The 44,612-nt window shown below is 45.0% G+C and carries 48 protein-coding genes, 1 tRNA gene and 1 other RNA gene; 28 read left to right on the forward strand and 22 right to left on the reverse strand.

Features of this window, described 5'->3' with window-relative positions:
* Together ABIL00_03885 and ABIL00_03890 are read left to right on the forward strand one after the other, a co-directional pair.
* On the forward strand, nucleotides 1–965 hold a 965-nt coding region (locus tag ABIL00_03885; GenBank protein ID MEO0109901.1), incomplete at its 5' end, for a uroporphyrinogen decarboxylase family protein.
* Nucleotides 956–1,690: an acyl-CoA dehydratase activase gene (locus ABIL00_03890; protein MEO0109902.1), complete on the forward strand. Its 735-nt coding sequence runs from the start codon at nucleotides 956–958 to the stop codon at nucleotides 1,688–1,690. The genes ABIL00_03885 and ABIL00_03890, both read left to right, overlap by 10 nt.
* A gap of 78 nt (nucleotides 1,691–1,768) precedes the next feature.
* Here ABIL00_03890 and ABIL00_03895 read toward each other — a convergent pair whose 3' ends face one another.
* On the reverse strand, nucleotides 1,769–3,499 hold the full coding sequence (locus ABIL00_03895; protein ID MEO0109903.1) for a T9SS type A sorting domain-containing protein: 1,731 nt from the start codon (nucleotides 3,497–3,499) through the stop codon (nucleotides 1,769–1,771).
* Nucleotides 3,500–3,799: 300 nt separating this feature from the next.
* Between ABIL00_03895 and ABIL00_03900 the strand changes: the two genes are divergently transcribed.
* From ABIL00_03900 to ABIL00_03960, 13 genes are all read left to right on the forward strand, one after another.
* Nucleotides 3,800–3,946 carry a hypothetical protein gene (locus ABIL00_03900; GenBank protein MEO0109904.1) on the forward strand — a complete coding sequence of 49 codons (147 nt, stop codon included), beginning with the start codon at nucleotides 3,800–3,802 and terminating at the stop codon, nucleotides 3,944–3,946.
* A gap of 389 nt (nucleotides 3,947–4,335) precedes the next feature.
* Nucleotides 4,336–4,476, forward strand: coding sequence for a hypothetical protein (locus tag ABIL00_03905; GenBank protein MEO0109905.1), 141 nt, complete (start codon nucleotides 4,336–4,338; stop codon nucleotides 4,474–4,476).
* A gap of 78 nt (nucleotides 4,477–4,554) precedes the next feature.
* A complete protein-coding gene (locus ABIL00_03910) occupies nucleotides 4,555–5,367 on the forward strand; it encodes a purine-nucleoside phosphorylase (GenBank protein MEO0109906.1) in 813 nt (270 codons plus the stop codon).
* Nucleotides 5,364–6,467 (forward strand): outer membrane protein assembly factor BamD, encoded by a 1,104-nt coding sequence (gene bamD, locus ABIL00_03915; protein ID MEO0109907.1) that lies wholly within the window; start codon nucleotides 5,364–5,366, stop codon nucleotides 6,465–6,467. The genes ABIL00_03910 and bamD overlap by 4 nt, the downstream gene beginning before the upstream one ends.
* Before the next feature lie 47 nt (nucleotides 6,468–6,514).
* A complete protein-coding gene (nadD, locus tag ABIL00_03920; protein MEO0109908.1) occupies nucleotides 6,515–7,114 on the forward strand; it encodes a nicotinate-nucleotide adenylyltransferase in 600 nt (199 codons plus the stop codon).
* A 2-nt stretch (nucleotides 7,115–7,116) separates the two neighbouring features.
* Nucleotides 7,117–7,440, forward strand: coding sequence for a preprotein translocase subunit YajC (gene yajC / locus ABIL00_03925; protein ID MEO0109909.1), 324 nt, complete (start codon nucleotides 7,117–7,119; stop codon nucleotides 7,438–7,440).
* Nucleotides 7,441–7,947 carry a peptide deformylase gene (def, locus tag ABIL00_03930; protein MEO0109910.1) on the forward strand — a complete coding sequence of 169 codons (507 nt, stop codon included), beginning with the start codon at nucleotides 7,441–7,443 and terminating at the stop codon, nucleotides 7,945–7,947.
* Complete coding sequence (gene fmt, locus ABIL00_03935; GenBank protein ID MEO0109911.1) at nucleotides 7,947–8,873, forward strand: methionyl-tRNA formyltransferase; 927 nt, start codon at nucleotides 7,947–7,949, stop codon at nucleotides 8,871–8,873. Before def ends, fmt begins: the two co-directional genes overlap by 1 nt.
* Entirely contained in the window at nucleotides 8,870–9,574 is a 705-nt protein-coding gene (locus ABIL00_03940) for a PASTA domain-containing protein (GenBank protein MEO0109912.1), read from the forward strand. The genes fmt and ABIL00_03940 overlap by 4 nt, the downstream gene beginning before the upstream one ends.
* Nucleotides 9,571–10,215: a ribulose-phosphate 3-epimerase gene (gene rpe, locus ABIL00_03945; protein MEO0109913.1), complete on the forward strand. Its 645-nt coding sequence runs from the start codon at nucleotides 9,571–9,573 to the stop codon at nucleotides 10,213–10,215. The genes ABIL00_03940 and rpe overlap by 4 nt, the downstream gene beginning before the upstream one ends.
* A complete protein-coding gene (ffh, locus tag ABIL00_03950; GenBank protein ID MEO0109914.1) occupies nucleotides 10,203–11,492 on the forward strand; it encodes a signal recognition particle protein in 1,290 nt (429 codons plus the stop codon). The genes rpe and ffh overlap by 13 nt, the downstream gene beginning before the upstream one ends.
* Nucleotides 11,493–11,494: 2 nt before the next feature.
* A complete protein-coding gene (rfbD, locus tag ABIL00_03955; protein ID MEO0109915.1) occupies nucleotides 11,495–12,325 on the forward strand; it encodes a dTDP-4-dehydrorhamnose reductase in 831 nt (276 codons plus the stop codon).
* Nucleotides 12,307–12,714, forward strand: a complete 408-nt coding sequence (locus ABIL00_03960; protein ID MEO0109916.1) for an NUDIX hydrolase — start codon at nucleotides 12,307–12,309, stop codon at nucleotides 12,712–12,714. Before rfbD ends, ABIL00_03960 begins: the two co-directional genes overlap by 19 nt.
* Here the strand turns inward: ABIL00_03960 and ABIL00_03965 are convergent.
* The 9 genes from ABIL00_03965 to pheT all read right to left on the reverse strand — a co-directional run bounded on the left by ABIL00_03965 (nucleotide 12,711) and on the right by pheT (nucleotide 21,273).
* Entirely contained in the window at nucleotides 12,711–13,313 is a 603-nt protein-coding gene (locus ABIL00_03965) for a hypothetical protein (GenBank protein ID MEO0109917.1), read from the reverse strand. The two genes, ABIL00_03960 and ABIL00_03965, sit on opposite strands and share 4 nt — an antisense overlap.
* On the reverse strand, nucleotides 13,310–14,140 hold the full coding sequence (locus ABIL00_03970; protein MEO0109918.1) for a M55 family metallopeptidase: 831 nt from the start codon (nucleotides 14,138–14,140) through the stop codon (nucleotides 13,310–13,312). Before ABIL00_03970 ends, ABIL00_03965 begins: the two co-directional genes overlap by 4 nt.
* Nucleotides 14,137–14,955, reverse strand: a complete 819-nt coding sequence (folE2, locus tag ABIL00_03975) for a GTP cyclohydrolase FolE2 (protein MEO0109919.1) — start codon at nucleotides 14,953–14,955, stop codon at nucleotides 14,137–14,139. The genes ABIL00_03970 and folE2 overlap by 4 nt, the downstream gene beginning before the upstream one ends.
* A gap of 1 nt (nucleotide 14,956) precedes the next feature.
* Nucleotides 14,957–16,261 carry a glutamine synthetase family protein gene (locus tag ABIL00_03980; GenBank protein MEO0109920.1) on the reverse strand — a complete coding sequence of 435 codons (1,305 nt, stop codon included), beginning with the start codon at nucleotides 16,259–16,261 and terminating at the stop codon, nucleotides 14,957–14,959.
* Complete coding sequence (locus ABIL00_03985) at nucleotides 16,254–17,033, reverse strand: TIGR00282 family metallophosphoesterase (protein ID MEO0109921.1); 780 nt, start codon at nucleotides 17,031–17,033, stop codon at nucleotides 16,254–16,256. Before ABIL00_03985 ends, ABIL00_03980 begins: the two co-directional genes overlap by 8 nt.
* 3 nt (nucleotides 17,034–17,036) lie before the next feature.
* Nucleotides 17,037–18,593 (reverse strand): ribonuclease Y, encoded by a 1,557-nt coding sequence (gene rny / locus ABIL00_03990; GenBank protein ID MEO0109922.1) that lies wholly within the window; start codon nucleotides 18,591–18,593, stop codon nucleotides 17,037–17,039.
* A 15-nt stretch (nucleotides 18,594–18,608) separates the two neighbouring features.
* Nucleotides 18,609–18,788: non-coding RNA, 6S RNA (ssrS, locus tag ABIL00_03995), on the reverse strand.
* 50 nt (nucleotides 18,789–18,838) lie between these two features.
* Complete coding sequence (locus tag ABIL00_04000) at nucleotides 18,839–19,033, reverse strand: hypothetical protein (GenBank protein MEO0109923.1); 195 nt, start codon at nucleotides 19,031–19,033, stop codon at nucleotides 18,839–18,841.
* Nucleotides 19,030–21,273, reverse strand: a complete 2,244-nt coding sequence (pheT, locus tag ABIL00_04005) for a phenylalanine--tRNA ligase subunit beta (GenBank protein ID MEO0109924.1) — start codon at nucleotides 21,271–21,273, stop codon at nucleotides 19,030–19,032. Before pheT ends, ABIL00_04000 begins: the two co-directional genes overlap by 4 nt.
* A gap of 220 nt (nucleotides 21,274–21,493) precedes the next feature.
* On the opposite strand from pheT, the gene ABIL00_04010 reads away from it, so the two are divergent.
* A complete protein-coding gene (locus ABIL00_04010) occupies nucleotides 21,494–21,622 on the forward strand; it encodes a hypothetical protein (GenBank protein MEO0109925.1) in 129 nt (42 codons plus the stop codon).
* 321 nt (nucleotides 21,623–21,943) lie between these two features.
* Here the strand turns inward: ABIL00_04010 and ABIL00_04015 are convergent, their stop codons facing one another.
* Nucleotides 21,944–22,453: a nitroreductase family protein gene (locus ABIL00_04015; protein ID MEO0109926.1), complete on the reverse strand. Its 510-nt coding sequence runs from the start codon at nucleotides 22,451–22,453 to the stop codon at nucleotides 21,944–21,946.
* A 10-nt stretch (nucleotides 22,454–22,463) separates the two neighbouring features.
* Nucleotides 22,464–23,582: a CapA family protein gene (locus tag ABIL00_04020; protein ID MEO0109927.1), complete on the reverse strand. Its 1,119-nt coding sequence runs from the start codon at nucleotides 23,580–23,582 to the stop codon at nucleotides 22,464–22,466.
* A 110-nt stretch (nucleotides 23,583–23,692) separates the two neighbouring features.
* Between ABIL00_04020 and ABIL00_04025 the strand changes: the two genes are divergently transcribed.
* Both ABIL00_04025 and ABIL00_04030 read left to right on the forward strand, forming a co-directional pair.
* A tRNA-Arg gene (locus tag ABIL00_04025) sits at nucleotides 23,693–23,765 on the forward strand.
* A gap of 10 nt (nucleotides 23,766–23,775) precedes the next feature.
* Entirely contained in the window at nucleotides 23,776–24,285 is a 510-nt protein-coding gene (locus ABIL00_04030) for a nitroreductase family protein (protein MEO0109928.1), read from the forward strand.
* On the opposite strand, the gene rimI is transcribed toward ABIL00_04030, so the two are convergent.
* The 9 genes from rimI to ABIL00_04075 all read right to left on the reverse strand — a co-directional run bounded on the left by rimI (nucleotide 24,282) and on the right by ABIL00_04075 (nucleotide 34,035).
* The gene (gene rimI / locus ABIL00_04035) at nucleotides 24,282–24,722 is read right to left on the reverse strand and encodes a ribosomal protein S18-alanine N-acetyltransferase (GenBank protein MEO0109929.1); all 441 of its coding nucleotides are present in this window, start codon (nucleotides 24,720–24,722) and stop codon (nucleotides 24,282–24,284) included. The two genes, ABIL00_04030 and rimI, sit on opposite strands and share 4 nt — an antisense overlap.
* A 9-nt stretch (nucleotides 24,723–24,731) precedes the next feature.
* Nucleotides 24,732–26,105: an L-seryl-tRNA(Sec) selenium transferase gene (selA, locus tag ABIL00_04040; GenBank protein ID MEO0109930.1), complete on the reverse strand. Its 1,374-nt coding sequence runs from the start codon at nucleotides 26,103–26,105 to the stop codon at nucleotides 24,732–24,734.
* Entirely contained in the window at nucleotides 26,095–27,156 is a 1,062-nt protein-coding gene (locus tag ABIL00_04045; protein ID MEO0109931.1) for a protein arginine kinase, read from the reverse strand. The genes selA and ABIL00_04045 overlap by 11 nt, the downstream gene beginning before the upstream one ends.
* The gene (locus ABIL00_04050; protein ID MEO0109932.1) at nucleotides 27,149–27,637 is read right to left on the reverse strand and encodes a UvrB/UvrC motif-containing protein; all 489 of its coding nucleotides are present in this window, start codon (nucleotides 27,635–27,637) and stop codon (nucleotides 27,149–27,151) included. The genes ABIL00_04045 and ABIL00_04050 overlap by 8 nt, the downstream gene beginning before the upstream one ends.
* Nucleotides 27,624–28,310, reverse strand: coding sequence for an ABC transporter ATP-binding protein (locus ABIL00_04055; GenBank protein ID MEO0109933.1), 687 nt, complete (start codon nucleotides 28,308–28,310; stop codon nucleotides 27,624–27,626). Before ABIL00_04055 ends, ABIL00_04050 begins: the two co-directional genes overlap by 14 nt.
* Nucleotides 28,303–29,496, reverse strand: coding sequence for an ABC transporter permease (locus ABIL00_04060; protein ID MEO0109934.1), 1,194 nt, complete (start codon nucleotides 29,494–29,496; stop codon nucleotides 28,303–28,305). The genes ABIL00_04055 and ABIL00_04060 overlap by 8 nt, the downstream gene beginning before the upstream one ends.
* Nucleotides 29,490–31,124 carry a lysine--tRNA ligase gene (gene lysS, locus ABIL00_04065; protein MEO0109935.1) on the reverse strand — a complete coding sequence of 545 codons (1,635 nt, stop codon included), beginning with the start codon at nucleotides 31,122–31,124 and terminating at the stop codon, nucleotides 29,490–29,492. The genes ABIL00_04060 and lysS overlap by 7 nt, the downstream gene beginning before the upstream one ends.
* Nucleotides 31,125–31,277: 153 nt before the next feature.
* Entirely contained in the window at nucleotides 31,278–31,784 is a 507-nt protein-coding gene (locus ABIL00_04070; GenBank protein ID MEO0109936.1) for a T9SS type A sorting domain-containing protein, read from the reverse strand.
* Nucleotides 31,777–34,035, reverse strand: a complete 2,259-nt coding sequence (locus tag ABIL00_04075) for a hypothetical protein (protein MEO0109937.1) — start codon at nucleotides 34,033–34,035, stop codon at nucleotides 31,777–31,779. The genes ABIL00_04070 and ABIL00_04075 overlap by 8 nt, the downstream gene beginning before the upstream one ends.
* Nucleotides 34,036–34,750: 715 nt before the next feature.
* On the opposite strand from ABIL00_04075, the gene ABIL00_04080 reads away from it, so the two are divergent.
* Genes ABIL00_04080 through ABIL00_04090 form a run of 3 tightly spaced genes read left to right on the forward strand, consistent with a single transcriptional unit; the run spans nucleotide 34,751 to nucleotide 36,451 of the window.
* Complete coding sequence (locus tag ABIL00_04080; protein ID MEO0109938.1) at nucleotides 34,751–35,221, forward strand: flavodoxin; 471 nt, start codon at nucleotides 34,751–34,753, stop codon at nucleotides 35,219–35,221.
* A 13-nt stretch (nucleotides 35,222–35,234) separates the two neighbouring features.
* Nucleotides 35,235–35,840 (forward strand): hypothetical protein, encoded by a 606-nt coding sequence (locus ABIL00_04085; GenBank protein ID MEO0109939.1) that lies wholly within the window; start codon nucleotides 35,235–35,237, stop codon nucleotides 35,838–35,840.
* Nucleotides 35,840–36,451, forward strand: coding sequence for a sulfite exporter TauE/SafE family protein (locus ABIL00_04090; GenBank protein ID MEO0109940.1), 612 nt, complete (start codon nucleotides 35,840–35,842; stop codon nucleotides 36,449–36,451). Before ABIL00_04085 ends, ABIL00_04090 begins: the two co-directional genes overlap by 1 nt.
* Here the strand turns inward: ABIL00_04090 and ABIL00_04095 are convergent.
* Nucleotides 36,411–38,636, reverse strand: coding sequence for a hypothetical protein (locus tag ABIL00_04095; protein MEO0109941.1), 2,226 nt, complete (start codon nucleotides 38,634–38,636; stop codon nucleotides 36,411–36,413). The two genes, ABIL00_04090 and ABIL00_04095, sit on opposite strands and share 41 nt — an antisense overlap.
* Before the next feature lie 82 nt (nucleotides 38,637–38,718).
* Here ABIL00_04095 and ABIL00_04100 point away from each other — a divergent pair, with 82 nt between their 5' ends.
* The 7 genes from ABIL00_04100 to ABIL00_04130 all read left to right on the forward strand — a co-directional run bounded on the left by ABIL00_04100 (nucleotide 38,719) and on the right by ABIL00_04130 (nucleotide 44,385).
* The gene (locus tag ABIL00_04100) at nucleotides 38,719–39,834 is read left to right on the forward strand and encodes a hypothetical protein (protein MEO0109942.1); all 1,116 of its coding nucleotides are present in this window, start codon (nucleotides 38,719–38,721) and stop codon (nucleotides 39,832–39,834) included.
* A 210-nt stretch (nucleotides 39,835–40,044) separates the two neighbouring features.
* A complete protein-coding gene (locus ABIL00_04105; protein ID MEO0109943.1) occupies nucleotides 40,045–40,221 on the forward strand; it encodes a hypothetical protein in 177 nt (58 codons plus the stop codon).
* Entirely contained in the window at nucleotides 40,208–40,753 is a 546-nt protein-coding gene (locus tag ABIL00_04110) for an HD domain-containing protein (protein ID MEO0109944.1), read from the forward strand. The genes ABIL00_04105 and ABIL00_04110 overlap by 14 nt, the downstream gene beginning before the upstream one ends.
* A gap of 40 nt (nucleotides 40,754–40,793) precedes the next feature.
* Nucleotides 40,794–43,055, forward strand: a complete 2,262-nt coding sequence (locus ABIL00_04115; protein MEO0109945.1) for a heavy metal translocating P-type ATPase — start codon at nucleotides 40,794–40,796, stop codon at nucleotides 43,053–43,055.
* A gap of 41 nt (nucleotides 43,056–43,096) precedes the next feature.
* Nucleotides 43,097–43,975, forward strand: coding sequence for a glycine--tRNA ligase subunit alpha (locus tag ABIL00_04120; protein MEO0109946.1), 879 nt, complete (start codon nucleotides 43,097–43,099; stop codon nucleotides 43,973–43,975).
* Nucleotides 43,948–44,145 carry a zinc ribbon domain-containing protein gene (locus ABIL00_04125; GenBank protein ID MEO0109947.1) on the forward strand — a complete coding sequence of 66 codons (198 nt, stop codon included), beginning with the start codon at nucleotides 43,948–43,950 and terminating at the stop codon, nucleotides 44,143–44,145. The genes ABIL00_04120 and ABIL00_04125 overlap by 28 nt, the downstream gene beginning before the upstream one ends.
* A gap of 33 nt (nucleotides 44,146–44,178) precedes the next feature.
* Nucleotides 44,179–44,385: a hypothetical protein gene (locus tag ABIL00_04130; protein MEO0109948.1), complete on the forward strand. Its 207-nt coding sequence runs from the start codon at nucleotides 44,179–44,181 to the stop codon at nucleotides 44,383–44,385.
* The last annotated feature ends 227 nt before the right edge of the window (nucleotides 44,386–44,612 follow it).

Consider the following 44,612-nt stretch of genomic DNA (forward strand, 5'->3'; position numbering starts at 1 on the left):
ACCGTTGTCCAGTAATTCCTTTACTCACCTCCTTTTCGGCAAAGGTGGCAGGGATGAAATTAAGGGAATATTCTACCAATGGCAAAGCGATGGCGAAGGCACAGATTATCGCCTGGGAAGAATTTGGTTGTGATGCCACTAACATTTTCTCCGAAGTGGGGATAATTGCGGAAGCGCTCGGTTCGGAATTCTTCTATCCGGAAGATGATCTGCCCGTCCTTAAAACCCCCGCCCTTAATAGAAAAAATATTAAAGAACTTAAAATACCAGACCCTCATGCCACCGGGAGGTTGCCTGTCTACTTAGAGGCGATTGAACTTACTTATCAAACACTCGGTGATCGGGTGCCAATTCTGGCTTATCTGCCCGCTCCTTTTACTACGGCTATGTTCCTTATTAATCCGGAAGAATTTCTCATCAATACCATTCAGAATCCTTCTCTGGTGAAAGATCTCCTGGAAGTCTCTTTGCAAGCGGCGATAGAATTTTCCTCTGCCATAATTGATGCTGGTGGCTTGCCAATCATTGTTGACCCTCTGGCTTCCACCAGTGTAATCAGTCCCAAGGCTTTTAAGGAATTTGCCCTTCCTTATGAAAGGGGACTGATAAATTTTCTCCATCGCTATGACCTTGATTGTATTCTTCACATCTGCGGTGATACCGAACCAATTCTCGATCTCCTCCCGGAGACGAACGCGGACCTCATCAGTTTGGATAAAGTGCCGATGAGTCTCATTTGCGAGAAACTGGGAAGGAAGATGCGAATTATTGGAAATTTCCCACCAACCAATCTTATCTTCTCTTCGCCCGAGGCAATTAAGGAAGGGGTGAAAGAGATGGTGAAAATTGGCCGGAAAGCGGAAAAGGGTTATATCGCCGCCACCGGTTGTGAGGTTCCGATTAAAACCCCAAAAGAGAACCTTATGGCATTCGTAGAAGGGGCTAAGGAGGCAGGATGGTATTAGGAATTGATATTGGTGCTTGCTACACCAAAGGGGTATTATTGGCGGAGGATGGGATTAAAGATAAAGTTGTAATCAAGACCGCCTTTCAACCCCAATTGGCAATTGAAGAGGTGAAAAAGAGGTTAATCGGCTACAAAAAAATAGTGGCGACGGGTTATGGGAGAAATTTAGTGACCGATGCCGATTTGATAATCACCGAGATTACCGCTTTTGCCCGGGGCGCTTCTTACTTTAATCCGAAGGTGAGGACAGTTATTGATATTGGGGGACAAGATAGTAAGATTATAAAAGTGAAAGGTGGTAAGGTAGAGAAGTTCGTAATGAATGATCGCTGTGCCGCGGGCACCGGGAATTTCATTGAAAAGATTGCCCAATCCTTAGGGTTAACCCTTGAACAGTTCGGCAATTTAGCAGCCGAATCTTACCAACCGGAGATGATCGATTCCCTTTGTGTCGTGATGGCGGAAACTGAAATCCTGAGTCTAATTAGTGAAGGAAGGAGGATAGATGATATTGCCGCTGGGGTTTGTGAGGCGGTCATCCGCAGGATTTTGGGGATTGGGGGGACGATTGGGATTGAAAAACCAATCTTCTTTTGTGGGGGAGGGGCAATCAATCCGGGATTGGTTAAGGCGATAAAAAGGGTCATGGGAGAAGTAATCATTCCCGAATTCCCCCAATTCATTGGCGCTTTTGGAGCTGCCCTCTCCGCACAATCAGGATAGAGTTCCAACATTTCTATTTTCCTCATCATCAATAAAAAAGGAGGGGAAGAGAAACTTCTCTTCCCCTCCCTCTATATTTTAATGGAGGACGACTTTGCGGTTGTAGGTTTCGGTTGGGGTTCTTAACTGGAAGATATAAATACCAGCGGGTAGGGCATCCCGACCGATTTCTAAGATACCGCTATTGGCTCTCGCATCAGAACTCTCATAGAACTTCTTCACTTCCCGGCCAATGGCATCGTAAAGGGCAATCTTCACCGGTGTTTCGTTTCTTACCTGCCAGCGCACCTTCACGACAGTTCCCGGATTGGGATAGGTTTCTACCTCAAAGATGGGCTTGGCTGGTATATCTTCAATGGCGGTTACGCCGCCAACCGCCACCGCGGTAAAGAATTCTCCCTGACCCCAAAGGTACCAATAACCAGGGGCACCGAAATAGGACTTTTGACGAGTGGTGACATTATCGGCTAAGGTTGAAGGATGGCCACTGGCACTTCTCGGGGCAACTGAAACCCAGAAATCACCAGAGGTGATGGTTGGGGGATTGGTGACATCATGTTCAATCACCAAGGGATAACTGACCGCCTTTATCGTATCCGATTCGTAAAGTAAAGTCTGACCGTCATTGGCGTAAATTTTGAATTGGAAAGCGCTATCCGGCCAGGGGGCTTGGGAATGATAGTAGAACTGATGTCTTAACCTCTGGATGCGGAAGGGATAACTCTGGCCAAAATCAGAAGGCGTGAACTTCACCGCCCTTTCCGAACCAGCCCAGGTGACCCAGTATGGGTTATTCCAGTTAGCATAAGTGAGCCAACGGGCAACACCAATCGTCTTCTTAATTGTGTCATCTTTCCGGAACTGGTCAAGGGCGTATTCGTGCCAGACGGTCAGTTTGTAATTGCCGGCGGTATCCGGAATCCGCCAGCCCGGGGAGAAGGTGATCTGCTGACTGGCGCGTCGGGCGAGGGCGGTTGAGGTTGTCTCATTCACATCCTGATAGAAATAACCCAAAGGACCGGTGATTTGTAACTTAACCGGGACACCGCGCGGAACGGTGTCTAAACCCATATTCCGGACACTTGCCCTTAGAGTGAGGGTGATGCGGGGGATAGTGTCAAGGGGTAAGTTGCCAAAGATGATGGAAGCCAAATTCTTATTCTGGGGTGTCCAGTCAATTACCGGGCGGAGGAGCCATTCTCCGGCTCTCTTATCCGGAGAGAAATCACCACCTACCACCTGCCACTCCACATTGTCCGGGGCGTTGTCATAACGGTCAATCCCTAAACCGGGACAAAGAGGATAAGAATCCGCCTGGACATAGAAGAGATAGAAAGGACCGGTGATTGGGATGTTGATTGTCGCATAATTCCAGGCACCTCTGGTACCGGAAAGGGTCTCGGAGGCAAAGAGTTGGGTTCGGGGGGCACCATTTGGACCATCATCATCATAGACCTTAATGAGATAGCGGTTACCACCGGGAACGGGCCAACTGGCATCCCAGAGATAAAGGAGGGCACCATTCAGGGTGACATTATCCGCCGGTGGGATAAATTTCACTCCCCAACCATTTCCCTGCCGGTACCAGACCCAGGCATTCGCTGCACTCCGGTCATCATAAAAGAGGGTGTCAACATCTGGGGAATCGTTCGGTTCGGCGGGAGGAAATTCCGTAAGGTGAGGAGTCGGAAAAGGATTTTCAATCGCGATTCCCTCTTGAGGGTACTGAAGCCACTTTATTTCTTCCCCCTTTGCCGTTCCGGCAAAGGCAAGAAAGATAAATAAAGAAAGAGTAATATATTTATACATACTTTCCTCCTAACTAAAATTTTAGCAATTTTGAGGAAAAAGTCAATAAGCCGGTTTTCATCAAAAATATCTTATCCGCCTCAGAATGATCCACCTCCACCGAAAGTATCTACCGGGAAGGCGATTTGTACCGAAGATGGTTTAAGTTGATCGGTGGCCCGAGTATCACTCATACTCACAAACGGAGAGGGAAAAATATATACCCCAATAATAAGTTATTGTAAATTAAAGACTTATAAAAAAGGGGGGAAATTTAGTGTCAGAAATTGGGGGGTATTTCCGTATTTATTATAGAGGGCTATGAAGAAGTTAATTATTAAGGGTTTTGCCTTTTTGGGTGTTATAGAGAAGAAGGGTTTCCTAAGTTATTGGGTTCTAATCCCGACCCTTATATTTAATTATTGGAAGAGAGATTTAAGGAGGTATTATCGGGTAATTAAGACTTAACTAAAAGGGCATTAAATCATAAGAACTTTATTAGATAAGAAAGGAGGGGTTTATTTTTATAAAAAGGGGTGTAGCATACAGGGGATGGTATCGGGGATTTAACGGAAGGCATAGTATAAGGCATAATTTTAGCCTTAATCGGAGATTTAATAAATGGTTTAATTGAGAATTTAATAAATAGTCTAAGAAAGGTTATAACCGGAGGTATAATTAAAAGCCTAATTGAGAGTTTAATAGAAGAGATAAGAAAGAATTTAATCCTCTCTCTAACTATGGATTTAATCCGAAGGGAAAATGAGAGCCTAATAGCAAATGGTTAGTGGAAAAGGATAATCTTTTCTCTTGGAGTAGAGCCTTCACTTTCCAAATGTAATAGGAAGCCGTAGACAATGCCCATAATAATTGTCCAGAGGAAGGTACTCTTGGCAGCCGGGGATAGAAGGGTATCAAAAGCCAAAGATAGAAAGGATGATGCCCAGAGTTTTAGGGCGCTGATGCCAATTATTATTTTTACCTTGATAGTTCATTAATTCTATTTCAGCAAAAGATTTCCCAATGTCAATATCCCTGCGGATTTGACATCGGGTTATTATTTAGTAAAATTAAAGATGAAAAATTGGCTTGAAGAGGCTGGGCAAAAGATTCGCTCGCTAACGAGTTTTAAGCCAGAAGTCGGGATAATCTTAGGAACCGGTCTGGGGAGGTTGGCGAGGGAGATTGAGGAAGTAAAAGTTATTCCCTATTCAGAAATTCCCCATTTTCCAAAACCAACGGTTGAGAGCCATACCGGAAGGTTAATCTTCGGTTATGTGAAGAAAAGGCCGGTCTGTGCCTTTGAGGGTCGGTTCCATTTTTATGAAGGATATTCTATGTTTGAGATTACCTTACCGGTGCGGGTGATGAAGAAACTGGGAGTGGAGAAAATGATCGTTTCTAATGCCGCGGGCGGCTTAAATCCCCTTTTCCAACCCGGAGATATTATGGTGATAACTGACCATATCAATTTTCTTCCGGATAACCCACTCCGGGGTCTTACCGACCCGGAATTTGGTCCGCGCTTTCCGGATATGTTTCAGTGCTATGATCCGAAATTGATCGCCTTAGCCGAGGAGGTGGCTCTGGAATTGAAGATACCTTTAAGAAAGGGGGTTTATATCGCCGTCCCCGGTCCGAATCTTGAGACCGCGGCGGAATACCGACTCTTCCGACAGTTCGGGGCGGATGCGGTTGGGATGTCAACCGTACCGGAGGTAATTGTTGCCCGGCAGGTGGGAATTAAGGTTTTGGGTTTTTCGGTGATTACCGATATGGGACTACCCGATGCCTTAAAGCCGGTTGATTTGAAAGAGATTCTCCATAATGCCAGTAAGGCAGAACCGAAATTGACCAGTTTGATTAAAGAGGTGATTGGGAGATTGTGAGGATATTTTCCCTTTTTCTCTTGATCAGTCTCCTCCTCTGTGCCCGGAGGAAGACACTGGAAATGGTGGAACCGGTTGATTCCCTCTTCCAGAAGGGTATTGAATATCTCAATCAAAGAAAATATAAAGAGGCGGAAAGGGTCTTCAATCAGATAATCTATCACCATCCGGGAAGTGCCTATCTGGCGGATGCCCAATTTTTTTTAGCCGAAACCTATTATCAGAAGAAGGATTACCAATTAGCGAAGGAGGAATTCTCTTTCTTCTTAAAGAACTTTCCGGCAAGTAAATATCAGGAGGAGGCGAGTTATAAATATGCCCGTTCCTTTCTTCTCTCTCTCCCCAAAATTACTAAGGACCAAGAAGAGATTTTGGAGTTAAAGGAGTTTATCCTTGATTTTAAGGAGCAAAGAGAAAATTCTTCCTATCTTCCCCAGATGGAGAGCCTCCTTTTAGAGGTTAGTAATCGGTTAGCAGAGAAGGAATTTGCCGCTGGGCTTTTGTATTACAAGGCAGGAGAATGGCAATCGGCTCAAGTCTATTTTGAGTATGTGAGTAAGGAATTTCCTAATACCGAGGCTGCCTTAGAAGCCAAATATCTCTTAGGAGAGATTTGCTGGCGCAACGGGGAGAGGGAGAAGGCAAAAGAGATTTTTGAGGAGTTACTGGCTAAGCCGATAAAGGAGGAGAGGAAGAAGAGGATAACTAAAGTTCTGGCAGGTTTGCCGACTCCTGTAGTAGTAAAACCACCAGAAGAACCACCCGTCAAGTCGAGCGTCAAATTAGAAGCCGTTTATTTTGACCTTAATGAATCAAACATCAGACTTGAAGATACTGTGATTCTTAAAAAGAATGCCGAGATCCTAAAACAGCACCCCGACGTAAAAGTTACAATAGAAGGTCATTGTTGTCCCCTCGGTACTTCCGAATACAATATCCACCTTGGATTGAAAAGAGCAGAATTTGTAAAGAATTATTTGGTGAAACTCGGGATTGATGCTGACCGACTTAAAATTATTTCCTACGGCGAAGAGATGCCCGTAACATCGGATGAGAAAGAATATTGGAAGAATAGAAGATGCGAATTTAAAATAGAATGACATGAAAATATGAATTTGTCTTTTTGAGTTTTGGAATTAGGTATATTATGAGGAAAAAAGGGATAATAGTGCAACGGATTGGCATCTTCGGTGGCAGTTTTAATCCGATTCATAATGGTCATCTGATTGTCGCGGAAGAGGTGCGAGAGAAGTTGAGATTGGATAAGGTTCTCTTCCTTCTCTCCTTTAACCCACCGCACAAGCGGAAAGTTCTCCCTTATGAGGACCGGAAGGCGATGCTCCTTCTGGCAATTGCTGGAAATCCCTATTTTTCCCTCTCGGAAATAGAAAGGGAAAGAGGCGGGAAGTCCTGGACGGTTGACACCTTAAAAGATTTAAGGAAACGCTATCCCCAAGACCGACTATTTTTAATTATCGGGAGTGACCAGTTTCGGGAGTTAGGGAGTTGGAAAAATCCCAAAGAGTTATTTAAGTGGGCGGAGGTCTGGGTGATGAGGAGACCGGGCGCGGAAATTGACCGAAGACTACGGCGCCGCTTTCCCCGGGTGAAGATTTTGAATGTCTCCCAGATTGATATCCGGGGGAGGAAGATAAGGGAGAAGATAAGAAAAGGTCTTTCCGTTCGGTATCTTTTGCCAGAAAAGGTTTATGAATATATTTTAGAAAAAGGTCTTTTTAAGGAGTAGTTATGCTAATACTTTATCTCTTAATTTTTTTCTCTGGGCTTTATGCCCAAGGGCAACAGCCGGTGAACCCTTTTGCTTCCCTTTTCCCTTTACTTCTCATAATTTTGGTCTTCTATTTCCTCTTGATCCTACCCCAGCAGAGGAGGCAGAAGAAACATCAGGAGATGATCGCCAGTATCAAAAGGGGCGACCGGGTCGTCACCGCGGGTGGCATCCACGGTGTGGTCTCCGAGGTAAAGGAAAATACCTTCATCATTAAGGTTGATGAGAATACCCGGATTGAGGTGGAGAAGAGTGCTATTTCTTATAAAAAGAGCGCTTCTTAAATGGTGAGGAAAATTCGGATATTTGATGATCCAATCCTCCGGCAGCGGACGAAGGAGGTGGCAAGGATTGATGAGGAGATTCGGGGGTTAATTGCCGATATGAAAGAGACCGCTCAGAGCTGTGAGGCACTCGGTTTGGCAGCAAATCAGGTGGGAGCCAATTATTCCCTCTTTCTCCTTCGCCTCCCCCAATCAGAAAAGGAAGATTTCTTGGTGGTGATTAATCCGAAAATCATTAAGGAGGAGGGGAGGATAGAAAAGGAAGAAGGTTGTCTCTCCCTCCCCGGAATTGAAGAGGTGATTTGCCGACCGGGCTTTTTGGTTGTTGTCGGGTGGGATGAAGAGGGAAAGGAGAAGAGGTTTGAATTTGCCGGGATTTTAGCCCGGGCGGCAAAGCACGAAATCGACCACTTAGAAGGGAAACTCTTCATTGATTATTTGGGTCCAATTCGGATGCGCTTTCTGGAGAGCCGGTTAAAGGAGTTAAAGGAAAAGAGAAAGGGATGATGAAGATTGCTTACTTTTCTGGGGACGAAGAGACATTACCAATTTTAGAACGTCTGGCTGAGGAGGGGGAGGTTAGGGTTTTAGTTACCCAGCCCCCAAAACCGAAGGGGAGGGGATTAAAACTCCTTCCCTCGCCTCTGGTCCTCTTTGCTCAAAAGAAGGGGATTAAGCCTCTCTTCCCCAAAGACCCCAACGCTTCTGAATTTATTGAGATTTTAAGAAAGGAGGAGATAGAGGTTGGGGTTTTAGTTTCCTTCGGGCACATCATAAAATCGGAATTATTAAATCTCTTCCCCAAGGGTTTCATTAATCTCCATCCTTCCCTTCTTCCCAAATACCGAGGACCGGCTCCAATTCAAAGGGCAATTTTAGCCGGGGAAGAGAAAAGCGGCGTGACAACAATTTTTATGAACGAAGGGATTGATGCCGGACCGATAATTGAACAGAGAGTGGTAGAAATTGGGAGAGGTGAGACTTATGGTGATTTGAAAAAGAAGTTATTTTTAATCGGGGCGGATCTCCTTTTAAGCACCCTCCGCTTGATTAAGGAGGGGAGGGTGAAACCTTTGCCGCAGGATGAGGGAGAGGCAACTTATGCCCAAAAGATAAAGAAAGAGGAGTTAGTCATCTCCTGGGAAAGGGAGAGGGATTTCATTCACAATCAGATTCGGGCATTTTCCCCAAAGCCCGGGGCCTTCACCTCCTTTCGGCAGAAAAAGGTAATCATTCTCAAATCGGAAATTCCCAAGAATGATTCTGATTTAGAAGAACCCGGCGCGATTATCATTTCGGGAGGCGATTTATTCGTCGGCACAAAAAAAGGCTTATTGAAGATAAAGGAGTTGAAGGTAGAAGGAAGGGGAATAGTTTCCGGTCGGGATTTTGTTAACGGCTATAAGCCAAAAGTTGGGGAGAAGTTTGAATGAAGTGGTTCCGTTTCTTTTTGGGGATAGTTTCCGGTTTTTTGCTGACCCTTTTTTTAATCAACTTTCTAATTATGCCGATGCTCACCAAAAGCCAAAAGGTGATTGTTATGCCCGATCTGATTGGGATGGGAGAAGCGGCGGCAGAGAGTTTATTAAAGAATTTTGGTTTGGAGATCGGCGAGAAGCGTTGGGCGTTCAGTTTGGAATATTCCGAAGGGAAGGTGATTGCCCAGAATCCCCGTCCCCGAATTAAGGTGAAAAAGGGAAAGGTGGTGGAGATAACTTTAAGCAAAGGGAGGGGGAAGGCAATCGTACCCGATTTCTCCGGCAAAAAGGTTTCGGAATTTCTTGAGGCTTTGGCACTGGTTGGTTTGGAGGCGAAGTTGGAGACGGTTTACGGCGAAAACGAAGGAGAGGTAAAGAACTGTATCCCCGGACCGGGAAGTGTCTTAGAGAAGGGAAGTGTTGTCCGGGTTTTGGTGGTAAAGAGAGAAGGTTTTGTTTTGATGCCCCGACTCGTCGGTTTGAAATTAGAAGAGGCGCGGCGAGTGCTTGACAGTTTGGGTTTGGTCTTAGAGGAGGTGCGGGAGAAGGAAGGGGAGGAAGAGGCAGGAACGGTGATTTTCCAATATCCCGAAGAGGAGATGCGGGTCCGGATTGGGGGAAAGGTAGTTTTAGTTCTAACGAAAGGGAAGAGATGAAGATATCGGGTTCTATTCTTAATGCTAACTTTTTAATTTTGGCTCAGGAGATTGAAAAGGCGGAAGCGGCGGGAATTGATTCCTTCCACTTGGATGTGATGGATGGCCACTTTGTACCGAATCTCAGTTTTGGGACGACGGTTGTTAAGGCGATAAGGAAGATCGCCACCAAACCCATCTTTAGCCATCTGATGGTCTTTGAACCAGAGAAGATGTTGGAATGGTTTCTGCCGGATTCGGACGGGGTTATTTTTCACATTGAGGCGACAAAGAGGGTTAAGGATTGTATTCGCTTCATCCGTCGGGCAAAACGACTTTGTGGGATCGCCTTAAACCCCAATACCCCCCATACCCTTATTTTACCTTATCTTAAAGAAGTGGACGACGTTTTGGTGATGAGTGTCCAGCCGGGTTTTGGGGGGCAGAAGTTTATGCCCGCGGTTCTGGAAAAGATTAGAAAGATAAAGGAGGTAGGGAAGGAGAAGAAACTCTCTTTTATCGTTTCCGTTGATGGGGGGGTGAATGATGAGAATCTACCCCTTCTGAAAGAAGTGGGGGTGGATATGGTGATTGTTGGTACCTTTCTCTTCCGTTCCCCAGATTATAAAAAGACGATAGAGAGGTTAAGATGTTTGATTTAATCTCGGATAAATTTCTCAAATTACAGAGGAAAATTTTTGGTTACGGGAAGTTGACCCCAAAGGAGATTGATGGTTTTTTAAGGGAGGTGCGGCTTCTCTTATTGGAGGCAGATGTCAATTATAAGGTGGTGGGTGAGTTTATTAAAAATTTGGGTGAGAGTTTGGCAAAGGAGAAGGTTACCGAGGCGATTAGACCGGGAGAGTTATTAAGGGTCATTCTTTACAAAGAGATGGTTCGCCTCTTGGGTGAGAAGCCGGTGAAATTAGAATTCAAGGCTCGACCCCTCATCATCGCCTTAGTTGGTCTTCAAGGTACTGGTAAGACCACAACCGCTGCCAAGTTAGCTTTTCGCTTTAAAAGAGAGAGACCGATGCTGGTCGCCTGCGACCCCAAGAGACCAGCCGCTTCGGAACAATTGGCGATTTTAGCTCAAAGGGTGGGGGTTGATTTCTTCCCGGTAAAGGAGACAGCGCTCATTTCTGCGCAGGAGGCTTTAAGGGAAGCCAATTCTCGGGGGAATAATCTCATAATTTTGGATACCGCTGGCCGGCTGCACATTGATGAAGAGTTGATGGCGGAATTGAGAACGATGAAGGAGAGAATAAAGCCCCATTATCTTCTCTTAGTTGTTGATGCGATGGTCGGTCAAGATGCGGTCGCTCAGGCAAAAGAATTTCAGGAGCGTTTAGGAATAAATGGTTGTATTATGACGAAATTGGATGGCGACGCCCGAGGCGGTGCCTGTCTTTCGGTGCGGATGGTAGCGGGTGTGCCCATCTATTTTGCCGGAGTGGGGGAGCGGATTGAAGATTTGGAAGAGTTTTATCCCGACCGCATCGCCAGTCGGATTTTAGGGATGGGTGATATAAAATCTCTGGTGGAGAAAGTGGAAAGTAAGATGGAGGTGGAAGAGCAGAAGAAGATGGCGGAAAAGTTTATAAAAGGGGAATTGGACTTTGAAGATTTACTCTCCCAGTTAAGGGCGATTCAGAAGATGGGCTCCATTTCCAAACTTCTTTCTATGGTGCCGGGGATGAAAGGGATAGAAGTTGACGAAAAGGAGATAAAACGGATTGAGGCGATAATCCTCTCTATGACCAAAGAGGAGAGGAAAAATCCAGGAATCATTGACGGCTCCCGAAGGAGGCGCATCGCCTTAGGAAGCGGTACCACGGTGGAAGAGGTGAACCGGGTACTTAAAGAGATGAAGATGTTTAAGGAGATGGCAAAGAATTTAAAGAAATTTAAGGGTTTGCCTTTTGGTAAGTTCTTTTAAGAATGAAGGTATTGGTGACAGGTGCCAAGGGGATGTTGGGTCGGGAATTGGTCCTCTACTTAAAAGAAAAAGACTTTCTGGTCATCGGTTGGGACTTACCAGAATGGGATATCAGAAAGAGGGAAGTGACGGAAAAGTTAATTGAGGAGAGACCAGAAGGGATTGTCCATTTAGCCGCCTTTACGGATGTTGATGGGGCGGAGGTGAAAAGAAAAGAGGCTTATGAGACAAATTTTTTGGGCACAGCAAATCTGGTGGCGGCAGCCGAGAGGATTGGCGCGAAGTTTCTCTACTTGAGCACCGATTATGTTTTTGACGGAAAGAAAACGACCCCTTATTCCGAAGAGGATGTCCCCAATCCGCTCAATTACTACGGCGAGACGAAATATCTCGGAGAGATGGTGGTGAAAAGGTTAGAAAGATTTTTTATCCTGCGCACCGCCTGGCTTTACAGTCGGGAGGGGAGAAATTTTGTTAATACGATTAAGGAGAAAATGGCGCGGGGGGAAGAGATTAGGGTAGTTGACGACCAAATCGGTTCACCCACCTACACTAAAGATTTATTGGAGCCGATTTTTGATTTATTGCAAAGCGAAGCCTATGGTATCTACCATATCACCAATTCGGGTTTCTGTTCTTGGTTTCAGTTCGCTTGTGAGATTGGAAGAATTTTGGGAAGAAAGGAGATAAAACCAATCAAAAGCGAGGAAGCGGGTCGTCTTGCCCGAAGACCAAAATATTCGGTCTTGGATAATAGTAAATACCAAAGGGTATTCGGGAAGAAGTTGCGTCCTTGGCTAGAGGCGCTTGAAGAATGCCTAAAAGAGGGTTAAAGAAATTCCCCCGACTGGCGGTTGATATTATCATTGAGTATCAGGGAAAGATTGTTCTGATCAAAAGGAAAAATTACCCTTTCGGTTGGGCACTACCCGGGGGATTTGTGGAATACGGGGAGAGTGTGGAAGAAGCAGCAAGAAGGGAGGCAAAGGAAGAGACCGGTCTTTTGGTTAGAAATTTGAAGCAGTTTCGTACCTATTCCGATCCGCAGCGCGATCCAAGATTTCATTGCGTTTCGGTCGTCTTTACTGCTCAGGGGGTGGGGAAGTTGAAGGCGAGGAGTGATGCCCAAGATGTTGGATTATTTACCAAAGAGACCCTTCCCAAAGAGATCGCCTTTGATCATAGGAAGATACTCTCCCACTACTTTCAGAAGAAGATTTAACGAAAGCACCTTCTCTTTTGGACCACTTCTTTATAAAAATTTTCTAAAATCCTTTCCCCAATCAAGCCGGAACGTTCAATATGAAACTGGACCCCATAAAGGGGTTTACTGATATGGCGGATTGCCTCCACCGGACAACTGGGGGAAGTGGCGATGATTAAAAAACCATGCCCTTCTAAATTCTCCGGTTCCACATACTCCTGGTGGGATTCAAAAACTCTAATCTCCGGCGGTAACCCTTTGAAGATATCCTTAAAATCAATTATGGTGACAATCTCTTCTCCTTTCACCTCGGTTCCGGGTTTTACTTGGGCACCAGCGGCGAAGGCTAAAATTTGGTGGCCATAACAGATACCCAGGGTGGGTAAGGTTAGGGTTTGGAGGAAGGTCAAATAGGAATGGGAATAACAACCCTTAGAGATTAAAGCCGGAGAACCGGAAAGGATTAAACAATCATAGTCATAAATCTCTTCACCTTTGGCAAAGACTTTCGCATCCGGAATCACCTCGTATTCGCTAAACTTCTTTACCAAATCAATATAAGGCTGAATCTTATTTTCCGGGTCAGCGTGATAGGAATTGACGATTAGGGTCTTCATTTGTAAAACTCCCGAGCAGCTAAACCCAAGATCGCAGAAAGCCTAATTATTTTATTCACCTCAATTATATCCTTCGCTTTATATGAGACCACTCGACCTGAAGTTCTTCTACTCTCCGGGATTAGGGAGGCGAGATCGGCACCAGCGGTATTGAGGAAGGTCATCTCTAAGCGGCAGGGGGAAGAGAAGTTAAAAGGTTTCACCTTTTCCTTTCGGGCGATGGCTAATTTCGTCTTCTCTTTCAGTTCCCCGACCACCTCTTCCCAGGGCCTGTTTAGAGCACCGTAACGGGAGAAACTATATTTGGTGATGACCGTTGTGATCTGAGGGTTAATCTCTTTCTTCACCTCCGCCACTAACTTATCGTCCCCTGCCACAAAGAGGAGGGGGATACCAAAATGGCCAGCGAGAGCGGCATTGAGCAAGGATTCGCTAATCTCCTGGCCGTTAATCTTGATAGAATAAAAGGTTTGGGAGGAATAGGTATGGTCAAGGGTGGAGAAGGGTTCTCCAGCCTTGGCGTGATAACCTAAAAAGAAGAGACCGTCAAATCCCTTTTCTATCCCCTCAACCATCCCTAAGTTTCTGGGTACTCCCCGGAAGAGGAAGACCTTAGGTGGAAGTTCGGGGAATGGGATATTATGCCCCCAGGCGTGGGCATCACAGATTACTACCTTTTCCAAATCCCCAACTTCTTCCATACCTGAAATCACTGCTTTCAGACACTCCATAATTATCTTCTGGTATTGAGGGAAGTTGGTTTCGTAGTCTTCCCAGGAGACGACTCCCGGCATCCCTTCTAAGTCAAAAGAGATAAAGAATCTCATAATCCCTTCCTCTCCTCTTTTGGTAATGGTTTAACCTTTTTCTCAATCGCCGCATAGGCGTTATGGTTATGAATTGATTCTTGGCTTTCTACTTCTAAGGAATACCAAATGATATCGGGATGATTCTCTAAGCGGTCAGCAACGTTGCGGGCGACATCTTCCACGAAAGTTGGATTCTGGTAGGCATTTTCCGTCACATATTTCTCATCCTCTCGTTTTAAGAGGGAATAGACCGGAGAGGAGGCACAATCTTCAATCAGAGCGATTAGGTCTTCTAACCAGAGGAAGCCTTTGAATTTCACTAAGACCCGAATTTCTCCTCTCTGATTATGAGCCCCCTTTTCGGAGATTTCCTTAGAACAGGGGCAGAGAAGATTTACCGGAACCGTAACCCCCATATAAATTGTGATTTTATCTTTGAGGAAGGTGTCCGTTTCTAAAAAACCGATAAATCGGCACTGGTATTCCATAAGTCCTTTGGCTTGGGAGACGGGAGCCTCTTTCTCTATGAAGTAAGGAAATTGGAGTTCAATGTGGGCCGCCGAAGAGTTGAGGGATTCTTTGATCGCCTTTAAGATCTTACCGATATTGGTAATGGCGATTTCCCGATGGAAGCGGTTGAGAATCTCCACAAATCTTGACATATGAGTCCCTCGGAAGTTATGGGGGAGGTCGGCGTAGATGTTGATGGTGGCGACGGTGTGTTGACTCTTATGTGCCTTATCCCGGAGACGGATGGGGTATTTTAGCCCCTTAATCCCAACTTTATCAATTGGGAAATTAAGGGTACCTTTTTCGTTTTGCACGTCCCTCATTTTAGTAAAGTTGAAGATACTTTTCCAATTCCCAAGGGGAAACCTGAAGACAATACTCCTGCCATTCCCGCATCTTAATCTCTTGATACTTCTGGAAGAGGTATTCCCCTAAGGTTTCCCTCGCCAGTTTACTTTGGCTAAAATATTCTAAGGCTTCAAATAGGGAACGGGGCAAGGTGTCTAGTTCCCTTTTTTGAGAAATCCCCTCCCAGTTATAGACATTCTCTTCCACGGGTGGGGGAGGGGTGAGTTTTTGTTCTATCCCTTCCAGTCCCGCTTTGAGCATCACCGCGAAGGCTAAATAGGGGTTGCAACTGGCATCCGGCGAACGTAGTTCAATGCGGGTATTCAGGATCTTTTTCGGACTAATTTTGGGCACCCGGATTAAAGCGGAGCGGTTCATCTGCCCCCAGCAGATATAAACGGGTGCTTCAAAACCAGAGACGAGTCTTTTGTAGGAGTTGACGATGGGGGAGAGGACAGCGGAAATCTCTTTGACATACTTTAACTCTCCTGCTAAAAATTGGTAGGCGATCGTTGAGAGACCATAGGTATCCTTTGGCTCGGCAAAGATATTTTCTCCCTTAGAGAAGAGACTTTGGTGGAGATGGAGACCGGAGCCTGGTTTGCCAAATAGGGGTTTGGGCATGAAGGTGGCATAGAGCCCTTTCTCCTGGGCAACCTTTTTGATAATCACCTTAGCAGTTATTAAGTTGTCTGCCATCTTTAGCGCCTCGGTATATTTTAAGTCAATCTCCTGTTGCCCCGGTCCGACCTCGTGATGACCGGCTTCGGCTTCAATATCCAGAAAGGAAAGTTGGTTAGAAATCTCCCTGCGGAGTTCTAAGCCCGAGTCCCCCAAGAGGTCAAAATAACCAACTTGGTCCTGAGGAAAATTGAGACCCTTTTCGGGACGGAAGAGATAAAATTCCAATTCCGCCCCGACCATATATTCATAACCGAGACGCCGAGCCGATTTTGTCATCTCCTTCAAGATGTAACGGGGATCGCCAACAAATGGTTCGTAATTCGGGGCGAAGACATCACAAATGAGCCGGGCGGTCTTCACTTCGGAGTTGGGGAGAATGGCAAAAGTCTCCGGGTCGGGCCGGAGGTACATATCACTCTCCGAGATGCGACCGAATCCTTCAATGGAAGAGCCATCAAACCAGATTCCTTCTTCTAAAACCTTTGCCATCTCGGAGGCGGGGATGGTCAAGTTTTTCACCGAACCCAGGATGTCCGAAAACCAGAGGTCAATAAAATAGATCTTCTCTTCCCTTATCCGATTTAGGATTTCAAGCATCTTCTGGTTCTTGAATCCTTTTGATTAGATTTGCCCGCCCCGTCTCCTCTTCAATTTCTAAATAGACACCTAAGAGTTTGATATTTGTAGTGGCGGGTTCTAACCGGTAGGGGAGACCGGTTAAGATTCTTCTGAGGGAGGTTTCAATCTTCATCCCCAAGACCGAATCTAAGGCGCCACACATCCCGATATCGGTGATGTAAGCAGTCCCTTTCGGTAGAATTCTTTCGTCGGCGGTTGGGACGTGAGTATGGGTACCGATGACCGCTGAGACCTCACCATCCAGAAACCAACCCATCGCCACCTTTTCGGCAGTTGCCTCGGCGTGGAAATCAACAACTATCACCTTCGTCTTTTCCCGGAGGGAAAAGAGAACTTCTCGGATCTTCTGGAAGGGGCAGTCAACCGGTCTTAAAAAGACCCGGCCTAAGAGGTTGACTACCGCGATTTTCTTTCCGTTGCGGTTAAAAATTTGGTAACCATGACCCGGAGCACCCGGGGGAAGATTCAAGGGCCGGAGGATACGGGTTTCCGTCTCTAAGAAAGGGATTAATTCCTTGCGGTCTAAGAAATGGTCGCCCAGAGTGAGACAGTCAACTTTGGTGAGGAGTTCGGTAGCAACACTTGGGGTGAGGCCAAAACCGCCCGCGGCATTTTCGGCATTGGCGATAATGAAATCCGGTTCGTATCTTTCTCTCAGGCGTTCCATATGGTCAAATATTGCCTGCCGACCCGGTTTGGCACAGATATCGCCGAGAAAGATAATTTTCATCGGTTAGTGGGCATAACCAATGGTCTTCTTTTCTCGGATTACTGAAATCTTAATTGTTCCGGGGTATTTTATCTCCTTCTCGTAGGCATCAATCACCTTTTGTAAGATTATAGCAATCTCAGCGTCGGAGACCTTTTCCGGATCAACCAGAATCCTCACTTCGCGCCCCGCCTGCATAGCATAAGCCTTTTCTACGCCCGGAATGGTGGAGGCGATCTCTTCTAATTTGGTGATCCTTTTGATATAGGTCTCATAACTCTCCCGCCGCACTCCGGGTCGGGAGCCGGAGATGGAATCCGCCGCCGCCACTAAGAAGGAGTAGGGGTTAGTAAAGGGAACCTCTTCGTGGTGGCTGGCAATGGCGTTAACGATTATCTCATCTTCATTGAACTGTTGGGCAATGGCGGCACCAATCTGGGCATGGGTTCCTTCCTGATTGCGGTCAGCGATTTTGCCGATATCGTGGAGGATACCCGCCCGGCGGGCAAGAGCCGGATCAAGTTTTAACTCACTCGCCATAATTGCTGCCAAGTGGGCAACCTCCTTGGAGTGGAGAAGAAGGTTTTGGCCATAACTACTTCGGAATTTCATCTTGCCGATATAGGAGAGGAGTTCCGGATGGATGCCGACCAAACCTAACTCTATGGCGCAGGCTTCACCCTCTTTCTCCACGGCGGTGGCGATCTCCTTCTTTGCCAATTCAATCACTTCCTCAATTCGGGCGGGGTGAATCCGACCATCGGCAATTAGTTTCTCCATCGCTAATTGGGCAATCGCCCGGCGCATCGGGTCAAATGAGGAAAGGGTAATTACCCCCGGGGTATCGTCAATGATTACTTCCACCCCGGTGAGATTTTCAAAGGTTCGGATATTTCTTCCTTCCCGGCCGATGATCCTCCCTTTGATCTCTTCGGAGGGGATGGAGACGACACTCACCGTTGATTCTTGGGTTTGGGAGACCGCACACCGCTGAATTGCCTGGAGGATAAATTCCCGAGCGTTCAATTCCGCGGCTTTTATCGCCTCTTCCCGCATCTCTTGGAAGAGTTGCGCCGCTTCCAGTTTTACCTTCTCTTCTAAGGTTTTTAAAATTTCCTTCCTTGCCTGTGCTTCATCAATATTGGCAATCCGCAGGAGGCGCTCGTTCGCTTCTTTAATTAGTTGGTCTAAACGCTCCCCCTTCACCTTAATCGTCCGCTCTTTTGTCTCCTGTTCCCTTTCCCGGCGCAAGAGGACATTTTCCTTCGCCTCCAATTCTTTTTTCCAGTCGCGCAGACTAAATTCCCGTTCCGAGAGTTCCTTCTCCCATCTTTTTAACTCTTCCTTCTTTTTTTCTAAGAGGAGAAGATTTTCTTCCCTCTCTCTTTTTAAGTTCTCCTTAGTTTCCCTTTCTATCCGTTCTTTATATTCTTTAACCTCTCTCTTTGCCTCTTCTAAGATGCTCTCCCGTCTCTTTTCTATATCTTTCAATTTCTGGTTGAATACCCTCTGGTTAATTAGGTAACCAAAGGCAAAACCAATGAGACAAGCCAAGATAAACAGAAATAAAGGCGTTACCATTTTTTCCTCCAAAAGAAACTCCCCGCTTGTGTCGTGTCGGTAGCGGTCTCTGAACCTAAAAAAATAAGTGGGTGCCTTAAAGATGCGTCCTGCTTTTCTCAACTCGGGAGTAAGCATTCGGCATCGGCATCCGGCTCCCTTTCTTTAGGTGTTGGCTCAAGACCTTTTAACCGATCACGCACACCGCAGGGAGCAAACAGCACCAAATTTCCAATGAGCAATTCCTAATCTTTCTTCAATTTATTTTAGAAGAATTTTTCTATCTTGTCAAGGAGGCCTTTCAGTTTCTTTTTCAATTTTTCGTCCCGCTTCTGGAAGAAGTTTATCATCTCCCGGAGGCGGCGGTTTTCCTCCCGCAATCTTTTCAATTCGGTGCTCAGGTAGGTAATTTTTTCGGAAAGGGATTTGAGATCTTCTTCTTGATTAGACGGCGATTTCATCTCTGACGTAATTTTCCTTGAAACTGATTGGTGATGGCCGCCACAATCTCTTTTAAGATCTCTTCGCTCTTTTCCGAAGGGGGGAGGGTGATTCTGATGCCCAAGTTCTTCTCTTCAGGAGGGAGCGGCGGACCGAAGAAGTGGTCAAAAATTTCACAACGGATAATCTTATCCCCAAATTTCTCCCTCACTAATTTTAAGACCTCCTGCGCCGGAACTTTTTTCGCCAGGAGGAAGGAGAAGTCGCGGACCACCGGCAGCCAATCGGGGATTGGCTGATAGAACTTTCTTTTCGGGGCGAGGAAGTGAAGGAGGGAGATTTCCCCAAACCAGATGGGATTGTCAATATCATAAGGCTTCAGAATCTTTTCGTTGAGGAGACCAAGAAAACCGATCTCTTCTTTTATCCTGAGGACCATCCCTTCTCCCGGAGCAAAGAAGGGAAGATCGGTGGGTAGGAACTCTACTTCCGAAAAAGAGAGGAATTCTAAGAGGGAGGTGAAGATACCTTTGAGGTCAAAGATGTCGTATTCTATTTTCTCCTTCTGCCAGAAGAGGGGGGTGGGAGCGCCGGCTAAGGCAAGAGCCAAATGGTATTCCTCTTCTCCATTTTCGAGATAGACCTTGCCGATCTCAAATATCCTCAAATCTCTCCTTCCGTTCCGGAAGTTATGGCTCATCACCGGTAAGAAGGTGGGAAGGAGGAAGGGACGCAAAAGGGTGAGGTTCTTATTGAGGGGGTTTTGGATTTTGAGATAGGAGTTGATTCCTAAAAATTTAACGGTCTCTTCATTAGTAAAACTTGTGGTCTTCACTTCGGAGAAGCCGTTATTTATTAAAAAGAGGCTCAACTGGACAATTCCCTTTTCGGTAATATCCCTCTCCCCGGCTTTTGAACCTTTGAGAGAAAATTTCTCGGGGATGTTTTCGTAGCCGTAGAAACGAGCGATCTCTTCAATGAGGTCAATCTCTTCTTTAATATCCTTCCGGTAGGAAGGGATTTTTACTTTAATCTTTCTCTTCCCCTGCGGGGAAAATCCCATTCTCTTTAGGGCATTGAAAATAGAGTTATTATCAATCTCTACGCCCAAGACCTGAGAGACTTTTAGGGAGGAGAGGGAAAGGCTTTTCCTTTTTATCTTCTCTACCTGACCAATCATTCCTTTGTGAACCTTTCCCCCGGATAAATGGGCGATGAGAGAGGAGGCAAAATCAATTGCGGCTTTTAATTTTTCTTCGTCAATTCCCAATTCAAACCTCCGGCTCGCCTCGGTGCGCAAACGGAGGGAAAGGGAACCCTTCCTAATTACTGAGGGGTGGAAATGGGCACATTCTAAGAAGACCTTTTTGGTCCCGGCCACAATTTCCGAGTTGGCACCACCCATTATCCCGGCGATGGCGATCGGCCGTAAAGAGTCGGCAATGACTAAAATATCTGGGGAGAGTTCTCTCTCTTCGCCGTCAATCGTCTTTATTTTCTCTTTTGGTTTTGCCCGGCGGACAATTATTCTTTCCCCAAAGACCCGATTTAGGTCAAAGGGGTGGAGGGGTTGACCATATTTGAGGAGGGTGTAGTTGGTGGCATCAACGACATTGGAATGGGGGCGAATTCCGGAGACAAAGAGCCGCCACTGGAGGGAAAAGGGGGAAGGGGCGATTTGGACTTCCGAGATTATCCGACCGAGATAAGAGGGGCAATCAGTAGAATTTTCAATCTCCAATTTGATTAAAGAAGTGGTTGGTGGTTCAATTTCGGTAGGGATTTCTGTCTCTTCTTCTCTCACTCCACAATCTAAGAAGATTGCCAATTCTCGGGCGATACCAGAGATTGATAAAAGGTCACCCCGGTTAGTGGTTGTCTCTAAATCTAAGACATAGTCATCAAGGAGGTTATTTAGGTTTTCCCCTAAGGGGAATTCTTGATCTAAAATAATCAACCCGTTTCCGAAATTAATCTCTTCACCGGTCAGAATCTTCTTATTTTGGCGGCGGAAGCCAATTTTATCTTTCACCTTTACGCCGGTTATCTTCTCCACCTTCTCTTCCTCTTTGCCCAAAGAGAGGGTAAGATGGTTTTCGGTGATCTCCGTAATCTCGGCAACTTGAAAGCCATCAAGTAATTGACCATAATTTAAGATATTTTCTACGGCAATTCCTTTTTCCGTTAAAATTTGGGCGATTTTGGGTAGGTCTTCTTTTATCTCTAAGATTTCTTTTAGCCAGCGAAAGGAAAGTAGCATCTAAAAATAATAATCCCCTTTTTCTAAATGTCAAATGCAACCGTAAGGCTTTTCAAGAAAACTTGGGCAAAATCTTTAATAGGCAAAATTCTCGCCCGAAAATCCTTTTAATAAAACCTCTGGCGATAGAAGAAAAGTTATTGTCGGTTAAAGACTTATAAAAAAGGGGAAATTTAGTGTCAGAAATTGGGGGGTATTTCCGTTTTTATTATAGAGGGCTATGAAGAAACTAATTATTAATGATTTTGCCTTTTTGGTTCTTATAAATAAGAAGGGTTTCCTAAGTGATTGGGTTCTCATCCCAACCCTTATGAGAAGAGAGATTAAGGAGGGGTTATCGGGTAATTAGGAGTTAACGAAATGGCGTTAATCACGAGATTTTTATCAAACAGGAGGGGTTTATCTTTATAAAAAGGGGTGTAGCATACAGGGGATGGTATCGGGGATCTAATGGAAAGTCTAATTAAGGGTTTAATAATTGGTCTAATTTCAGGTCTCATTAAGGAGCTAAAAATAAGGATAAAAGTAGGAGTAATAAGAAGAATAATCGTAAAGGTAATTTAGGGCTTAATTGGAAGTTTAAGCCTTGGTCTAATTGGTGATTTAACGAGGAACCCAATTGATAGTTTAAACGGGAGCCTAAATATCGGCTTAAACGACCCCTTTTTCTCTACCAAAAGTTATAATGGACCCTTGATTCCTGATAGCGATCTTCTCTCTCCTTCCTCTCTGCGGGATAGCCAATTGCCACCAAAGAGACCGGGATGATATTTTCGGGAAGGGAGAAGAGTTTGCGGAAGGGGTTAATCCTCTCTTCCCTTGGATAGACGCCGAGCCAGACCGCACCCAAACCTTGGGCGTGAGCGGCCAGAAGAAGGTTCTGGGTGGCAGCGGAACAATCCTGAACTAAATAGCCTTCGTGATTAACCAGGCGCAAATCCCCACAAACTAAAATGGCTAAGGGTGCTTCTTTCACCATCTGGGCATAGGGATGTATTTTTGGGATTTGGTCAAGAAGTGAACGGTCGGTGATAACGATGAAGTGCCAGGGTTGTTCGTTGCGGGCAGAAGGCGCAGCCATCGCGCAGGTTAAAAGTTCTTTTATTACCTCTTTGGGGATTGGTTCTCTTTTATACTTTCTGATACTTCTTCGGGTTAGGATACATTCAATCGCTTCCATAATTTTCCTCCTATTCAAATTCTTGAAAGCCAATCTCTAAATTATTGATATGCCTTACTGTCTCTTCGTATGCCTCCTTCATTCTTTTGTATTCCTTAGTTTTAAGATACTCTAACTTACCTTCTTCATAAAGTTTCAATGCTTTTTTTAACGGCAAGATCTTGAATCGGTATTTACCATCCTCTTCGTATTTGGCAATCCAAACTGGCAGATAATTTATCTCTTTCAATTCGGTCTTATCTTTCTCTTTAATGATTTTGTATCTGAGAATAATTCCGGTATCGGTGAAACGCATCCTCTGGCCACAGAAAAAATTGCCTAAGGAATAGGCACAATAGACCTTTCTGCCGTTGGGCAGATTTAATAACTCTACTGGTTGGATGACGTGGGGATGGGAACCGATGATTAAATCGGCACCACTTTCGGCAACGAAGCGGACAATTCTTTTCTGTTCTTGATTTGGTCTTCTCTGGTATTCTATCCCAAAATGGAGGGCAACAATGACAAAATCCGATTTCTCTTTCGCCTTTTTAATATCTTCCTTAATTTTTAAGGTATCAATGAGATTGACCATCCAGGGTTTGGGAATTGGGATACCGTTTGTGCCATAGGTATAACTCAAAAATGCTATTTTTAAGGAGCCCTTCTCAAAGATAAATATCTCTTTACTCTCCTCTTCGGAGGTGTAGGCACCGACTTGAGAGATGCCGTATCCTTTTAAGATCTCGGCGGTCTTTCTTAAACCTTTCTCACCGTAGTCTAAGGTATGGTTGGTGCGGAAGAGAAGGGAAAAACCGGCTTCTCTCATTGTCCGGGCTAAATCTTCTGGTGTTTTGAATAACGGATAACCAGTATAAGGTCCAATTGTATCCAAAGCGCCGCCAAACCAGGCAGTGGCTAAATCAACTTCTTTCAAGTAAGGGCTAATTTCAGAGAAGGCAGGGGAGAAGTTGTAGGTCTTTTTTTCAAAGAAGGCATTTAAGACACTTTTGTGGATGAAGATATCGCCGACCGAAGCGATAGTGACTGTTATTTCCTTTTTTAACTCCTTTCTTGTTTTTTGCCGGGGGAAGAGGGAGAAGGTTAAGACACTGAGGAGGATTACCAAAAAGAGAATTCCTTTTCTCATTCCCAATTCTAATTTCCGATGCGTTCTTGTCAATCCCTTAGGGTTTATTTTCTCAATTACTTTTTCATCAAGTATTGACTTTCTTCCTTACTATTTTTATAATTCTTTATGCGCCTGTAGCTCAGTGGATAGAGCGGCGGACTCCGGATCCGCAGGTCGCGCGTTCAAATCGCGTCAGGCGCTTTTTTCTTTTATGGAATTTTATGAGGTGATTAAAAGAAGGCGGAGTGTCCGTTCTTATAAGCGAGACCCAATCCCCGAGGAGGTTCTTAATAGAATCTTAGAAGCGGGTCGGCTTGCCCCTTCCGCTAAGAATTTACAACCATGGCGTTTTTTAGTGATTCGGGATAGAGAGATAATTGAGAGGTTAGTGCCGGCGATGAGAAATCAGAGATTTATTGCCGAGGCACCAATCCTTCTTGGGGTGGTTGCCTTAGAAAAAGAAGCCTGGGGAAGGATGGGTGGTTATTGGGCATCTTATCCGGTTGATTGTGCCATCGCCTTAGAGCATATCATCTTAGCGGCGACCGCGGAAGGTTTGGGGACCTGTTGGATTGGTGCCTATGATGAGAAGGAGGTGGCGAAAATCTTAAACTTAAAGGAAGGGGAAAAGCCCATCGCCTTTACCCCCTTAGGCTATCCGAAGGAATTGCCACAAGAGAGGGGTCGGAAGTCCTTTTCCGAGGTTGTAAGGTATATTTAAATTTTCTTCTCATAGATTAAGGCGTCTTCGCCGTCTTCGTAGTAGCCCTTGCGGGTATAGGTGAAGGTGAAGCCAAACTTTTCATAAAATCTCTGAGCGGGAAGGTTACTCTTTCTCACTTCCAGATAGATACTCTTTATCCCATTCTCCTGGGCAATCTTTAACATCTCGTTCATTAGGGCGCTGCCAATCCCCTGACGCTGATAACCTTTTTTTACAGAGATATTTGCCAGATGGAATTCGTCTAAGGCTTGTAAGATGATAATATAACCCAAGACCAACCCTTTTTTCTTTGCCACCAGGCAATAGGCGGATTTTCGGTTGAGGTCAGAAAGAAAGATCTCTCTCTTCCAGGGAAACTTAAAGTTTTCCTTTTCAATTTCTAACACCCCGTCTAAATCCTTTTCGGTCATCGGGCAGATCTCTATCTCAGGCATGTTTTCTCCTTATGAGAGGATGCGGAGGAGGGTCTCCTTAACAATCTTTACCTCATCCTTTCTGATCGTTCGGAAGTCTAAGATGTACCGTTCATCTTCTATCCGACCGAAGATGGGTATTGGTTCCTGGCGAAGGAGGTCGGCTAATTTTTCCGCAGAAAATTTTTTGGGCCGAATCGCCAGCCCCTTGCTGGGTAGTTTTGCCAATGCCAAGGAACCGCCACCGACCAGAGAAAAGGTATCAATAATTTCGCTTTCCACCCCGGGTAAATTTTTTAATACTCTCTTCACCTCCTTTACCTTCCTTTCAATCTCCTCTATCTTCTGGGTCAAGAGGTTTAAGACCGGATGCTCCCTTTTTAATCTCTCTTCGTCTAAGAAGAGTCTTAAAGTTGCCTCCATTACGGCAAAGGTCATCTTATCGCAACGGAGGGCTCTGGTTAATGGGTTTTTCTTTATCCGGTCAATCAGTTCTTTTTTGCCCACAATCACCCCGGCTTGGGGACCACCTAAAAGTTTATCGCCGGAGAAGAGGCAGAGGTCGGCTCCTTCTTTGATGCTTTCTTTGACTACCGGCTCTTTGGGCAGACCGTATCGGGAAAGGTCAATCAAGGCACCACTTCCCAAATCGTGAATTACCGGAAGATTAAACTCTTTACCCAATGAGATTAGTTCTTTCAATGCCACTTCCTTGGTGAAGCCGATAATTTCGTAGTTACTTTTATGCACCTTTAAGATTAAGGCGGTATTGGGATTAATCGCCTCCCGATAGTCCCGGAGATGGGTGCGGTTGGTGGTTCCCACTTCCACCAATTTGGCGCCGCTCTGCGCCATCACATCCGGAAGCCGGAAGGCACCACCGATTTCAATCAATTCTCCCCTTGAAACAATCACTTCTCTCCCTTTCGCCAGGGTATTTAAGACCAGAAGGGTCGCTCCGGCATTATTATTGACGATCATCCCACTTTCAGCACCGGTGAGGATTTGTAATAGTTTCTCAATGTGCCGGTAGCGCGAGCCCCTCCTTCCCTTCTCGTCAATCTCCAAATTACAGAAGTTCTCGGTCACTGCCATTAAGGCATTTTGGGCAACCTTAGGGATTGGTGCCCGCCCGAGACCGGTATGTAAGATCACTCCTAAACCCTGAATCGCCCGCCGCAAGGAAGGGGAGGCATTCTTCTTCACATTGGACAAGATCTTTTCCAGTGAGATTTCCTGCACCTTCCCTTCCTCTATCCCCCGGCGCAGATTTTCTAACTCCCCCCTCAAAAGGAAGAGGATCAACTCTTTTGGGGATTGGGTTAAAAGTTCTTTCACCCCTTCGGTTTCAAGGATTTTCGCCACCGAAGGTATTTTTCTTAAAAGTTCTTCTTTATTGGCCATTACCCAGATAGAGCCGGACCAAAGCGGCTCTCTTCTCATCCCGTTCCTTTTCGTCCATCTCCTGATTATAATAGATTTGGAGGTTAGCGGGTCGGGTGAGGATTAAAAGGGTGTTAATCTTTTTCAGGTCAACATCTTTAATGAGATTTAGGTTAATGCCGAGCCGAACTAAGAGGAGGAGATTGGTCGCCTCTTCGGAGTTGAGGAGGCGACTATTCTTCAAGATGGCATAAGAACGGAAGATTTTATCTTCCAGCGCTGCGCGGAAATTCTTTAATAAAAATTCCCGCGCCTTCATCTCGTAATCTAAGATCTGCTCCCCAATCTTTGTCACCTTCTCTAAGATCTCTTCTTCAGAGAGACCGAGGGTAATCTGATTGGAGATTTGGAAAAGATTGCCCTTGGTCTCCGTACCTTCCCCATAAATCCCGCGGACGGTGAAACCGAGTTCTAAGAGGCTGCGCAAGACCTTTTCCATCTCCTTGGTGATCACTAATCCCGGGAGGTGGATAAAGAAGGAAGCCCTCATTCCGGTTCCGACATTGGTGGGGCAGGCGGTTAAAAAGCCAAGTTCCGGAGAGAAGGCGAAGGGAATAACTTCGGCTAAGAGGTTATCCAATTTTTCTATCTTCTGGTAGGCGGTGTATAAATCCATTCCCGAGGTTAGGGATTGTAACCGGAGGTGATCTTCTTCGTTGACCAGAATACTTTCCGTCTCGTCACTCTTCACATAGATTCCCCTCTCCAGGCGGGAGTGAGCAAAATCGGAGGGGATGAGATGGCGTTCTTTGAGGAAGTTCAATTTTAAGGGGGAGAGTTCCTTTTCCCTTAGGAAATGACCTTCTTTGAGGAGGCCCTTCTTCTCAAGCGCCTCCTTCACCATCTCTAATACCTTCTCTTTTTCCCGCTTTTCCGCCCGGGTGAGGAATGGTATCCCTTTAATATTCCTTGCCAGGCGGATGCGGGAAGAGATGACTATCTCCGATCTTGGTCCTTCGGGTAAAAGCCATTTCCCAATCGGATTACCTTCGGGAATTATCTCTTTACTCATCTTTCGTTTCGTAGCGCTTTAAGGCATCACGAATGTTAGCGGCTCTTTCGTAATCTTCTTGGGCAATCGCCTCTTTCAGTTCCTGGCGGAGTTTTTCAATGAGGAAGCGGTTTTTAATTTCCTTTCTCTCCTTCGGCTTTTTTCCGATATGGCGGGTGCTGTGGTGGAGTTCTTGGATGATGGGGAGGAGTTTCTCCTTGAAGGCGGTATAGCATTCTTCGCAACCCAACTTTCCTAAGGACTTAAAATTGGCAAAGGTCATTTGGCATTTCGGGCAGACGAGTCGGGTATCCTCCTCTATGATCTTCTTCTTCAATTCCGCCAGAATCTGGAGGAGGGTTTTCAATTCCTTCGGACTGATAATCCCTTTTGCCTGGGCACACTTCTCGCAGAGGTTCAGTTCCACCATTTGGCCATGCTCATCAATACGGCTTACCTTATGAACCGCAGGCCTTTTCTGACAGAGATCACACTTTTTCATTAAAAAGCCTCCCGTCTCTTAAATAATAAACGGTATCCACAATCTCTTTCACCCGCTCGTTATGGCTCACCAGAAGCATCGTGGTCTTCTTCTTTTGGTTCAATTGCTTAAGAAGGGATAGGAGGTTTTCACTACTTTCCTGGTCAAGATTGCCGGTAGGCTCATCTAAAAAGAGGCAGAGGGGTTCGGTGATTAAAGCCCGAGCGAGTGCCACCTTCTGCTTTTCGCCCCCGGAGAGTTCTTCTGGTTTATGGTGCATCCTTTCGGCAATTCCCACTTCGGAAAGGATACGCGCCGCCTTCTCTTTTATTTCGGGGATTTTACCGTTTTTGATGAGGAGGGGGAGCATCACATTCTCTAAGGCGGTGAATTCCGGTAAAAGGTAATGGAATTGGAAGAGGAAGCCGATTTTCTGGTTGCGGAAGAGGAAAAGTTCCTCTTCGGAAAGGGTGGAGATTTTTTGCCCGGCAAAGAGGACCTCACCGGCGGTCGGTCGGTCAAGACCGGAAAGGATATAAAGGAGGGTTGATTTTCCCGAACCCGAAGGTCCGAAGATCCCCACTATCGCCCCCTCCGGAATGGAGAGGTTGATCCCTTTAATCACCTCCAAAGCCCCCGATCTTAGAGGAAAGGATTTCTTAATACCTATCCCTTCAATCAGCGTTCTATTCATACCTCAATGCCTCGGTGGGGATGAGTTTTGCTGCCTTCCTTGCGGGGTAGATTGTCGCTAGGATGGCAATTGCTAAGGAGAGGCAGAAGGTGATAAGGAAGTCGGAGGTTTGGAGGAGGGTGGGGAGGCGCTTTATGAAATAGACATCACCCGGCAGGCGAATGAATTGGTAGCGGGAGAGAAGGAAGGAGACGATAAATCCCAAAATCACTCCCAAGGTTGAGCCAATCGTACCTAAGAGGGAACCAAAAAGAATAAAGGTCTTTGTGATGCGGGAGGTTTTAACCCCCATCGCCTTTAAGATACCGATCTCCTTTGTCTTCCGGATGACCATCAGGGTTAAGATGGCGATGATATTAAAACCGGCGACGAGGACGATTAAGGTGAGAACGATAAAGGTGACAATCTTTTCCAAGCGGAGGGCGGTAAAGAGGTTTTTATTGAGGGTTATCCAGTCAAGAGATTGGAAACCAGAACCTAAATTGGCTTTAATCTTTTCTCCGATTGACCTTGCCTTATAGATATCCCCAACCTTCACTTCAATCCCAGAGACCTGGTCTTTGAGGTTTAAGAACTCCTGCATATCATCAAGGGAGAGGTAAACGAAGGAGGCATTGTAGTCATACATCCCGCAGTCAAAGATGCCATTCACCTTATACTCGCGGGCGACCGGTAATTCTCCCAATGGGGTTTTGATGCGGTGGGTAGGGGAGACCAAAGTCAATTTATCACCAACCTTCACCCCGAGGTTATTGGCTAACTCAATCCCCAGGACCACGCCATTTTCTGAAAAGTCAAAATGGCCACTGACGATTGACTTATCAATTTCGGTAATTTTTCTTTCCGCCTCGGGCAAAATCCCTCTTAGGACTACCCCATCCGAGGCGGCATTTGATTTGATTAATGTCTTGGCATAAAGAAAAGGGGCGGTATGTAAAACCTCGGGGAGGGTTTTAATCTTTTCTTCAATTTCCGAGAAGTTTGTCATTGGTTCGTAGCGGTAGCGGGTGATGACGATGTGGGGGGTGGCACCAAGGATTCTTTTCTTTAACTCCTGATGGAAACCGTTGATTACCGAGAGGACGACGGTAATTGCTGCGACCCCGACCGCAATCCCCAGGATGGCGATTAGAGATACCCCCTTTTTTGCTTTGAGGTAGCGTCGGGCGAGAAATAGTTCTAACATCTCTCTTTCTCCCGCAATTGGGGGAAGGGGATTACATCCCGAATGGTGGCGGAGGTGGTAAAAAGCATTACGATCCGGTCAATCCCTAAACCCAAACCCGCGGTGGGCGGCATTCCGTATTCTAAGGCGGAGAGGAAATCCTCATCTAAGACGCAATACTCTTCTTTTTGGGCGATAAGTTCTAAGAAACGTTCCCTTTCCCGGATTGGGTCATTCTCTTCGGAGAAGGCATTGCCCAGTTCCATACCGCAGACGATTGGTTCAAAGCGCTCCACCAAATCCGGATTTTCCCGATGGACCTTTGCCAGAGGGGTGGTAATTCTTGGATGGTCATAAACAAAGGTTGGTTGGATCAGTTCCGGTTGGACGAGAGAGGAGAAGAGTTTATCTAAGAGTTTGGCTTTGGTTGGTCTCTCGCCAACTTCCAAGCCTAAATCCTTAGCGCATTTTATCAATTCGCCCAGGGAGAGGGAAAGAGGGTCTTTGCCTAATTTTTTTGCCAGGGCGGGGATAAAAGGGATTCTCTGAAAAGGAGGGAGGAAATCAATCGCCATCTCTTTTACCGCGGAGAGAATCTCCTCTAAGAGATTTGGGGAAAGTTTCTCCCCTTTCTTTGCCACCAAGGAAGAGATCCCTTCTTCTTTCTTCTTGGTTAGGAGTTTAGCTACCTCCCAGGCGAAGTTGAAATAATCTTCCCTCTCCTCTCCCTTCACCCCTTGGGATTGGAGAATTGACTCAATCTTCTTTTCCGATGGGTAATAAATTTTATAACCTCCGGTCAGTTCTTTTGCTAAGTAGCGAAAGAGTTCTTCAGTCATCACCATAAAGTCCTTATAATCCTTATAAGCCTCATAGATTTCCACTTGCGTGAATTCGGGACTATGGAAGCGGTCAATTCCTTCGTTGCGGAAGTCCTTGCCAATCTCAAATACCTTTTCTAAACCACCAATAATTAGCCTTTTGAGGTAGAGTTCATCGGAAATTCGTAAAAACATCTCCTGTTCTAAGGCGGAGTAATAGGTCTTAAAGGGTTGGGCGAAGGCACCACCATAGATTGGTTGGAGGATGGGAGTCTCCACTTCCACAAAACCTTTCTCTAAGAGGAAGTTCCGGATGAGATTTATGATCTCCATCCTCTTGATGATAATTTCTTTCGCTTCCGGATTGGTGATGAGGTCTAAATAGCGGAGCCGGTAGCGTTTCTCAATATCTTTTAAGCCGTGCCACTTTTCCGGTAAAGGACGGAGGGATTTGGCTAATAGGGAAAGGTCTTTTACCAGAACGGTAATCTCCCCGGTCTTGGTCTTGAAGACCTCACCGCTGACACCGATAAAGTCTCCCAGGTCTAAGAGGGAAAGGATTTCGTATCTCTCTTTCAGCACATCCTGGCGGAAATAAATTTGGATATCTCCGCTGCCATCGCGGATGTGACAGAAAGAGGTCTTGCCGTGGTCGCGGCGGGTCATTATCCGTCCCGCAACTTTAACCTCGTCCCTTCCTGCCAATTGCTCAAAATTTTCTTTAATCTGCTGAGTGGTATGGGTGCGGGTGTAGGCATAGGGAAAGGGGTTAAGATTCATACCCCGAATCTTCGCCAATTTCTCGTAGCGGGCACTCTCTTCTGTCATAATATTCTATTAATATACCCCAAGGTTTTCGGTTGTCAATTCCTGATTAAGCCTTGATTATTTCCTTACTTATAAAAATAGACCTCCCCTTTTTAGAAATAGATTTCCCTATTTATTCTATTTCTAACCCAGAGAAGGGATTAGATTCTACCGTTAGAAGAGGACGAGTTTCTTCACTGCCTTGTATCCGCCAGAAGAGAAGTGTAAGAAGTAGACTCCCCTTCTCAGTTTCTCTCCGGAGAAGGTAAAGGAATATATTCCTGGTTTCATTTTGGAAAAGGAGAGATTTCTTACCAGTTCTCCACAGGTATTGTAGATTGAGATTAAAACATCACCTTCCCTTGATAAGGAATAAGAGATTAGGGTATTCTTAGAGAAAGGGTTTGGTCTTATCGGGAAAAGTTCGGTCTTTAAGGGAAGTTTTTGGGTAGAGATTTCTTTCATGCCAACGAGGGCGGTATCAATCACCCAGAAACCAATCTGAGCAACTTGATTGGTGCTTTGGATAATGCCGACTGCGGTCTGGGAGATTGAGACCTGGGCAGAGAGGTTACCGATACTGATCCTTGTGCCACCAGAACTTACCAAGTTCCAATCGCATTCGTATTGGGCATAAATTAAGGAAAAGATGCAGAATGAGATAATTGCTAACCTATTCACCTTTCCTCCTTCTTTCAATCCCCTTTTCTATCTCTTCGGGTCTCCTTTTCATATCTTCGTATCTCTTTCTCCCTTCTGTGGTTCGGAAATCAATGCCACTTGCCTTTCCTTCCCGCTCTAGTTGCTCCATACAGCCAACAAGGAAGTCATCATCAAGCATCCTTCCTTTAAGTTCACCGGTCTTTGGTTGCTCAACGGGCATTAACCTTCTTATTGCCTCGGCTGAGACATCCTGCCGTTCACCGGTTACAAGCCAGTAGACTTTTGTTCCCGGCTTACCGCCAATGACAAAAGTATTGCCTTTAATATCTTCGGCAACATAGACATCAGAAGAGCCAACACCGGTCAACTGGATGTGTGGATTTCGGTTCAGGGCGGAGAAGTAATCAGGCAGTCTCACCTCCGCTTTGCCTGAGGCATCAAGGACAACACTGCCCCGATAGATATTGAGCATCTCCGGTCCTTCAATGAAGTAGTGGTTTAAAATCTTATTGTATGGGTCAAGGGGATGGTCAATGGTAAAACTTCCACCGGCTTTGGAAAGTGTGCCGCAGCGAAGTTGATTGGAGGCGGTTGCGGCCTGGCCATTAAAGGCAGCGGAGTTACTATAAGTGGTTAGCACAACTGAGCGATTGCCGGTAGCAAAACTATAGAAGGCCAGAGCGGTATCTGCATAACCACCCGGCACTGTGGCGTAGGCATCTGCTAAGTTATTACTACCACCACCAATTGAAGCACAGGCGTTGGCGGCGCTATTTTCCAAACCTCCAGCAACAGTAGAACCACTAAGACTTGTGGAGTTTCGGTATCCACCACCGATCGTACTAAGATTCCCTACTGTTTTATTACCCGAACCACCGCCAATTGTTGAGTATTCACCCATTGCGGTATCACCAAAGCCCCCAGAGACTGTAGCAAAGTTATAAGCCAAATTTCCACTCCCGCCACCGATAACAGCGTAGTAGCCACTTATCCGGTTACTGCGTCCGCCACCGATGAAAGAGAATTTGTTATTCACAGAATTCCCCCATCCACCAACAATCACTGCAAAAGAATCGTTTGCATCATCCCCAGCAGAATTTTGCCGACCGGAAAAAACTCCGGAAAAATTACCTATCGCTGAATCTCTGTAGCCACCACCGACCGTAGAATGAATACCGGAGGCGGTGTTAAGAAGACCGCCTCCAACTGTGGAGTAATTGCCACTTATGGAGTTGTAATAACCACCACCAATCGTGGAATAGATGGCAGATATTCTATTTTCTTCACCACCACCAATCGTGGAATGATGAGAAGCAGCCGCTATGGTATTTGACCCTCCTCCGCCAATAAAACCATAAGCGGAATTTACGGTATCTTGATAGCCACCGCCAATTGTAGCATATTCACCATTGGCGATATTGAGATAGCCACCAGAGACGGTAGCGGAAAAATCGCTTGCCACATTTGCCACACCGCCACCAATCGTTGATGCTTCACCACTTGCTTTATTAGAAGAACCACCGGCGATTGTCGCGAAGGCGCCGCTTCCCATATTCCGATAACCCCCGGCAACCGTACAATAAGAATAGTGCTGACCATTGGTCCCAGTGGTGCAAGCAAAACCAAGGTTTGTATGGGTATAGCGGTAAGAGCCGTAAAGCATATTGTTAGAGCCACCCCGGGCAATACCCAATTGCCTTATTGTATAAAGGACCGAATCTGGTGTTCCCCGCACCCAGGCATTATCACCACCAACTTCATCATTTCCTGGTGCCCAAGTTGTTCCGTTCCATTTTAAGACCTGACCCGTAGAAGCGCCCATCTGATTTAAGTAATTTGTACTATCCGACCTTCTTGCAATATAAGAATAGGCGGAACTTGTAATTCTGACTCTTGGCGTCATTGCCGGATTGGGATTGACCTGCATCTCTAAATATAAGTTGCCATCAAGGGGTAAAGAAGGAATTGGGTTGACACTTCCCAAAAGGGTATGGAAGAGACCGGCTCGGGTTTGAATTATTTGGGTTTCATTCCAGAAAGCAGTTCCCCCCGAAGGGACATTAAATAGGCGAAAGGTTACCGAATAGGAAGAATCCCGAACGGGATTACCTATATTATCGGTAATTTTACCTTGATAGTTTAAGAGAAGGGGAATAGAGATTTGGTCGGTCTCAGGGAGTTGGGTATTTATCGGTTTTTCGTTCGGAAGAATAATATCTTTTGAACCAAAGGCAAGAAGAGATAAAAATAGGGGGAGATACTTAAACATAGACACCTCCGTATTTTCATAACTATTATATAAAGAGAAATTCCTTTTGTCAATAGTGAATTTCACTTTCCGAGCGCAGGGAAATTAAAAAGAGTCGGGAAGGACTACGATTTCGGGTAATAAGGACTGGGTTGATTTAGGTGGGATGAATTGGTGGAGAGAGTAAATGGGTTACCCGAACTCGTAGTAAGCCAAGGTTTTTGGATGACCTTCCCGACTCTCTAAAATAGTAAATGCCTTGCACCATTTAATCTTGAATTGTAAAAGATTTAAAAAATTTGTCAAGGCAATTTCTCCCAACCATTCTATCCTCCTTACGAGACCTTTAACGGAAGAGGAAAGGAGACGAGCAACCGGTCTCTAAATTAGAGAGAAGAAGAAACCTTTCTTCCCAGAAGGCATTGGGGAGGAAACTATGAGAGGAATCGGGGAAGGGATTAGGAGGATAAGCCCTGGGGAAAGTAGGGGAAAAAGTAAGGAAAAAAATGCCCCTTCTTACCCCCTAGGGATGCCGTAGGGGGAACTGACCCCTATCTTTTAAGTAAAATGGATTTAAGTTATTGAAAATGAAAGAGATAAGGCAATTTTTCGCTTAATAAAAAGTTATCTCATCAGATAATTTTTTTATTGCGGAAAGGTTTATTTTTATGCCCTTGTGAGATTGGCTGTTATAAAAGGGATATTGACACTGCCCACTATTTTGGTAGAATAGGTAATGCGGATATTGGTTGTCTTCTATTCCCGAACCGGAAACACAAGGAAGGTGGCAGAAGCGATCGCTAACCAATTGGGATGTGAGATGGAAGAGATTTTTGATACGAAAAAGCGGGAAGGTTTTTTGGGCTATCTGGTTTCCGGTTGGGATGCGGCTCGGGAAAAATTGACTGTCCTGAAAGAGATAAAGAAAGACCCAAAAGAATACGATTTGGTGATAATCGGCACACCGGTCTGGTTTTTCAATATCGCCACCCCAATCCGGACCTATATCGTGCAGAATAAAGACCGACTGAAAGATGTCGCCTTTTTTGTCACTTATGGCGGTTCCGGAGGCAAAGGGGTTTTGGAGAAGATGGCGCAACTTTCTGGGAAAAGACCGGTTGCCCTCCTCTCCCTAAGGGAGAAAGAGGTTCTCACCGGAGAGTTCCTTCCCAAAATAGAAAACTTCGTAGCGGGGCTGAAAGGATAAAAGATTATCGCTGATGAAGATTTTTCGGTGGCGGATGATCTTCCCTTTTCTTTTGATTATTTTCTTTCTTCTTTCTCTCCTCTTCTCCTTAAAGAAAAGTAAAACAGCCAAGAAGAATTTTAATCTGGTGGTTGATTCCTTAAACCGGGAGATAATCTTTTCCGGTTTTTTGCAGAAGGATACGGGCTGGGTGCAACATCTGATTTATCTTGAAGGTTATAAGTGGCTAAAGAATAATTCGGCGATCGTTTCTTCTTTAAGACTCAAAGATTTTCAAGTTGCCTTTGCCAGCCTTGATTTCTATCTCTGGGATTCGCTCTGGCAGAGAACAGGGGGGAGGAAGGTTGACTTATTCATTGAAGATATCCCAGCGGAGAGTTTGGTGCTTACCGATGATAAATTAAATCTCGGAGATTTTATCTTTTTGGGTTCGCCAAATTTTGATCACTTCGCCTTGGAAGGGATTTATGCGGATTGTGAAAGGTGTCCAATCTTTGATAAAGAGAAGGAGATTTTTGAGAAGTTGTTCATTCGCCAATCGGGAAGGAGTGGTTATTATCTCAATAAAAAAAAGTTCCCCAAAAAGCAGGAATTAAAAATTATGGTGAAGATAAAGTAATGGACTATCTCCAACTCTTTCTTTTCGGTCTTATTACTTCTTTTGGACCCTGCCTCTTTCTGTGCGCTCCTCTAATTTTTCCTCTCATTTTTACCCAGCCCAAGTATTTTTCCCTTTTTTTTCTTCTTTTTCGTCTTTTCGCCTTTGTTGCCCTTTCCCTTTTAGTATTTTCTTTTGGTAATTTCCTTTTCCGATTTTTGGTCCCTAATCGGGGCTTAATTTCAATTATCGCTGGACTTTTTCTCTTCTTCCTTGGCTTCTGGTCATTCTTTGGCAAGGGCCATTTCTTTTATCCGAAAAGATTCCAATGGGAGAACCGTTATTTTTTCTCAATAATCTTGGGAATACTCTTTGGTCTTTTGCCCTGTCCTCCCACCTTAGCGGTCTTAACTTATCTTATGCTGGAAGGGAAGACTTTTCTCAATGCCGGATATATGGGTTTAGCCTTTGCCTTGGGTGAGATGATTCTTCCCCTCGCAATTCTCTTTTTCTCCCAACCCCTTCTTTATCGGATTCGGAATGAGAAGTGGCTTCAAATTTCCCCTTTTCTTTCTTTAATTCTCTTTTTCCTTATCGGTTTTCAGTTATTATTGAGAGGACTACCAAGATAAGACTAAAAAGTTTAAGAACGAGAACAAAACTCTGAGCACAAATGATGCCGAAGATGGGGATGAAAAGGAGGGAACCGAAAAAGGCAGAAAAGGCTCCACCGGTTAAATCGGCGGCGAAGAGAAGTCCAACACTTTCTCCAAGTTTACTTTGGGAGGAGAGGCAAAGGGAATTAGCCAAAGGAAACTGGAAGCCCAAAAATAAACCGGAAAGGAAAGCGGCGGCAAAGATGAGGATTTCGCCACCAATTTGGGTCAGCGGTAATTCGGTCAGGGTGAGAATCAGAAAGGAGAGGAGGAGGATGAATAACTCGTTAACTAATAAGAGGTATCTCTTCATCTTTTCCGGCCTTTGATTGGTAAGGAGGCGAAGGGAAAAGAAACCGCCCATCGTTGAGCCGAAAAGGAAGGAGGTGAAGAGGAGGGTTACCCGATTAAAGAGATAACCGAAACGCATTTGGAAGAGGTTAATCAGAAGAATGCTCTCCATCATCCCCCAGAAGCCGGTGGCAAAGAGGATGAAGGGGATAAATCTCCTCTTCTGGTGTAAGGTAGAAAGAAGGGCGAAAAGGAAAAAGAAGAGAGGGAAAAGAAGATAAGGGGTAAATGGGGTATTTTCCATTCTTTGATAGATTTTAGGCAATTTTGGGGAAGAGAGGTTGGTCAAATAGATTAAACTCTTTAAGAAGCCTTTTGGTTTTAGGTCTTGATTTATCGCTTTGACTTGGCAAGTGTCAGATAAGATTTCTTCTAATTTTTGGTAATAATGGGGGGCGAGGCGCGTCTTTAAGTATTCACGAGAGAAGACCTTGGTGGATAAATTTCTTTTAAGAAGACGGGTTTGGAAGGTATCCGGATTAAGTCCTTGTTCTTTAGGAGAGGCGATGTAGATATTGATATCACCAAAGATTAAATAGAGATAGGGAAAGCAACTCTTTAAGGTTTGGTAATGGGTTAAAATTAAATCGCGCAAGGGTTCGCTAATATAACTGAGGGAAGAAGGGGAGATGGTAACTAAAAGGCCATCTGCCTTCAATTTTTTCCGACACTCCCAATAAAACTCTTTGGTAAAGTAGCGATTGAAATTTAGGGTTAAAGGGAGGAGTTGGTTGATGATGATTAGGTCGTATCTTTTAGATGGGGAGGATGTTAAAAACTTCCGACCATCCTGATAAAAGAGATTAACGCGGGGGTCAAATAATTCCTCCCGAGTGAGTGGGAGGTTTAAGTTTTTATAGGCAGTAATTATTTTTGGGTCTAATTCCAGATAGTCCACACTGGTAATCGGATGTTTTAATATTTCTCTTATTAAGCCGCCAATCCCTTGACCGATGAGGAGGCAGGTTTTTGGTTGGGGATGGGCAAGAAGGGAGAAATGGGCTATTTCTTCAATAAAGGTAATCTCGGGATTGGGAACGGTGGAGATGGGAAAGCCATCATAGAATAGGGTGTATTCCCCTTCCTTTTTGGTGATGGTAATATTGCCGTATTTGGTATTTTCGTAATGGGTAATTTTCTCCCCTTGCCACCAGAAGGAAAGAATCGTGGGGCGCAATTTTGGTTCTAAGAAAAAGAGAGAGGTAAAGAGGGAGAAAGGGAGGAGAAATAATTGGGAATGTTTTGGCTTTAAGAGAAAAAGGATGAAGAAGTTTAGGGCGGATAAGAGAAAGGCAATCCGAAAGGGGGTGAGATGGGGAAGGAGCAGAAAATAGAGGAAAATACCACCCAGGATTGTGCCTCCATTCTCTAAGATGTAGGTCTTGCCAATTGGCGCAACTGCTTCCCTCTCTTCCTTTGCGGCAAGGATTTGGGTCGTGATGGGGAAGAGGGCGCCGTGAAGGAGACTTAAAGGGAGAACGGTAAAGAGGGAAAGGAGGAAGAGGTGGGGGAGGATTAGAATCTCCCCAAATGTAAGCCCAAAGATTTTTCGGGAAAAAAATAAGAGGAAGAGGGTTAGGGGAAAGAGTGAGGCGAAAAGAAGATTCGTGAGAAAGAAAGAGGGGAGAGGGTTATCCTTTAAGGTTTTGCTTAAAGAGAAAGAGCCGAGACTTTCCCCAATTACCCAGATACCCAAAATGAGACCAACCGCCATTTCGTTTCCCTGGGCGGTAGTTAAGATTGAACGGAGGAGAAGGATTTGGGCGGTGATGCCCGATAATCCCAGAAGGAGAATATAGAAGGGGAACATAGGCTATTCTAAAAAAGGGGGAGGAAAAGTCAAATTGGGAGGCGATTTCTTGATTTTTGGCTGGGGATTTATATAATCAGTAATGTCAGTCATCCGAGAAGAGAGGATCTGCCCTTACTACCGAAACTGTGGGGGTTGTGATTATCAAGATATAGATTACAAAGAGCAGTTAGCAAGAAAGATGAGAATGATCAGGGAGTTTTTTCCCGGGCAAGAAGTGAGAATTTTCCCTTCCTCTCCTTTTCACTACCGCAACCGGATGGACTTTGCCTTCTTTCCCGGAGGGATTGGCTTCCGGCGGAAAGGGCGCTGGGATAAATTTGTTGATGTGGAATATTGTCTTATCGCCAAAGAGAGGATTAATCAACTTTTAAGGGAGGTGCGGGAATTTTTTAGGGACGCTGACCCCTTTGATGTGCGAAACCACACGGGAACCTTTCGCTACGCGGTCATCCGAAGTGTTTTCACTTCCAGTATTTCTTTCGTAATTAATCAAGATAGTAAGGAGAAAGAAAGGGCGAGAAAGATGGTTGAGGATTTTGCCTCTTTCACCTCAGCGGAAAATATCTTAATTGTTGAAGTGCCTCCTAATACCGATGTGAGCATCGGGGATAAATATCGCCTCATTAAAGGGACGGACCTTCTATTAACTAAAATTAACGGGAAGGAGTTTTATTTTCACAGCCAGGGGTTTTTCCAGGTAAATGATGAACTGATACCCAGACTGCACCAATACGTGGCGGAGATTTTAGAAAGGTACGAGACAAAATATGCCCACCTTCTTGACCTCTACGGCGGGGTGGGGGTTTTTGGGATTATGAATCGGGAAAGGTTCCGGTCGGTAATTGTTATTGACAACCATCCAGGCTCCTTAAATTTAGTAGAAAGAAATTGTGCCCTAAATAAGATAGAGCAAATCCAACCGGTATTATTGGAAGATAGAGAGATAAGAAAACTATCCTTGGAAAAACCCCTCTTTGTAATTGCCGATCCACCCCGGGCGGGTATCCATCCCAAGGCGCTCCGCTACTTAAACGGGATGAAGCCCGAATTACTAATCTATGTCTCTTGCCACTTTAAGCAATTGGTAAAAGATTTAGAAAAACTAACTAACTTCCAGATAAAATCCCTCGCCTTTTTTGACTTCTTTCCCCAGACAAAAAATATGGAGTTGGTGGTGGAACTTAAAGGGTCATAGTCAAGATGAGCCCGAACGGTTTTAGAGGATATAAGTTGCTGGTTCGGTATTTGACCTTATGATATCCTCATCGCACTTGCCTTTTAGAACGAACTGACCTTTTTAGAGGCCTTATTTGAGAAAGAGTGGCGCCACTTCTTTTTCTGATTTGACATTATAGCCAAGTGAATGAGCATTTGACATAACTTCTTAACTTATCTATAATAGATAATGGCGAGAGGAAAAAATCTGGGCTTTCGGATACCAAAGATAAATATTATTAAAGCCTTTACCCAAAAAAGAACCCACCGGCCGACAAGGGTGGTTAAGAAGGAGAAGTATCGGCGTGCCCAAGAGAAGGCGAAGTTAAGAAGAGAGTTGAAGGAGGAGAGTTATGGAGAGGAATGAGGCGTTAAATCTGGTGCGAGAGAAGGTGAAGAATGAGAATTTAAGGAAGCATATGCTGGCGACCGAAGCCTGTATGCGGAAATTGGCAAAATACTTCGGTGAGGATGAAGAAAGATGGGGGCTCTGTGGTTTGCTTCACGATTTAGACTATGATGAGACCGCCAAGACCCCCGAAGTCCACGGTCTAAAAACGGTTGAGTGGTTAAAAGAAAAGGGGATAGAAGAAGGGATACTTTCTGCCATTTTGGCGCACAATTGCCATAAACCAACCGAGTCCCTATTAGAAAAGGCTCTGTATGCGGTTGACCCTTTAACCGGTTTGATTGTCGCCAGTGCCTTGATGCATCCGGATAAGAAATTGAATAGTGTTGATAAGGACTTTGTTTTAAGACGTTTCAAAGAGAAGAAGTTTGCCGCAGGCGCGAATCGGGAACAGATTAAAAGTTGTGAGGGGATGGGAATCTCCTTAGAGGATTTTGTAGAGATTTGTCTTAAGGCGATGCAAGAGATTGCGGCTGATTTGGGTTTATGAGATAAGTCTCTTTTAGGAGGCAATTTTTAATTATTGAAAAATGAAAGTTACTGACCCGGTCTGCGGGATGAGAATTGAAGATAAGGAGGCAAAGGTAAAGTTGGTCTATCAGGGAGTCACCTATTACTTCTGCTCGGAATGTTGTAGGGAGGCTTTTATTGAAAATCCCTCATCTTTTATTAAGAAGGAATCGCCGGTTGGGGAGCGGGCAAAAGACCCAATCTGCGGAATGGTTATCCCCAAAGAGAGATCAATCAAGAAAGAGATTGGTGGCCGGACCTATTACTTCTGCTCGGAGAATTGCCTCCGGACATTTCTATCCCCGGAGAAAGAGATGAAGGCGATGCGAACCCGGGTGAGTATCGCCTTGACCGGGGTGGTGGCTTTAGCAATCCTTCGGGCGCTTTTCTTTTTGGGACTGGCGGCTGGAGCAACAGTCCTCACTTGGGTGCCGATTAAATCTCTCCCTTGGTTCAATGGTGGGATCTGGCTATTTATTATCACCACACCGATTATTATCTTTGGGGGCAGGGGATTTTTTCTTGGTGCCTATCAGGGAATTAAAAAGCGGGTTGCCAATATGGACCTTCTTATCGCCCTCGGCACATCAACCGCCTATCTTTACAGTGCCCTGATTGTTCTCTTCCCAAAAGTCTTACCGGTAAAGGAAAAGAATCTCTATTTTGAAGTGGCGGCAATCATTATTGCCTTTGTCCTTTTGGGAAGATATATGGAAGAGATAATTAAGAAGAGGAGTTCTTTAGCCATCCGAAAGTTGCTTGATTTGAAACCGCAGACCGCCCGGGTGATCAGGGAAGGAAGGGAAATTGAGATACCAGCGGAATCGGTTATGGTTGATGAAATTGTCGTGGTGAAACCCGGGGAGAAGATACCGACCGATGGGATAATTATTGAAGGCAATTCAACGATTGATGAGAAGATTTTGACCGGAGAAAGTATGCCGGTGGAGAAGGGTGTGGGGGATGAGGTGATTGGGGGGACACTCAATAAGTTTGGCACATTTAAGTTTCGGGCAACCAGGGTCGGTTCGGAAACAACTCTCGCCCAGATCATTAAGATGGTAGAAGAGGCGCAAGGCACTACAGCACCCATTCAGAGATTGGCGGATAAGGTTGCTTCTTATTTCGTCCCGGCGGTGATTGGTATCGCCTTTCTTTCGGCTCTTATCTGGCTCCTTAAAGGAAATTCTACGACTGCGCTTTTATCGTTCGTGGCGGTCTTAATTATTGCCTGTCCCTGTGCCTTGGGTATTGCTACCCCAGCCGCTTTGCTGGTGGGAGTTGGCAAGGGAGCGGAGATGGGGATTCTGATTAGAGGGGCAGAATACTTGGAAAAGGCAGAGAAGTTAAAGACAATTGTCTTTGATAAGACCGGAACTTTGACCAAAGGGGAACCGGAGGTGAAAGAGATTGTCTCTTTCAATCAGGTTTCTACCAGAGAGATATTAAAAATGGCGGCAATTGCGGAAAAGGGCTCAGAGCATCCTTTGGCTCAGGCAGTCATTAAGAAGGCAAAACAAGAAGGGATTGAGATTCCCGAAGCAGAAGGTTTTGAAGCAATCCCCGGCTATGGGGTTAAGGTTTTTTTAAATGGTAAAGAGATTCTGGCTGGCAACCGGAAATTAATGGCGGAGATGGGAATTGCGCTCGGTGAGAAAGAGAAGATAATCTCCGATTTAGAAGAGAAAGGAAATACGGTTATGATTTTGGCAAAGGAAAAGGAGATTGTCGGTTTAGTGGCGGTGGCGGATACATTAAAAGAATTTGCCAAAGAGGCGATAGATGATTTGCGAAGAGAAGGATTAGAAATTTTTCTTTTAACTGGTGACAATGAGCGGACCGCGCAGGCGATTGCCTCTCAGGTTGGTATCGGAAAAATTATTGCCAATGTCTTGCCCAAGGATAAGGCGAAAGTAATTAGCGACTTACAAAATGCAGGTAAAGTGGTGGCGATGGTTGGCGATGGGATAAACGATGCCCCGGCACTGGCACAAGCGGATATTGGTATCGCAATTGGTAGCGGTTCGGATGTGGCAAAAGAGGCAGGCGGAATTATTTTGGTGAAGGATGACTTGCGGGATGTGGTGAAAGCGATAAGATTGAGCAAAAAGACGATGGGGAAGATAAAAGAGAATCTCTTTTGGGCATTTATCTATAACACCTTTGCGGTGCCGATTGCCGCCTTTGGACTACTCAATCCAATCGTTGCTGCGGCGGCGATGGCTTTAAGTTCCTTATCGGTGGTGACAAATTCTGCTCGGTTGCGATGGGTAAAGGTATGAGAGGATTGACTTTGAGAAGGAGAGCATTAAAATAAGTTGTTATGAAAAAGGTAAAGACTTTTCAAGAGATCATCCTTACCCTTTATGACTTTTGGCAGAAGAGGGGTTGTTTAATCTTCTCCCCTTATAACTCCGAAGTTGGGGCAGGAACTTTTAATCCGGCAACATTTTTGCGCGTCTTAGATGATAAGCCCTGGCGGGTCTGTTATGTTGAACCGTCAAAGAGACCGAGGGATGGTCGTTATGCCCAAAATCCTTTGCGGGTGCAACAGTTCTGGCAGATGCAGGTCATATTAAAACCGGTGCCGGATAATATCCAAGAGATTTATCTGAAAAGTTTGGAGGCGATTGGGGTCTCCTTAAAGGATAACGACATAAGATTCATTGAAGACGATTGGGAATCGCCAACGATTGGTGCTTGGGGTCTTGGTTGGCAGGTAGAGTTAAACGGGATTGAGATAACCCAATTCACCTACTTTCAACAGATGGGTGGAGTTGACTTAAAAGTTATCCCGGTGGAATTGACCTATGGCTTAGAAAGGATTGCGATGTTCATCCAGAAGGTTGATTCTATCTTTGATATTAAATGGGATAAAGATTATACCTGGGGCGATGTCTATCGGCAGAACGAAGAGGAGTTTTCCGTCTATAACTTAGAAGAGGCGGATATTCCTTTTCTCTTAAAGACCTTTGATGGTTACGAAAAGGAAGGGGAGAGGTTATTGGCAAAGAATCTTGTCTATCCGGGATACGATTGCGTCATTAAACTCTCCCATCTCTTTAATTTATTAGAGGCCCGGGGAGCAATTTCCGTTTCGGAAAGGACAAATTATATCGCTCGGATTAGGCGGTTGGCAAAACTCACCGCCACAAAATATTTGGAGAAGGTAAGATGCCACTCTACGAATATAGATGCTTAAATTGTAAAAAGAAGTTTGAGATTTACGCGACAATTTCCGAATACGACAAACTGAAAGTTTCTTGTCCTGCTTGTCAGAGTGAGAATATCCAAAGGATATTCAGCCGGATCAACATCAAGACCGAGAGCAAAACCGAAGAGTTTGGAGACTTGGAAGGTTTTGGGGAGTAAGATTATCACTGAATTCAAAAAAGAAGGTGATCTATGAAAAGATTTGAGGTCATTTTAACAAAATCGTATGTTGTTAAAATAAAAGCCGAAAACGGAAATGAAGCGAAAGAATATACGGAGTCATTTACGGGGGATATTCAAGATATTTCCCTGGATAAAGATAGAAAAAAGTTCAGTTTTGAAATAGAGGATATTGAGTGTAAAGTAAATGAGGCTTTTGAGGCTAAGGAGATAGAATGAAAGAAATAAAAACACAGGTATTTTTAGGTGATGGCCGAGATATGAAACAGGTGTAATATGACCCATCATAAGTTGATAATTGGAAATTGTATGAGCATGCAAGAAATTCCTGATGAAAGTGTTCATTTAGTGTTAACATCGCCACCTTATTTTAACGCTCCCTTTGATTATAAAGGGTTATTTAAAAATTATGGTCAATATTTAGGTGTCTTAAACAGAGTTGCTCG

The sequence above is a fragment of the candidate division WOR-3 bacterium genome (genome assembly GCA_039801905.1).
GTDB lineage: Bacteria > Hydrothermota > Tepidihabitantia > Tepidihabitantales > JBDRVQ01 > JBDRVQ01.

Coding starts and splice junctions, on each gene's coding strand:
- ABIL00_03890 (MEO0109902.1), top strand. CDS start 956: ATGGTATTAGGAATTGATATTGGTGCTTGCTACACCAAAGGGGTATTA.
- ABIL00_03895 (MEO0109903.1), bottom strand. CDS start 3,499: ATGTATAAATATATTACTCTTTCTTTATTTATCTTTCTTGCCTTTGCC.
- ABIL00_03900 (MEO0109904.1), top strand. CDS start 3,800: ATGAAGAAGTTAATTATTAAGGGTTTTGCCTTTTTGGGTGTTATAGAG.
- ABIL00_03905 (MEO0109905.1), top strand. CDS start 4,336: ATGCCCATAATAATTGTCCAGAGGAAGGTACTCTTGGCAGCCGGGGAT.
- ABIL00_03910 (MEO0109906.1), top strand. CDS start 4,555: ATGAAAAATTGGCTTGAAGAGGCTGGGCAAAAGATTCGCTCGCTAACG.
- nadD (MEO0109908.1), top strand. CDS start 6,515: ATGAGGAAAAAAGGGATAATAGTGCAACGGATTGGCATCTTCGGTGGC.
- yajC (MEO0109909.1), top strand. CDS start 7,117: ATGCTAATACTTTATCTCTTAATTTTTTTCTCTGGGCTTTATGCCCAA.
- def (MEO0109910.1), top strand. CDS start 7,441: ATGGTGAGGAAAATTCGGATATTTGATGATCCAATCCTCCGGCAGCGG.
- fmt (MEO0109911.1), top strand. CDS start 7,947: ATGAAGATTGCTTACTTTTCTGGGGACGAAGAGACATTACCAATTTTA.
- ABIL00_03940 (MEO0109912.1), top strand. CDS start 8,870: ATGAAGTGGTTCCGTTTCTTTTTGGGGATAGTTTCCGGTTTTTTGCTG.
- rpe (MEO0109913.1), top strand. CDS start 9,571: ATGAAGATATCGGGTTCTATTCTTAATGCTAACTTTTTAATTTTGGCT.
- ffh (MEO0109914.1), top strand. CDS start 10,203: ATGTTTGATTTAATCTCGGATAAATTTCTCAAATTACAGAGGAAAATT.
- rfbD (MEO0109915.1), top strand. CDS start 11,495: ATGAAGGTATTGGTGACAGGTGCCAAGGGGATGTTGGGTCGGGAATTG.
- ABIL00_03960 (MEO0109916.1), top strand. CDS start 12,307: ATGCCTAAAAGAGGGTTAAAGAAATTCCCCCGACTGGCGGTTGATATT.
- ABIL00_03965 (MEO0109917.1), bottom strand. CDS start 13,313: ATGAAGACCCTAATCGTCAATTCCTATCACGCTGACCCGGAAAATAAG.
- ABIL00_03970 (MEO0109918.1), bottom strand. CDS start 14,140: ATGAGATTCTTTATCTCTTTTGACTTAGAAGGGATGCCGGGAGTCGTC.
- folE2 (MEO0109919.1), bottom strand. CDS start 14,955: ATGAGGGACGTGCAAAACGAAAAAGGTACCCTTAATTTCCCAATTGAT.
- ABIL00_03980 (MEO0109920.1), bottom strand. CDS start 16,261: ATGCTTGAAATCCTAAATCGGATAAGGGAAGAGAAGATCTATTTTATT.
- ABIL00_03985 (MEO0109921.1), bottom strand. CDS start 17,033: ATGAAAATTATCTTTCTCGGCGATATCTGTGCCAAACCGGGTCGGCAG.
- rny (MEO0109922.1), bottom strand. CDS start 18,593: ATGGTAACGCCTTTATTTCTGTTTATCTTGGCTTGTCTCATTGGTTTT.
- ABIL00_04000 (MEO0109923.1), bottom strand. CDS start 19,033: ATGAAATCGCCGTCTAATCAAGAAGAAGATCTCAAATCCCTTTCCGAA.
- pheT (MEO0109924.1), bottom strand. CDS start 21,273: ATGCTACTTTCCTTTCGCTGGCTAAAAGAAATCTTAGAGATAAAAGAA.
- ABIL00_04010 (MEO0109925.1), top strand. CDS start 21,494: ATGAAGAAACTAATTATTAATGATTTTGCCTTTTTGGTTCTTATAAAT.
- ABIL00_04015 (MEO0109926.1), bottom strand. CDS start 22,453: ATGGAAGCGATTGAATGTATCCTAACCCGAAGAAGTATCAGAAAGTAT.
- ABIL00_04020 (MEO0109927.1), bottom strand. CDS start 23,582: ATGAGAAAAGGAATTCTCTTTTTGGTAATCCTCCTCAGTGTCTTAACC.
- ABIL00_04030 (MEO0109928.1), top strand. CDS start 23,776: ATGGAATTTTATGAGGTGATTAAAAGAAGGCGGAGTGTCCGTTCTTAT.
- rimI (MEO0109929.1), bottom strand. CDS start 24,722: ATGCCTGAGATAGAGATCTGCCCGATGACCGAAAAGGATTTAGACGGG.
- selA (MEO0109930.1), bottom strand. CDS start 26,105: ATGGCCAATAAAGAAGAACTTTTAAGAAAAATACCTTCGGTGGCGAAA.
- ABIL00_04045 (MEO0109931.1), bottom strand. CDS start 27,156: ATGAGTAAAGAGATAATTCCCGAAGGTAATCCGATTGGGAAATGGCTT.
- ABIL00_04050 (MEO0109932.1), bottom strand. CDS start 27,637: ATGAAAAAGTGTGATCTCTGTCAGAAAAGGCCTGCGGTTCATAAGGTA.
- ABIL00_04055 (MEO0109933.1), bottom strand. CDS start 28,310: ATGAATAGAACGCTGATTGAAGGGATAGGTATTAAGAAATCCTTTCCT.
- ABIL00_04060 (MEO0109934.1), bottom strand. CDS start 29,496: ATGTTAGAACTATTTCTCGCCCGACGCTACCTCAAAGCAAAAAAGGGG.
- lysS (MEO0109935.1), bottom strand. CDS start 31,124: ATGACAGAAGAGAGTGCCCGCTACGAGAAATTGGCGAAGATTCGGGGT.
- ABIL00_04075 (MEO0109937.1), bottom strand. CDS start 34,035: ATGTTTAAGTATCTCCCCCTATTTTTATCTCTTCTTGCCTTTGGTTCA.
- ABIL00_04080 (MEO0109938.1), top strand. CDS start 34,751: ATGCGGATATTGGTTGTCTTCTATTCCCGAACCGGAAACACAAGGAAG.
- ABIL00_04085 (MEO0109939.1), top strand. CDS start 35,235: ATGAAGATTTTTCGGTGGCGGATGATCTTCCCTTTTCTTTTGATTATT.
- ABIL00_04090 (MEO0109940.1), top strand. CDS start 35,840: ATGGACTATCTCCAACTCTTTCTTTTCGGTCTTATTACTTCTTTTGGA.
- ABIL00_04095 (MEO0109941.1), bottom strand. CDS start 38,636: ATGTTCCCCTTCTATATTCTCCTTCTGGGATTATCGGGCATCACCGCC.
- ABIL00_04100 (MEO0109942.1), top strand. CDS start 38,719: ATGTCAGTCATCCGAGAAGAGAGGATCTGCCCTTACTACCGAAACTGT.
- ABIL00_04105 (MEO0109943.1), top strand. CDS start 40,045: ATGGCGAGAGGAAAAAATCTGGGCTTTCGGATACCAAAGATAAATATT.
- ABIL00_04110 (MEO0109944.1), top strand. CDS start 40,208: ATGGAGAGGAATGAGGCGTTAAATCTGGTGCGAGAGAAGGTGAAGAAT.
- ABIL00_04115 (MEO0109945.1), top strand. CDS start 40,794: ATGAAAGTTACTGACCCGGTCTGCGGGATGAGAATTGAAGATAAGGAG.
- ABIL00_04120 (MEO0109946.1), top strand. CDS start 43,097: ATGAAAAAGGTAAAGACTTTTCAAGAGATCATCCTTACCCTTTATGAC.
- ABIL00_04125 (MEO0109947.1), top strand. CDS start 43,948: ATGCCACTCTACGAATATAGATGCTTAAATTGTAAAAAGAAGTTTGAG.
- ABIL00_04130 (MEO0109948.1), top strand. CDS start 44,179: ATGAAAAGATTTGAGGTCATTTTAACAAAATCGTATGTTGTTAAAATA.